Genomic DNA, 53,276 nt, shown 5'->3' with positions numbered 1-53,276 from the left:
ACCTTCAGCCGCTCATGGCAATCGATTATCGTGAGCGCCCGTTCCCACGACCTTCAAGCGCCGGCGCATGGAATCCATGTCAACGACTACCCGAAACCGGCAATGGCTCAATGTCGTCGTGCTATCCGCAGTGCTCCTTGCCGTCGGCTGCGAGGGCAGGAAGACTCCGCCGAGCGATGTGGGGGCGGCGGTCGACGAGGTGGCCCAGGCCCTGATCGAACAGCCTTTGCTGCACTCGGCCTCCATCGGCGTGGTGTACCGGGGCAAGACCTTCATCCGTCACCGCGGCGAGATGGTAGCCGGCAAGCCCGATGTGCCGACCGACGCAACGCTGTATGAGATCGGCTCGCTGAGCAAGACCCTGGCGGGCACGTTGATGGCCCGTGCGGTGCTTGAGGGCAGGGTGGGCCTGGAGGATGACGTTCGCAGCTACCTGCAGGGCGACTATCCGAACCTGCAGTACCAGGGCCAGCCCATACGGGTCCGTCACCTGCTGTCACACACCAGTGGCCTGCCGAACATGCTGCCGGAGCGGGCGAACACCGTGTTGGAGGACTTCACCGATCACCGCGTGCCCGGTGAACTCAGTGCCCTCTATGCGCATTACGGCAAGCCGGATTTCCTGCGGGATCTGCACGCCGTGCGGATCCCACGGATGCCCGGGAAAGAGTACGCCTACTCCAGTGCTGGGACGGAGCTGACGGCCCACATTCTGGAAGGCGTCTACAAGACCGACTACACGTCATTGCTGCGTGGCTTCTTCAGCGACGTCGCAGCAATGACCAGCATCGGGATCAAGCTGGGGAATGCGGAAAAAGACCGTCTTGCCATCGGCTACCACAGCGACAATCCGGTGCCGACCTCGCCGATGCCACAGTTGCCATGGGGCGCTTCCGGCAACGTCAAGGAAACAGTGCCCGACATGGTGAAATACCTTCAGTTCCAGCTGGCCAACGGCCCGGTGGTGCAGGAATCGCATCGCACTCTGGCCAGATTCGACGACGAGTTCAGCATTGGCTATTTCTGGAACATCGTCGCTGGCGATCGCCAGAAGGGTGTCTATTACGCCCACCACGGTGGCGTTCCACGCTCGCAGTGCTACATCTACATCATGCCGGAGCACGATCTGGGCATCTTCGTGATCACCAACCAGAGCGGCGACCGGACCGCGCGTGCCATGGAGGCGGCGATCGATACCCTGGTCGGGAGAATCGCGGCGCGTTGAACCTCCCGCTGAGGCTCGGGCCCACGCGGCCCGGTCCGTGGACCAATGTGGCTTCGCAGGACGACGTGTCGGACAAGCCTGGAACCGATCTGGACAGACTGCTCGGCCCCGGCGGCTGTCGGCCGCAGGGCTTTGCGCTCGCATTCCTGGCGTTCGTCGCTGGATATCATCGTTGGTCGCATGGTCTGCGCCGCGGCAATGCCCTCGGCTAGGCTATAGCGATCGACCGCAGGGATGACGACCCCATGAACCGCTGGCTTTTCCTGGCGCTTGCTGCGCTCCCGTTCACTGCCGGTGCCGTGGTCATCCGTGATGACGTTGACGACGCCCGGTATCAGATCGATGCCTCTGTCTTCCCGGCGCTGGCTGACATGCCGGGTGAAGGACATGGCGTTCTCATCGCCCCGCGCTGGGTACTGACCGCAGCGCATGCGGCACCCATGGAAGGGATGGAAGAATCCATCTCCATCAATGGACGCGCCTATGCGGTCGAGCGCGTCTTTGTGCATCCCGGTTTCAGAAGAATGCCGGAGGCCCTGGGCAAGGAGGCGCTGGCGACAGGAAATCCCTCCAGGATCCACGCGTTCCTGGCAGCATCGGATGACATCGCACTGATCAGGCTTGCGACTGCTGTAAAGGATGTACAGCCCGTAGCGCTCTATCGCGGTGCTGCCGAAGTCGCGCAGATCGCGGCCCTGATAGGAAAGGGGGCTACCGGCAATGGCGTCGTAGGGCTGGTGCCGGGCGGCCCGCATCGCACGACCCTGCGGCGGGCATTCAACGCGATTACCGGCGGCAACGAACGGTATCTCTGGTACCGGTTCGATCCGCCACCGCAGGCCCTGCCGCTGGAGGGGGTTCTCGGCAACGGTGACAGCGGCGGTCCGCTGGTGATTGATGATCACGGAACGCCGCAGCTGGTGGGGCTTGGTTCGTGGATCACTGCGGTTCCAGAGCATGCGCTCGAGGCGGGTTTCTATGGCCAGGTGGTCTACAACGTCCGCGTATCGCGCTACATCGACTGGATCGAAAGCATCAGCCGTGACGCGTCACATTGATTGCTTTTCGTGGAGGCGTAGCAGTGCAGGGGGGGCGTTACCCTGATCTCAGCCGGTGCGACGGGCGTTCGTATGCTTCCCATCATGGGCTCATCATTTCACCGTCCAGATTTCATGATCGTCACCCGGCCGTCCGGCTGGGTGCAGAGCGGCGAGCGCTGGGATCTGTGGTGGAACGGCCGTTCGGTGGCCAGTATCGTGCCGCATGCCGTGCTCGGGTTCCGCCTGAAACTGGACGCACGCAGGATGTCACAGAGCAAGGTCGTGTCCGTCGCCAGCGCCCGGCAGGCGAAGCGCTACGCCGAGCGCTGGTGCGCGGCGCGGCTCTGCCCACAACTGCCACTGCGTGACGCCGTCGCCCGACTGGTGCAGAGTGCGCCCGAACCGAGCGCCGTGCCTTCGCCTGCACTGACCCGAACGCAGCGGCAGCAGGCCCGGCGCCTGGCCGAGGCTGGCGCAAGCGAGATGGGGCGGATCAAGGAAGCGCTGGCGCCACGGCCGCGCGTGATGGCCGCCAGGCCCGAGGTGCAGGGACGAGGTGGAACCTGGTCTGTACCCGGCCAGAATCCATCCTCGCCGCACCGAAACGGGAACACCTCCCCGGCCAGGGTTACGCCGAAAGCTCCTCACGCACGATCCTGGCCCCTTCGCTGAGCGCGCGCAGCTTGCCGCGTGCCACTTCCCGTGCAAGCGGCGCCATGCCGCAGTTGGTGCTCGGGTAGAGTTTGTCGGCATCCACGAACTGCAGCGCCCTGCGCAGCGTGTTGGCCACGTCTTCCGGCGTTTCCACCGTATTGGAGGCCACGTCGATGGCGCCCACCATCACCGTCTTGCCGCGCACCAGTTCGATCAGGTCGATCGGTACGTGCGAGTTCTGGCATTCCAGCGAGATGATGTCGATGCTGGAGGTCTGCAGCTTGGGGAACGATTCTTCATACTGCCGCCATTCCGAGCCCAGTGTCTGCTTCCAGTCGGTGTTGGCCTTGATGCCATAGCCGTAGCAGATGTGCACCGCCGTCTGGCACTTCAGGCCCTCAACCGCACGCTCCAGCGCGGCCACGCCCCAGTCGTTCACTTCGTCGAAGAACACGTTGAAGGCCGGCTCATCGAACTGGATGATGTCGACGCCGGCGGCTTCCAGCTCCTTCGCTTCCTCGTTGAGGATCTTCGCGAACTCCCAGGCCAGCTTTTCGCGGCTCTTGTAGTGCGCGTCGTACAGCGTATCGATCATGGTCATCGGGCCGGGCAGGGCCCACTTGATCGGCTGCGTGGTCTGGCGGCGCAGGAACTTCGCATCCTCGACGAACACCGGCTTCGGACGGCTCACGGCGCCGACCACGGTCGGCACGCTGGCATCGTAGCGGTTGCGGATGCGGACCGTTTCGCGCTTCTCGAAATCGACGCCGCTGAGGTGCTCGATGAAAGTGGTGACGAAGTGCTGCCGGGTCTGTTCGCCGTCGCTGACGATGTCGATGCCGGCGTGCTGCTGCTCCTGCAGGGACAGGCGCAGTGCATCCTGCTTGCCTTCAGTCAGGCCTTCGTCCTGCAGCTTCCAGGGTGACCAGAGCTTCTCGGGCTCGGCCAGCCAGGAGGGCTTGGGCAGGCTGCCTGCGGTGGAGGTGGGAAGCAGTTTCTTCGTCGACATTGCGTCTGGTTTCCTGGGGGCGAATGGGGAATCAATGAATCAGCGGGCAGCCCACTGCTCAAGCACGGCGCGGTACGGCTTGATGAAGTGTTCTTCGGTGAACCGGCCCTGCTTGACCGCCAGCTGGCTGCGCTCTTCGCGGTCGTAGACGATGCGGGTGGAGGAGTAATCCTGGTGCTTCAGGCTGGGCTGGTAGACCTTGCCCGCCACGGAGTTGGCGTTGTAGATCTCCGGGCGGTAGATCTTCTGGAAGGCCTCCATCGTGCTGATGGTGCCGATCAGCTCCAGGTTCGAGTAGTCGCCCAGCAGGTCGCCCTGGAAGTAGAACGCCAGCGGTGCGACGCTGCCCGGCGGCATGAAGTAGCGCACCTGCAGGCCCATCTTGTCGAAGTACTGGTCAGTGGGAGAGAACTCGCCCTGGCGGTATTCCACGCCCAGGATCGGGTGGTGGTTCTCGGTGCGGTGGTAGGTCTTGCTGCTGGATACGCTGATGCAGATTACCGGCCCCTTGCTGAAGTTGGCGCGGTAGGTCTCGGACTCCAGGAAATGCTTGAACAACTTGCCATGCAGGTCGCCAAAGCCCTCCGGAATGCCAAAGGTGGCCTTCCCTTCGTTGCTGGCCGGCAGCACCACGCTGAAATCGTAGTCGCGCACGTAGGACGAGAAATTGTTGCCGACGATGCCTTCGATACGCGCGCCGGTGCGGGTGTCGACGATGGTCGGGCGCAGCACCTCGATCAGCGGGAACGGATCGCCGCCATCGCTGTTGCCGATGTGCATCTCCACCGAGATGATGTCCAGCTCGACCGCGTAGCGATCCGCGCTGGGGTTGTCCCAGTGCGCCAGATCGTTGAAGCGGTTGTTGATCATGCTGATCGTGTTGCGCAGGTTTTCCTGGCGGGACGCGCCGCGGGCCAGGTTGGCGAAATTGGTGGTGATGCGCGTCCCGTCGGCAGGCTGGTAATCCTCGTTGAAGGGGATCTGCGTGATGCTGAAGGTGAAGGTGTCGGTCGTCATGGGTGGCGTTCCGTAGTGCGGGGTGACATCCGGATGCGGGCGAGGGCATCCGGCATTCAAAGTGCTGCGGCCGCTTCCAGGTCGGCGGCGCGCTGGCGAGGCAGGTCCAGCAGCGGCATGGCCCGCCGCACCGCCAGCCGTGCGCGCTCGACCAGGGCGTCGTTGTGCACGCGACCGTCGGCGAAATCCCGGTCGGTGGCGTAGACGCCCAGCGGCAGGGTGCGCGCCTGGAAGAAGCTGAAGAGCGGGCGCAGCTGATGGTCGATCACCAGCGAGTGGCGCTCGCTGCCGCCGGTCGCGGCCAGCAGGATGGGGGTGTCGACCAGTGCGTCCTGGTGGACGAAGTCGAAGAAATGCTTGAACAGCCCTGTGTACGAGCCGCGATAGACCGGCGTGCTCACCACCAGCACATCGGCCTGCTCGACGGTGGTCAACTGGCGTTCCACGGTGTCGGGCAACTGCGAACGCCAGAGCGCACCGGCCAGCTGCGGGGCCAGTTCGCCCAGTTCGACCAGGTGCTGCTCGCTGTGGATGTCCTCGCCGATCAGGCCCATCAGATGCTCGGCCAGGGTGGCGGCCTTGGAGGGGCGCTGCAATCCGCCGGACACGGCGACGATTCGAAGGGGGCGGGCAGGTGAAAGCATGACCCGATGCTAGCCATGCCCTTCCATGACGTAAAATGGTATTACTTCACCTATCCATGAGCAGGATTCATCGTCATGCTGGAGCGGATCCACCTCAGCATCGTGCAGCAGGTCGAGCAGCAGGGCTCGCTTACCGCGGCCGCCGGCGTACTGAACCTGACCCAGTCGGCCCTGAGCCACAGCATGAAGAAGCTGGAACAGCAGCTGGGCACTGATGTATGGCTGCGCGAAGGCCGCAGCCTGCGCCTGACCCAGGCCGGGCAATACCTGCTGGCCGTCGCCAACCGCGTGCTGCCGCAGCTGGATCTGGCCGAGGAGCGGTTGGGCCAGTTCGCACAGGGCGAGCGCGGCGCGCTGCGCATCGGCATGGAATGCCATCCCTGCTACCAGTGGCTGCTGAAGATCGTCTCGCCGTACCTGGCCGCGTGGCCGGATGTGGATGTGGACGTCAAGCAGAAGTTCCAGTTCGGCGGCATCGGCGCGCTGTTCGGCTACGAGATCGATCTGCTGGTTACCCCCGATCCACTGCTCAAGCCAGGCCTCAAGTTCATTCCCGTGTTCGACTACGAGCAGGTGCTGGTGGTGGCCAGCAACCACGCCCTGGCCAAGGTGGATTACGTGAAGCCGCGCCAGCTCGGCCAGGAAGTGCTGATCAGCTATCCGGTGCCGTTCGAGCGCCTGGACATCTACAACCAGTTCCTGCTGCCGGCCGGCATTACGCCGCGACGGCACAAGGCCATTGAAACCACCGACATCATGATGCAGATGGTGGCCAGCGGTCGTGGCGTGGCCGCCATGCCGCGCTGGCTGGTGGAAGAGTACGCCACCCGCATGGACGTGGTGCCGGTGCGCCTCGGTGCGAAGGGCATTCCCAAGCAGATCTATCTGGGTGCGCGCGAAGCCGATACCAGCATCGACTACCTGCAGGCCTTCATCGAACTGGCGCGGAACAGTTCGCCCCTGGCCAGCAATGCAGGCGTGGGCGCGTGATGTCCGCGCCTACGTCGCTGCGGGTGCAGGCCTTCCTTGATGCTTTTTCGCTGGAGGTGAGCGCCAGGGCCATGCCGGCGCTGGGTGCCGAAGCCACCCGCATTCCGCGTGGCACCACGATCTCCATTCCCTGGCTGGCCAGCGAGGACGACGACGCACGCCTGGCAGCGGCGCGCAGGGTGCGCGAACTGGGCTTCGAGCCGATGCCGCATCTTTCGGCCCGCCGCATCCGGTCGCGCACGGTGCTTGAACGGTTCCTGCAGCGCGCCGCCAACGAGGCCGGAGCAACGCAGTGCCTGGTGATCGCTGGCGATCTGGCCACGCCCGCCGGCCCATTTGCTGACAGCGCTTCGATCATCGAGAGCGGCCTTCTGGAGAGCGCCGGTATCAAGGTCGTCGCCATCGGCGGTCACCCCGATGGCCATCCGGTCCTGGGCAGTGACGCGTGCTGGCAGGTACTGGAACACAAGTGCCAGTCCATCGAAGCGCGCGGCATGGCGCCAGTGATCATCACGCAGTTCGCCTTCGATGCCGACATCGTCCTGGCCTGGTTGCACGCGCTGCGCGCCCGTGGCATCCACGTTCCGGTGCTGGTTGGCGTGCCGGGCCCGGCAAGCATCGCGCGGCTGGTACGCTACGCCGCAATGTGCGGGGTGGGGGCCAGTGCATTGATGCTGTCCCGGTATGGCATCTCGATCGGCCGGTTGCTGGGCAGCGCGGGCCCGGAGGTGTTCGTGGACCGTCTGGCGGGCGGTTTGACTGATGCCCACGGGTTGGTCAGCCCGCACTTCTTTCCGTTCGGTGGAATTGCCCAGTCGTTGGACTGGATCAACCAGCATCGGGCGCTGCCATCGGTTGCCCGCCGCTGACAGGCCATCAATCGTGCATGCCGGGCAGCGCATGGCCCGGTGCCGCCCCGCTCAGCCCCGGCGGTGGCGTATCCCTGACGGGGTACTGATCAGGCCCGCATTGCTGATGGCCTGGCGCGTACCGCACGCCCGGCACGCAAGCACGGTTCCTCCTCGCACATGCTCCATCTCCTGCTCGCCCCAGACGCTGGTTGCGCCGCAGGCCGTGCAGGTGGCTTCGATCTGCAGGGCACGGGCCAGGTCGCCCTCCGCGCCTGGCGTGTAGGTGAGGTCCCTGATCTTGAATAGGCCGGTATGACTCATTGGAACGGCGTTGTGGGTGCACTACGGGAAGATGCGAGGCGAAGGTGTCGACAGGGTTGGCACAGTGTCGAGAAAGGGCGCGCTTCAGCTCATGGATCACTACGCAGCACAAACTCCTCCAGCCGCGCCCGGCTGACGGACTGGTGGTTGCCACAGCCTGGGCAACTGAGCGAAGCAGCGCCGTTGAGATCGACGAGGCCATGATCAGGAATGGCGCGGAACTGCCTTGAACACTTCAGGCAGGAACAATCGATCCGGGTGACCTGCAGCAGGGTGCCATCCTCACGCGCCACTCCTTCGACGCTGTTTACATAGAACTGTCCGATGTCGCGCATGAAGATGAATAAAGCCCTGAACGTACGGGGGCGTTCATCATGCCGCCTGTCGCGCTGCTAGGCGCGAACCGTATTCTGAAGAATTAAGAATACGCATCACGGCCCGGACTTGCGCCGGGTGCTAGAGTGTGAATAGGTGCCGACGTGGCCCTGCATTCAAGGCGAAGCCCATGCCCATCCGGGCCGTTGTATACGCAAGCCAGGCCGCTGAAGGCCTTTCGATTGACCGCCTGGAAGCACTCGTCACCGATGCCGCGAGGTTCAACAAGCTTGCAGGGGTGACAGGCGTGCTGCTGCATGACGGCACGCGGTTCGTGCAGTACTTCGAAGGGCCGGAAGATGGGGTGGCCAGCGTCTACGAGCGGGTGCTGCAATCGACCAGCCACACGGATGTGGTGGAGCTGGCCCGGGGGCGTGTCTCTACCCGGCAGTTCCCCTATTGGTCGATGCACCAGCTTCCTGCCGACCAGCTTCTGGTCGGCAGGCTTGCCAGGGCCGACTGGTCACGCTTCAAGAGAAGCCAGCCCGAGGAGATTGCGGGTTCTGCGTGGGGTATCGATGTGCTGGCCGCCGCGGTTGAGCCCTACGTGCACGCCGCTTAGTTTGCGGTTCGGCGGCCGCTTGATCGAGGTGTGCAGTGAAATGAAGGCGCTCATCACGCTCATCACGCTCATCGCTGCACTGGCTGCGAGCCCGGCGCTTGCCGATTCCCCGCTGCCGCCGCCAGAAAGGTTCACGGCATGCTCCTCCACGCGAAATCTCTGTACCGATTCGGATCCAGCCGTCAATTCAACGCGGGTAACGCCACAGGCATCGGGTCAGGATGCCTGGCTGATATGCGGATGGCATCGCGGGTTGTTCCCGTCGGACGATGGGGAGCCGGTCGTGGTCGGCTGCGAAGGCATGAACCTGGTTCCGGCTGACGTGACGTTGAGTGAGCCGGTGCTGCATTTCTACAATCGCGGCCGCCTGGTTCGCACCGTTACGCTCGATCAGTCGTATCGGCGCACCATGGTGTGACCGCGCCATCACCCGCATTCACCCCGCAGCAGCGAAAATGCACCATCGGGCGCGCCCCTACGCGCGCCGCTCACTGCCCGCAGGATCGCGAAGATGTCCAATCCCCCCTTTGGTGAATCGTCATGTGCCGCCGCTGCCAGCGGTTGCGTCGAGGTGCGCGGCGCGCGCGAGCACAACCTCAGGAATGTCGACGTCTCCATCCCGCGCAATGCATTGGTGGTGTTTTCCGGTGTTTCGGGCTCCGGCAAGTCATCGCTGGCGTTCGGCACGATCTTCGCGGAGGCGCAGCGGCGCTACTTTGAGTCGGTTGCGCCGTATGCACGGCGTCTGATCGACCAGGCCGGCGTGCCCGATGTGGACGCCATCGACGGGTTGCCGCCCGCAGTGGCCCTGCAGCAGCAGCGCGGCGCCAGCAACGCGCGCTCATCGGTGGGCAGCGTCACTACGCTGTCCAGCCTGGTGCGCATGATGTATTCGCGTGCAGGTGCATACCCGGCCAACCAGCCGATGCTTTACGCCGAGGACTTTTCGCCCAATACCCCGCAGGGCGCCTGCAGCACCTGTCACGGGCTGGGGCACGTCTACGAGGTGACGGAAGCCTTGATGGTGCCGGATCCGTCGCTGAGCATCCGCGAGCGCGCCATCGCCTCCTGGCCGCCGGCCTGGCATGGCCAGAACCTGCGCGACATCCTGGTCACGCTCGGCTACGACATCGACGTACCGTGGAAGAAGCTGCCGAAGAAGGATCGGGAGTGGATCCTGTTCACGGAGGAAACGCCCACCGTGCCGGTCTATGCAGGCTTCACGCCTGCCGAGACCCGGGCTGCGCTCAAGCGAAAGCTCGAGCCGAGCTACATGGGTACATACACCGGCGCGCGTCGCTATGTGCTGCATACCTTCGCCAACACCCAGAGCGCGCTGATGCGCAAACGGGTTTCCCGCTACATGGAAGGCAAGCTGTGCCCGGTCTGCCACGGAAAGCGCCTGAAGCCGGAAGCGCTCTCGGTCACCTTCGCGGGCGTGGATATCGGTGAGTTCATGCGGTTGCCGCTGGATCAACTGGCGGATCTGCTGGAGCCCATCGCGGAAGGTGATTTCGGTGCACACAGCAAGGGTGCACCTATCAGCAGGCATGCGACACCCCGCGATCGTGCCCGGCGCGCCGCGAGTGGCCGCGCGACGCACGAGGGCGCCCCCGACGTGCGCCTGACCTCGGCCCTGTCCGAAGAGAAGCGGCTGGCCGCACAGCGGCTGGCGGGCGGGGTCATGGGGCGGGTACGGCAACTGCGCGAGCTTGGCCTGGGCTATCTCTCGCTGGACCGCGCCACGCCCACGCTGTCCGCCGGCGAACTGCAGCGCCTGCGGCTGGCCACGCAGCTCAGCTCGTTGCTGTTTGGTGTGCTGTACGTGCTCGACGAGCCTTCGGCCGGACTGCATCCCGCCGACAGCCAGGCGCTGTACGACGCGCTGGACCGGCTGCGTGATGGTGGCAACTCGGTGTTCGTGGTCGAGCACGATCTGGAGCTGATGCGCCGCGCGCAGTGGCTGGTGGATGTGGGCCCGGAGGCCGGTGAGCGGGGCGGGCGCGTGCTCTACAGCGGCGAGCCCGATGGCCTGCGCCAGGTGCAGGAGTCGCGCACGGCACTGTATCTGTTCGACCAGGTACCCGCGCCCACTCGTCGGCAGCGCACCGCCACCCACTGGCTGGAACTGCAGGGCATCCATCGCCACAACCTGCAGGGAGTGGACGCGCAGGTGCCGCTGGGTTTGCTGACGGCCGTGACCGGCATTTCGGGGTCGGGCAAGTCCAGCCTGATGGCACAGGCCTTGCCCGAGCTGATGCTGCTGCACCTGGGGCATGAACCCGCGGACGATGGCGCCGAGGCGTCGCCGGACGACGGGCCGACGGTGATGGAAACCACCCGTGGCCAGTTGGCCGGTGATGTGGACGCCATCCAGCGGGTCGTGCAGGTCGACCAGAAGCCGATCGGCCGCACGCCACGCTCCAACCTCGCCACCTATACCGGGCTGTTCGATCACGTGCGCAAACTGTTCGCGGCGACGCCCGCCGCACGTCGTCGTCGCTTCGATGCGGGTCGTTTCTCGTTCAACGTAGCCAAGGGCCGATGCGAAACCTGCGAAGGCGAGGGTTTCGTGAGTGTCGAACTGCTGTTCATGCCCAGCGTCTATGCCCCATGCCCCACCTGCCACGGCGCCCGCTACAACGAGGCCACGCTGAAGGTGCTATGGAATGACCGCAACATCGCCGAGGTCCTGCAGATGACCGTGGACCAGGCGCATGCATTCTTCATGGCGGAAGAGGTGATTGCCCGGCCGTTGCAGCTGCTGCAGGACATCGGCCTGGGCTACCTGAGGCTGGGCCAGCCGGCCACGGAGCTTTCAGGCGGCGAGGCCCAGCGCATCAAGCTGGCCACCGAACTGCAGCGCAGCCAGCGCGGGCGCACGCTTTACGTGCTGGACGAACCCACCACCGGCCTGCACGCGTCGGATGCGGACAGGCTGCTGGTTCAGCTGCAGCGGCTGGTCGACGCAGGAAATACGGTGGTGATGATCGAGCATGACATGCGGGCGGTCGCCCAGGCGGACTGGGTGATTGATGTCGGGCCGGGCGCAGGCAGCGCGGGTGGCACCATCGTGGCGAAGGGAACGCCGCAACAGGTGGCCCGCGCGCGGGGAAGCAGGACAGCGCCTTTCCTTGCGCGCGTCCTGGCTCCTCTGTAGGGCCGAGCCATGCCCGGCCATCACCCTCGGCCAGATCCGGGGGCGGCCTGTCCAGCAAACGATGTTCAGGTCTCCCCGCGCCACTGGCTCATCAACATCTGCAGAAAGCGTTCCGCAGTAGGCGAGAGCAGGGCGCCCCGGCGACGGACGATCCCGATCGTGCGCGACACCACGGGGTTACCAATCGTGCGCGTCACCAGGGTCGGATGATCTCCGTCCGGCGTGGCCATCTTCGGCAGGACCGACACGCCGATGCCGGCCTCGACCATGCCCAGTGACGTCGACAGGTGGGTCACTTCGTAGTGCCAGCTCAACTTGAGGTTCTCGCGCGCCAGGGCACCATCCAGCAGCGTGCGGTTGCCGCTGGTGCGATGCACGGTGATCAGCTGGTGCTCGGCCAGATCGGCCCATTCAACCCTGCGCTTGCGGGCCAGCGGATGATCGCGTCGGCAGGCCAGCACGAAGGGATCTTCGGCCAGCACGTCGAAATCGAGATTCGGATCGTTGGCGCCCATGAAGTTGATGCCGAACTCGACTTCGCCACGTTCTACCGCCTGCAGGCCTTCGGTGGCCGGGATATCCAGGATCCGGAAGCGCACGTTGGGATGCGCTTCGTGGAAACGCGCCATCACGCTGGGCAGGAAGTAGAACGCCGCCGTGGGCAGGCAGGCGATGGTGACGGTAGCGCCCCGCGTATCGTCCCGGCCCCGCAGTGAGAACAGTGATCCATCGAATTCCTCCAGCATGCGACGCACCAGCGGCAGCAGGTTCTCGCCGACGGCGGTGGTGCTGACGCTGCGCGTGGTGCGCTCCAGCAGTGGCGAACCCACAGCCTGCTCCAGCTTCTGTATCCGTCGGCTGAGTGCCGGCTGGGAGACGTGCAGGTTCTCCGCGGCGCGGTGGAAGCTGCGCGTCTCCGACACCAGCAGGAATGCGCGTAGATCCAGGATTTCGCAATTGATGCTCATTGGTTATCAATCATCCAAAAATCAGCAATTCACAGATCAATTGGGGTCATGCCAGTATCGAATCACAGAGGGGTCATTCATCCCCTACACGCATCAATCTAGCACACGTATGTCCAACGATCTGCTCAGCATTCCCTGCGTACTCATGCGCGGTGGTACATCCAAGGGCCCGTTCTTCCTGGCCAGCGATCTTCCGGTGGACATTGCTGAACGCGATCGCCTGCTGGTGGAAGTAATGGGGTCGGGCCATCCGCTGCAGATCGATGGCATCGGTGGCGGCAACGCGCTGACCAGCAAGGTGGCCATCATCGACCGATCCAGCCGGGCAGACGCCGACGTGGACTATCTGTTCGCCCAGGTACGGGTGGAGCAGCAGGTGGTGGACACGTCCCCCAACTGCGGCAACATGCTGGCGGCGGTGGGCCCGTACGCCATCGAGCGGGGGCTGGTGCAGGCTCAGGATCCGCAGACCGAGGTGCGCATCCACAACGTCAACACCGGCAAGCTGATCATCGCCACGGTGGAAACGCCGGGCGGCCATGTGGTCTACCGCGGTGATACGCGCATTGCCGGCGCACCGGGCTCGGCCGCGCCGGTCAGGCTTTCCTTCCTCGATGCCGCAGGCGCCCGCACCGGCAAGCTGCTGCCCAGCGGCCACGCCCGGGAAACCATCGATGGCGTGCCGGTCAGCCTGGTGGACTGCGCCATGCCGATGATGCTGGTGCGTGCCGAAGACCTGGGCGTGCGCGGTGATGCATCGCCCGCCGAACTGAACGCGGATGCCGCGTTCATGCGCCGGCTGGAAGCGCTGCGCATCGAGGCGGGCGCCCGCATGGGCATCGCCGACGCCGGCAACAAGGTCATTCCCAAGCCGGTGCTGCTGTCGGCGCCGCAACACGGCGGCGATCTGCAGGTGCGTTACTTCATGCCGCACCAATGCCACAGCGCACTGGCCATTACCGGCGCGGTCGGCCTGGCTACCGCCGCCGTCACGCCGGGCACGCTGGCCCACACTTTGGTCGGGTGCCTGTCCGTTCCCGGCAGCATTACCCTCGAACATCCGAGCGGGGACCTGCAGGTGGGCCTCAGTCGCAGCTCGGATGACGCACCGGTGATCGCCAGCGTGGTCCGCACCGCACGCCGACTGTTCGAAGGTCGCGTGTTTGCGACAACGCCAGCGCCTGCCATGGCCAGTTCCACCCAAGCCCGCCAATGGACGTCAGCGGCATGATCTGAACCCGGCAGGGCCGGCGCAGACGCGCATGCCTGCCATTACAACGTAGATGCTTCACTCCTGGGAGGGATGATGTACAAGCAGTTCTTCATGGCCGCGCTGTGCGCGGCCGGTCTGGCCGCGGCCGGTTGCAGCAACAGCGGGCGCCCCGATGGCGCATCCACCGGCACCGGTGACGATGCACCCGTGCGCATCAGCGTCGGCTCCTACAACCTCAACAACCTTCCGTTCTTCATTGCCGACGCCAAGGGCTACTTCAAGGACGTCGGCCTGGATGTAAAAACCGAGAACTTCGCCCAGGGTGGCTCGAAGGTGCTGCAGGCCCTGGTGGCGAATTCCACCGACGTGGCGGTCGGTTTCTACGACCACACCATCCAGATGCAGGCCAAGGGCAAGGACGTGGTGGCCTTTGTTCTGCTCTCGCGCAATTCCGGCCTGGTGATGGCGGGGCGCGAAGATGCCACGTTTGATCCTGCGCGACCGGAGTCCATCAAGGGCCAGAAGGTCGGCATCACGGCCCCAGGCTCCTCGTCCGACTTCTTCGTCCGCCACTTCCTGGCGCAGCACGATATTCCGGCCGACAGCATTTCGCTGATCGGCGTCGGCTCCGGCGCTGCTGCCGTCGCCGCGCTCGAGCAGGGCAAGATCGACCTGCTGGTCAACTACGATCCGGCCGCGACCCTGATCACCGAGCGCAAGGTCGGGAAGATCATCCTCGACGCGCGCAGCGACGAAGGCGCCCGCCAGGTCTATGGCGGGCTGTACCCGACCTCGGTGATGTATGCCAACCAGAGCTTCCTGGACAAGCGCCCCGAAGCGGCCGAGAAGATCGCCCGTGCCGAGCAGATGGCGTTGAAGTTCATCGCCGACAACAGTGCCGAGGAGATCGTTGCCGCGCTGCCGGACAGCTACGTCTCCGGCGACCGCGCCACCTATGCCCGCGCGGTGGAGAACGCGCGCGCGATCTTCACCCGCGATGGACGCTTCACGCCGGCCGACCTGGAGACGCCGTTGAAGGTGCTGCGTGAGTTCAATACCGATGTGGCCAAGGCCAACGTCGATCTGTCCAGGACCTACACCAATGCCTTCGTCGAACGTGCCAACGCTGCGGCGCCGGCTGCCCAACCGTAAGCGGAGGTAACCCCATGGCCCTCAATGCCACCGTGCGCCAACTCAACGGCGCGCCGCAGCTGGAGCCTGCGCAGACCATGGTCGCCATCAACAAGGTGACCATGTCCTTCGGCGAGTTCACCGCCGTTCGCGATGTCGACATCCAGGTGGGTGACGGCGAGTTCCTCGCCATCGTCGGGCCCACCGGCTGCGGCAAGAGCACCATCCTCAATTCCGTAGCGGGCCTGCTGAAGCCATCCTCGGGCGACGTGGCGATCGATGGCCGCACGGTCAGCGGCGTGCAGGAGTCGGTCGGCTACCTGTTCCAGCAGGACGCCCTGCTGCCGTGGAAGACAGCTTTCCAGAACGTCGAGCTGGGCCTGCGCTTCCGCGGCGTGCCCGAAGCCGAACGCAAGGCCAAAGCCAACGCGTGGCTGGCCAAGGTCGGCCTGGCCGGTTTCGAGCATCGCTATCCGCACCAGTTGTCCGGTGGCCAGCGCAAGCGTGTGCAGATGGCGCAGGCGCTGATCGTCGAGCCGAAGGTGATCCTGATGGACGAGCCGTTCTCGGCGCTGGACATCCACACCCGCCACCTGATGCAGAACGAGCTGCTGCGCCTGTGGCAGGAGGATCGCCGCTCGGTGATCCTGATTACCCATGACCTGGAAGAAGCAATCGCGCTGGGTGACCGCGTGGTGGTGCTGTCCTCCGGCCCGGCGAGCCGCGTGGTGCGCAGTTTCGACGTGGATCTGGAACGGCCGCGCAATGTGGCCGAGATCAAGCTGGATGACCGTTTCACCGACCTGTACCGCGACATCTGGGCCTGCCTGCGCGGCGAAGTGGAGAAGAGCTATGCACGCCAAGACTGACAAATTCATCCAGCTCGCGCTGGTGGTCGCCGTGTTCGGCGGCTGGGAAGGCGGTATCGCGCTGGGCGTGATCGATCCGTTCTTCTTCCCTTCGCCGACGGCCATCGTGCAGCAGGCCTGGACCTGGTTGTCCGATACCTCGTTCTACCAGCATGTCTACATCACCCTTACTGAAACCGCGCTGGGCTACATCATCGGCACCGGCCTGGGCGTGGCTGGCGGTGTCTGGCTGGGCCTGAGCCGCCGTTCGGCGCGCATCCTCGATCCCTTCATCAAAGGCTTCAACGCGATTCCACGCGTAGTGCTGGCGCCGATTTTCGTGTTGTGGCTGGGGCTGGGCCTGTGGTCGAAGGTGGCGCTGGCGGTCACGCTGGTGTTCTTCACCACGTTCTTCAACGCCATGCAGGGCGTGCGCGAGGTGAATCCGGTGGTGCTGGCCAATGCCCGCATCCTGGGCGCAAGCCGCAGCGATCTGCTGCGCCATGTCTACTTCCCGGCAGCGGCGAGCTGGATCCTGTCCTCGCTGCGCACCTCGGTCGGCTTTGCCGTGGTCGGCGCGATCATCGGCGAGTACCTCGGCGCTTCGGCGGGCCTGGGTTACCTGATCGCGCAGGCCGAGGGCAACTTCAATGCCGTGGGTGTGTTCGCCGGCATCATCATCCTGGCCGCCTTCGTGCTGGTCATCGACGCCCTGCTGGACGTGGTCGAGAACAAGCTGATCACCTGGCGTCCCAACGCCCAGGCAGAGGCCACCAGCTGACCGGGCCGGGCTGAGCCCGCCTGCCGCGCCGCCGGTCCGATCCGGCGGCGCGAGCTTCCTCCCCCGATCTTCCCCCGCACCACCGCAACAGGCCAGCGCCGGGCCAGGGGGCCGGCTGGCCGGAGAGAGAGTCCATGAACCCTTCCACCGTGCTGCCGCTGGCAGCGCTGCCGGTCGCGCTCGGCCTGCTGTTGGCCAGTGGCCACGCCGACGCCCAGTCTGTTTCATCCCCGCCCACGCCACTGAGCCAGGCCGAGCTGTCACGCCTGGTGCAGCAGCAGGCACTGCAGATCCAGCAACTGGAAGCACGCCTCCGCGCCGTCGAGGGCGGGCAGGGCAGTGCGGGGGCACCGTCAACGCCGCCCGCGCCTGCGCTGGAAACGCGGGTGGCCGCACTGGAATCCGGCCAGTCCAGGCAGCCCAAGGTCTCCTGGGCCAAGGGCGCACCCGAGCTCAGCAGCGCCGACGGCACTACGGTGTTCCGTCCCCGCGGCCGCCTGTTCGTCGATGCCTCCAGTACGGACGGTTCGGCGGTCGGTGATCGCAACGTTTCGGGCACCGAGGTCCGTTCGGTGCGCCTGGGGGCCGAGGGACGCTACGGCACACTGGGCTGGGTGGTGGAGGGTGACTTCGCCGACAACGCGGTGGCCTGGAAGTCGGTCTACGCCACGCTGGACCACACCCTGTTCGGCCTGCCAGCCGATCTCACGATGGGCAACCGCTTGAACGATCGCGGTATCGATGGCTCCAGCAGCACCTCCAACACGCCGTTCCAGGAACGCAACGTGGTCGGCACATTGATGCTGCCGCAGCGCGGCCTGTTCGGTGTCGGGCTGACCGAGCGGGTGTACGGAAAGGGCTGGCACGCCAGCCTGTCGGTGGCCGGCAACGATCTCAACAACGCCGGCACCGACAACGACAGCCAGACCTGGGCCACGCGCGTGCACTGGAATCCGCTGGACACCGCTGGTGCCACGTTGCATCTGGGCGCATGGGCGTTCCACGAGAAGATTCCCGCCGGGGCCAGCGGCGTGGTGCGCAGTTCGGCCATCGCGGGGCATTTCAACGATCTGGTCAGGATCACGCCGGGCACACTGCTGGGCGCCGAGCGCAGCACCGCCTACGGCGCCGAACTGGCCGGCTTCTTCGGCCCGGCGTGGGCAACGGGCGAGTGGGGTACGCGAAGCCTGCGCGGGGCCGATGCCGGCGGTCGCTACGATCGCGACCACGCGGCGTGGGCGATTTCTGCCGGCTGGTTCCTGGCGGGGGCGCTGCCGTCGTACTCGGGCAAGGCCGGTACCTGGGGGAAGGTGAAGGTCGCCGATCCGGTGACGCGCGGCGGCGGCGGTGCCTGGGAGCTGAAGGGCCGCTATGAAGACGTGGACTATGCCGAGCTGCCCAGTGGCGGTACGGGTAACGCGTGGACCCTGGGCGCGAACTGGTACCTCAACGATTTCAGTCGCGTGATGTTCGAAGCCGTGCGCTGGCAGACCCGTCACCGCAGCGGCAGTGCAATGGGCAGGGATGAAGGCACCACCTTCAATACCCGCCTGCAGCTGGTCTTCTAGGGCAGGGGCGCCGCCTGCACTCTGGTCACAGCAGCAACAACGCTGCGATGAGTGCAGGTGGCATCACCAGCGCGCCGACGCGCAGGAAGTCGAGCGCGCTGACATGCTCGCCTTCGCGACGCAACGCCATCAGCCACAGCATCGTGGCCAACGAGCCGGTCACCGACAGGTTCGGGCCCAGATCCACGCCGACCAGCAATGCGGCACGGGTCTGCGCCGGCAGGTCCGCCATCTGCCCCAACGAACCAGCCGCCAGGCCGACCGGCAGATTGTTGGCCACGTTGCTCAGCAGTGCAGCGGCGCCGCCGGCCAGCCAGCTGGCCTGGTGCGGCGACGTTTTCGCCAGTGCCTGCAGCGCGCTGGCCGAACTCTGGATGACACCGGTCTGCGCTACCGCTTCCACCAGCACGAACAGCCCCGCCACCAGCGGCAGCACCCCCCAGGATACGTGGCGCAGCAGCGGCAGCGGGCTGCGTCGCTGGCGGATCGCCACTGCCACCACGCTCAGCGTGCCCGCGCAGAAGGTGGTCAGGCCCAGCGGCCCGTTCAAGGCGGACGTAACCAGCAGCACCGTGCCGGTGAACAGCACACCCAGCGCACTCAGGCGCCCACCCTCGGTCAACGGGCGATGCGCCGGCGCGGCCACCAGCGGCTGGGCGATCTCGCGCCGATGCACCCAGCGCAGGACCAGATAGGTGGCACCGATCGCCGCCGCCGACGGCAGCGCGAACTGCGCCAGCCACTGCAGCAGCGGCGGCATGTGCTGGCCGTACACCACGAGATTGGCCGGGTTGGAGATGGGCAACACGAAGCTGGCCGCGTTGGCGATGAAGGCACAGACGAACAGGTAGGGCAGGGGATTGGCCCGGGCCGCCTTGCAGGCCGCGTAGACCGCCGGCGTCAGCACCACGGCCGTTGCATCGTTGGACAGGAATACCGTCACCAGCGTGCCGACCAGGAACACCAGGTCGAACAGGCGCCGCCCCGATCCGCCCGCGTGCCGCACCGCGTACAACGCCAGCCAGTCGAACAGCCCTTCGCGGCGTGCGAGCTCGGCCAGCACCATCATGCCGACCAGGAACAGGTAGACGTCGCGGCCTTCGGCCACGGCGTGCCACGCGGTTTCCAGCGATACCGCACCCAGCAGCGGCAGCAGGGCGGCAGCACCCAATGCCCATGCATATTCGGGAATGCGGAAGGGTCGGAACAGCAGGCCGACAGTGGCAACAGTGACCGCTGCCCAGATGACGAGGGAGGAAGAGGAGGCGAGCATGGGGTAGGGGCTTCAGCAGCGCCTGCAGCGACACTGGCGCGAGTGGTCCTGTCGCGCGAGCAGCGGATGGGCGGCCGCTGCAAACATCGCAGGTTCCGGGGTCGCAGCATCATAGCGCGCGGACCGGTGCAGCGAGTGATGCGGCCCGGCGCGTTCCGTGACGGACGCGGGCATCCAGGCCGTTGTCGCGTCCACGTGCTCTGAACATCATGATCAACCGCTACCAGCTGATGCCGGGGCCGGCGCAGTCGGGGCTGTGCATCAAGGTCGCCTCCCAGGACGAGGCCGCGCAGAAACTTGAAGCCGAAGTAGGGAAGCTGCTGGGGCCGGAGTGGTAGCCCCTGCCACTGCGGGATGCGCGGCAGGTCCGCAGGGTGCCCGGCGGGTGGCCCCCCGGGCAACGGGCATCGCGCCCGATGCCCGTCGCGTGAGCCCCTTACTTGGGCATCAGCACGGTGTCGACCACGTGGATGACGCCGTTGGACTGGTTGACGTCGGCAATGCTGATGCCTGCCTTGCCACCCTTTGCATCGATGACCCAGAGCTTGCCATCGTGGAGCGCCACGGTGAGAGGCTCGCCCTGCACAGTCTTGAGGCTGGCCTTGCCGCCGTGCTTGCGGGCATCGGCCAGGAGCTGGGCGGAACTGTAGTTGCCCGGGACAACGTGATAGGTGAGGATCCGTGTCAGCTGCGCCTTGTTTTCAGGCTTCACCAGCGTACCGACAGTGCCCGCAGGCAGCTTGTCGAAGGCCGCATTGGTGGGCGCGAAAACAGTGAACGGGCCGGTGCCGTTGAGAGTGTCGACCAGGCCCGCTGCTTTGACCGCTGCGACCAGCGTGGTGTGATCCTTGGAATTGACGGCATTTTCGACGATGGTCCTGGTCGGGTACATTTCTGCCCCGCCCACCATTACGGTATTGGCGGCGAAAGCGCTGGAGCCGGCCGAAACAAGTACAGCGAAGCCGACTGCTGCGGTGATGCGCTGAAGAGCGTTCACGGTGCATTCCTTTCTGGATGACCCGCACAGCGCGGGCATCTTTCCTACGGCGTGAGAGCTCGAACGGATGCAGCGGCCATCGAAGGCGCGCGCCCGCATGGGCGTTGGGCTGGGCGCTGGAGGATGAGCGGGAGCCGTTTGCTGCGACGCCCGCGTGGTGACGACGCGAACGTCCTACACCCTCGCGACACGGTGCATTCACGGCCACCGACACCCGCGCTGTCCACACTGGATGTTCCTTCCACAGCACGAGGTGCCCCATGGCCTGTGATGTCTGCGGCAACAACTACGACAAGAGCTTCACCCTCCAGCAGGGCGGGCGCAGCGGCACGTTCGATTCGTTCGAATGCGCGATCCACGCATTCGCACCGCGCTGCGCACACTGCGATTGCGCTGTTATCGGGCATGGTGTTGAAGGAAACGGCCAGATCTTCTGCTGCGCACACTGCGCCGGTCATTCAGGTGTACAGGGTTTAGCCGACCGGGCCTGAGTCGCCGTCAACGCCATCCCGCTCCTGCCCAGAGACAAGCGAAGAAACCCGCGCGACCCGCGCTGCGCCCGAACCAGCAAGCAGCGCCAGTGCCCGCCGCTTCTGCGCTGGCATCCCCGCCACGGCCTCCGACGCCAACACCACGTGGAATTCCCTGGCGTTAGCGTCCAACGCTGTAGCCAGGACACACGAATCGGCCGTCATGCCACACAGGCAAAGGCGGCGCACTCCCAGTTTGGCCAGCAGAATCGGCAAAGGGCTGGCCAGAAAGGCCGAGTGCTTGGGCTTGAGCACGAAGTAGTGACCAGGCAAAGGCGAGAGAAGGCTGGCGATTCGCCCCGCCGGGCCACCGTCGCGCCGGCACTGTTCCACCTGCTGGCGGAAGTCGCGCTTCCAATCCGAGAAATTGTCATTGGCGTAGATGACCGGCCAACCGCGTTCGTCGAAGTGATCCCTCAGGCGCCGGATCTGCCGGGCCGCCCGCTCTGCCGCCGGCGCCAGCTTTTCAGCGCCAGGGAAGTCGAATCGGCTGAACATGTCGATGATCAGCAGGGCCGTCGATGGATCAGCTCGCATGGCTCAATCACCTGTCTGTGCGTGTGGGGCCTCAACCGGCTTGGATTGCGGCGAGTCCTTCTGGCGCAGGAAAATCGTCAGCACCACCAGGGACAGCACGGCCAGGAATTCGCTCTGCCAGTTCTGCATGGATTCGAACCAGAATGTGCTGCTGGCGAGGTGCTCCACAAAGCCTGGCGGCGGCAATCCCTTCAACTGCTGTTCGGCTTCCTCGGCGCGCCAGCTTCCCACTGCATGCAGCGTAAAGCTGAACAGGAACAACAGCCCGAACGCGATCGCAAGCGAATGACCGTAGAGCGTCTTCCATGGACCACCGCGCCTTACCGGCCACGGCGTGGGCCCCGGCTCGACGCGACTCTGTTCCTGCGCAGGATCCAGCGGCCGCGATTCGGCCGAGCCGCGCTGGCGCAGGCTGACCGTCAGGAGCACATACATCCCCATCTGCAGGAACTCGCTCTCCCAGTTCTCGAACGTGGCGCTGACGAAGTGCCCCGTCGCGAGGTAGTGCCAGAGATCGATCGGCGCGCGTCCGTGCTCAACCAGTTCCTGGTTGTGCACGTGATGCCCGGCAACCGCCTGCCCAACGATGAACACAAGCGTGAGCACAAGCAGCACCAGCGAGAGACCGTTGCGTTTCCACATGCAACACCTCGTTCAGTCTGTTCCAGAGGCCGTGCGCGAAGCTTGCGCGGGTAGCAGGCCATGACCCGTGAATCCGGCGCATCCAGAATGTGAGGCGGACTCAACGCTTTCCTGTCGGGTCAGGATCAGGACGTTCGTAGTCTTCCGGTACGGCCTTGGGGCCATCGCCGTCGTCGGGCATGTCGTGCTCCTTCCACTTGGCTCGATCGTTGCGCCGCTTGTCCGGCGTGTGCGCCTTCGACTGATCGTCCACGTCCGTCGTCGGATTGAAGGGCAGCTTGTCGTTCATGGGCAGCTCCTGCGTCGAAAGACCGAAGACTGCACCGCGCCGGGTTAACACCATGACCCCGTGGAATGAACGCCGTGCACACCGGGATGTCACCAAAGCGGGATGGCGGCCTTGCGATGCTGGCGTCCCGAGCTCCTGGAGAAGCACGATGCAGGCATTGACCTATCACGGCCGCAAGGATGTGCGAGTCGAGACCATACCGGACCCGGTACTGGCGGCCGAGGATGATCTGATCCTGAGGGTAACCGCCACCGCCATCTGTGGATCGGACCTGCACCTGTATCGCGGCAAGATTCCGGATCTGCACGATGGCGATGTGCTCGGCCACGAGTTCATGGGCGTGGTGGAAGAGGTCGGCAGCGGCGTGACCCAGGTGCAGCCGGGCGATCGTGTGGTGATCCCTTTCGTGATCGCCTGTGGAGAGTGCTTCCATTGCCGCCTGGCCGAGTATGCCGCTTGCGAAACCACCAATACCGGCAAGGGCGCCGCACTGAATCAGAAGGGCATGCTGCCTCCGGCCGCATTGTTCGGCTACAGCCATCTGTATGGCGGCGTGGCCGGCGGCCAGGCCGAATTCGTGCGTGTACCGAAGGCGAATGTAGGCCCGCTGCGCATTCCGGAAGGCATTGCGGATGAGCAGGTGCTGTTCCTGTCTGACATTCTCCCCACCGGCTACCAGGCTGCGCTGAACGCAGGGGTGAAGGCGGGCTCGACGGTGGCCATCTTCGGTGCGGGCCCGGTGGGGCTGATGAGCGCGGCCTGCTGCCGCCTGCTGGGCGCAGAGACCATCTTCATGGTCGACCATCTTCGTTACCGTCTGGATTACGCGCGCCGTACCTACGGTGTGACGCCCGTCGACTTCAAGCAGATCGAAGACCCGGCGGACTACATCCTTGCCCAGACCAGTGGGCGGGGCGTGGACGCCTGCATCGAGGCGGTGGGCTTCGAGGCCGAGGGCAGTGCGCTGGAGTCAGCATTGACTGCCGTGAAGCTGGAGGGCAGCAGCGGCGTGGCAATCCGGCAGTGCATCGCGGCAGCACGCCGCGGCGGCGTGGTCAGCATCCCGGGTGTCTACGCTGGCTTCATCCATGGTTTTCTGCTGGGTGATGCGTTCGACAAGGGGCTGACGTTCAAGATGGGGCAGACGCACGTCCAGGGACTGATGCCGGAACTGCTCGACGCAATCATGGAAGGAAAGCTGCACCCGGGTGACATCATCTCGCACCGGATGCGCCTGGCCGATGCAGCTCAAGGCTATGCAATGTTTGATGCCAAGGACGATGACTGCCGCAAGGTCGTATTGACACCCTGAGCGTGCCGCCATGAGCGCGATTGTCATCGCCTGTGTCTACGCCCTGTGGCTGGCTGCCGGATCGCTGGATTTCCATTTTCACCGGCGCACTGATCTTCCGCACACTTCCGCGATGCGCGAAAGCCTGCTGCATGGGGTGCAGCTGCTGCTGATCGGCAGCGGCGTGCTTGCCTGGCTCCTGCTGGAGAACACGTTGTCGCTGGTCGCGCTTCTGGCAGGCCTGGTCATCGCACACGCGGTCGCCGGCTATCTCGATACCGTCAGCGCGGACGGCCGTCGACGCATCAGCCCGGCGGAACAGCATGTGCACAGCGTGCTGGATGCCGCGCCGTGGGTCCTGCTGGCCTGGGTGGGCTGGCAGGTCCACCCGCGGTGGTCGCTCGAAGTGAAGCCTGCAGAACCGGACGTCTGGTGGTTCACCCTGCTGCCGGCGCTGGGCCTGGTGGTGCTGCCATGGCTCTGGGAACTGCGGCAGTGCGTGCGTGCAAGACAGCGCACGCAGACGGGGCCGTGAGGATCATGGTACCGGGCATTCATGTGCCCGCCACGCCATCAAGACAGGCATGTGACCGCCTGCCGCCTACGTTCATGGCGTATCTCCATTGCAGGTCTGCCACCCATGCAGGATGTGACGTCATCCTCTTCGCTGTTCAATCGCGCACGCCAGGTGCTGGTGCAGCAACCGGCATTGCCTTTGCCCGGTGGCGGCCAGACCCTGCAGCGTTGGCAGGCGCTGGCAGCCTGGGGGGCAGAGGATCTTTGCCTGGCCAAGGTACTGGAGGCCCACTATGACGCCCAGGCGATTGCTGCCGAGTTGAGGGCGCCCATCCCTGCTGAAGACACGTTGCTGGCGGTGTGGGCTGCAGAGGGTCCGGCCAACACCGTTCGCATCGATGCCGGCGGTGGGTTGTACGGTGACAAACCCTGGTGTTCCGGCAGCGCATGGGTGGATGCGGCACTGGTAACGGTTCGCAACCCGCAGGGCGTGTGGCTATGCCAGGTAGCGGCGGAACACTGGCACACACTTGCGGGCGAGCCATGGCCTGCCGTGGGCATGGCCGCAATCCCTTCCACCACGGTGCGCTTTGACGGCGCACCGATGGTGATCCTGGGGACGCGCGATGACTACCTGCAGCGCCCGGGCTTCTGGCACGGCGGGGCAGGCATCGCGGCGGTCTGGTTTGGTGCAGCGGCCGCTTTGGCCGAGCGCATGCGACCGGCCTGCACCGAGGGAAATCGCGCGCGGCTGCTGGGTGAAGTGGACCTCGCCCTGGGCCCGGCAGCCGCGCTGCTTCGCGAACTGGCGGCGCACATCGACGCCGCGCCCGAACTGGCCCATCGCGAAGATGTAGTGCGCGTGCGCTGTGTCGTTGAGCGCGCGGCAACGCGTGTGCTGGACCTGGCGGGTCGGGCGCTGGGCCCGGGCCCGATGTGCCTGGAGGACGCCCATGCCCGGCGCTGCGCGGACCTGACCGTGTTCCTTCGCCAGAGCCACGCCGACCGCGATTGGGAATGGCTGGGCGAGCAGCGTGCAGCACAGGAGGCAACATGGGCGCTGTAGCCAGGACACCCCTGCAAGGGGAAGGAACCCAGGAGCAGGCCTGGCTGCACTGCGATTGGCTCTGGCAGCAACCGACCACATCGGCGACCGCACTCTGCAGCGGGCATGACCGCATGGTGGTGGTCGCGCCGCATCCGGACGACGAAATCCTCGGCTGTGGCGGACTGCTGCATCACGCTGCGGGGCAGGGTATCGACGTCAGTGTCGTTGCCGTGACCGACGGCGAAGCATGCTACCCGGGCGAGCCGTGGTGGACGCCCGAACGCCTGCGATCAGCGCGCCGAGCGGAGCTTGCCGCGGCATTGGGCGAACTCGGCATTCCGGTTCGCTCCATCTTCCACCTGGGTATCGCCGACGGCGCGGTCAGCGCGCATGAGCAGGGGCTGGAAGGTTGGCTGCAGCAGTATCTGCAACCGCGCGACCTGGTCCTGGCGCCATGGCGGTTTGATGGTCACCCCGATCACGAGGCGGCAGGACGCGCTGCCTGCCGCGCCGCGCGGGCGGTTGGTTGCCACCGGCTGGAGTACCCGGTGTGGGGCTGGCACTGGCTTGACCCTGCCTGCGCACATATGGCGTGGGAGGTTCCGAAGCTGGTCGACATTTCAGCAGTGGCGTCCGCAAAGCGAAACGCAATCGCGCATTTCCGTACGCAGACCGGCGACGTGGCGGGCCTGAACAGCCCGCCGGTGCTGCCCGCACATGTACTCGCCCGATTCTTCCGAAACTACGAGGTATTCCTTGCATGAGCGCGCAACCGTACTTCGATGACCTGCATGAGCAGGACGACCCGTTCGGCTACCGCAGCCGGTGGTATGAAGAGCGCAAGCGTGCGCTGCTGCTGGCAAGCCTCAGCCAGCGCCAGTTCGCTCGCGGCTGGGAACTGGGGTGTTCCAACGGCGTACTGACCGAGGCGCTGGCCGCACGTTGCGAACGCCTGCTGGCAACCGACATCAGCCCACGTGCGGCGTTCCAGGCGCGCCGCAACCTGGCCCATCTGCCGCACGTGCAGGTTCATTGCGCCAGCCATCCCGAGCAATGGCCGCCAGGACGCTTCGACCTGATCGTCTGCGGCGAAATGGGCTACTACCTGGGGGCAGGCGCACTGCGCGAGCTGCGCGGTGGCATCGATGAAGCACTTCGCGATGACGGCCTGCTGGTTGCCTGCCATTGGTTGCCCTCGTTCGCCGGACGCGCGAGCCGGACCGAGGTGGTGCATCGATGCCTGGGGGAAGGCCTGCAGGAAGCCTTCCACTACCGCGATGCGGACTTCGTGCTTCAGGGATGGACACGGGGCCCCTTGTCATTGGCCCGGAACGAGGGCCTGCGGTGATAGGCGTTTTGATACCCGCCCACAACGAGGCGGACAGTATCGCGCGGTGCCTGCAATCCATCCGGGTGGCGGCCCTTCACCCGGGCCTCGGCGGCGAAGCAGTGGAGGTGATGGTCGCGCTGGATGCGTGTACGGATGCAACGGGCATCATCTGCCGCCAACACCAGGTCGGCAGCGTGCAGCTGGATGCACGCTGCGTCGGTGTCGCCCGGGCCGCAGCCGCTGCTGAACTGCTGGGGCGGGGCGCCAGGTGGCTGGCAAGCACGGACGCTGACAGCGAGGTGCCTCCCGAGTGGCTGGCCGCACAGGTTCAGGGCAGTTGTGACGCTTTCTGCGGACTGGTGGACATAGCGACGTCCTGCCAGGGTGAACGGCGCCTGCGCAGGGCATTCCAGGCAAGACAGCAGTGGGGCGACGATCATGGGCGCATCCACGGTGCCAACCTCGGCGTATCTGCCTGTTCCTATCGGGCCGTGGGCGGCTTTGCTCCCCTGCACTGTAGTGAAGACGTGGCGCTTGTCAGAGCGCTGCAACGCTGCGGTGCGGTGGTGCGATGGGCCGGCGCTCCCGTGGTGATGTCAAGTGCGCGTCTGCAGGGGCGCGCTACAGGCGGATTCTCCGCTTATCTGGCGGCGCTGGATGGCGAGCGCTCTCGCGCGGAAGCATCGGCCCTGATCACCTGAGGGGCAGCCACTCCGTCACGCAAGCGCCCCGTGTTATCGGAGCGTGCGGTTGAGGAGAGCGTTGGGACAGCGCAGGCCACGAAGGCCCTCATCCCTGCCTACCTCCGCGAAGCGATGATGGACGAGCAGGAAATTTCCTGCGTCAGAAGGAACGAACGTGCCCCTCCGTGCAGTCGCCTACGCAAGTGAGGCGACATCGGGGCTTTCCATGGACCATGTGGATGACCTCGCCAGGGCCGCCGCCCGCTTCAACTTCGAAGCCGGCGTTACGGGTGTGCTTCTTTACGACGGGCTCCGTTTCCTCCAGTACATCGAGGGACCGGAAGACAGCATCAACGTGGTGTACAGCCGCATCCTCAGTGCCCGCAGCCATTGCGAGCTGATCGAGCTGGGCCGGGGCAGGGTTTCCGGCCGGTTCTTTCCCTACTGGTCGATGCGGCTGCTGTGGGTCGATGCCTCCGAGATCCGCAGCGTGGCGCGCAGCAACTGGGATGGGCTCTCCCGTGGCGGCGCGCTGCGCCAGCTGAGCTTGGTGGTGGCCCCGCACCTGGGGTGACCACCCCATGGCAATCAATGCGCCGGCGGTTGCACGCAGACATCCCCCATGACGCGCCGAACCGTCGCCTGCAACTCGCCGACGTGGAACGGTTTGGCCACGAAAGCGGCGCGACGGTGACGCTGCGGCACCAACTGGTCATAGACCGCGGATACGAACAGGAACGGAATACCGAGTTCCGTCAGGCGATCAGCCACCGGGAAGACCACGCCGTCGCGAAGCTCGACATCGAGCACGGCGCCGTCGAATCGCTGGTTGTCCAGCAGCCCCAGCGCATCGAACACGCTGTAGGCATGCGTCACCTGATCGCCTGCGTCCTCCAGCGCCTGTTCCATCAGCGCAGCCAGGTCGAGCTGGTCTTCCACCAGCAGCAGGTTGCATCTGCGCTGGCTCATTCCGGATTGCATACGTGCACGCCTGTGTTGTCCTGGGAACTGCAGTCTGTGCTGTGCTGCATCAACGCCATGCGTGTGCATTGTCAGCCCGGCGCGAAGCCCCCGAGAGCGCGCCGCCAACCGGGTGGAGGAGGTGTGGAAGGTGCCCTGGATTTCGTTGACGGCGTCTTGGCACGCGCTGTGGATACTGCCGCCGTCCCCCCCATCGGAGATTCTGTCATGCCGCTGTCCGGAACCGATTCTGTCGCTCCAGGCGTACTGCGTGTCGAGTGCATGCCACTCGACTGCGGCGGTGCCGCCATCGTCGTGGAGCTGGACCGGGCGCCTGAACGGGCCTGGATGAAGTCGCTGAAGCGAGCACTGCTGGCCGACGACGCCATGGAAGGCGCACAGGCCAAGTTCGATGGGCGCTTCGTCTATGTCGTGGGCGTGGATGGTGGCGGGCATCGTGCTCAACATCGGGTAATGCAGGCCGTGATGGCGGCGGGCGGCGCGTGCGCCTCGAACGCCAGGCGCGAACGACCTGCAGTCGGCGTGGGCGTATCCAGCGCAATGGCGACCTGAGAGCACCTCCTGGGTGAAACACAGGGCTGCGGATGTTATCGCCGCATCACCACTGCGTGCAGCGCCCACCTTCAACGGCTCACACCGGCCGACAGGGCGGTGATTGCAGGCGCTCCACCATGGTCTCCGGAGGCATGTCGCCCCGCACCGGAGATCGAAATGGCAGACCAGAACAACGCCCGAAGCGAGCGCCTGTTGAAGTGGCTGCAGGACGCCTACGCCATGGAGCAGGAGGCGGAGACCATGATGAAGGCCATGGCTTCGCGGATCCAGAACTATCCCCACCTCGCTGCACGGATCGCCCAGCACGTCCAGGAGACGCAGGGGCAGGCAGCCTCGCTGCGCCAGTGCATTGAAGCGCTTGGAGGAAGCGTGCCGACCGCCAAGGGACTGTTCGCCAGCATGACTGCGGCTCTCCACGCGGCCGGCACAAGCCTGATGGAAGACGAGGTGGTCAAGAGCGTAGGGCTCTCGTTCGGCTTCGAAAACACCGAGATCGCCACCTACCGGGCGCTGGTGATTGCTGCCGAGCGTGCCGCAGCGCCGGACATCGCCGCGGTCTGTGGCCAGATCCTGCAGGAAGAGATCGCCATGGCGCGCTGGCTGGAAGACCACCAGGACGGCCTGGTCGGTGCGTTCCTCAATCGCGACGAAACGCCGGGCGCGCAAGCCAAGCGTTGACCCCGAAGCCAGCACAGCCAGCCATTGGAGAAACCCCATGTTCTTTCATCACAAGAAGCTGATGTACACCGTGCGCGTGCGCGAATCCAACCCGCAGCTCGCCAGCCTCATGCTTGAACAGTTCGGCGGCCCGCAGGGCGAGCTTGCTGCCGCCATGCGGTACTTCACCCAGGGACTCGGCGAATGCGATCCAGGCCGCAAGGACCTGCTGATGGATATCGCCACCGAAGAGATCAGCCATCTGGAGATCATCGGCACCATCATCGCCATGCTCAACCGCGGGCCGAAGGCCATTCAGTCCGAAGGGCTTGCCGAGGCCGAGGATATGCGGCTGCTGGGGCAGAACAGCACCAGCCATACCGAGCAGATCCTGTACGGTGGCGGGCCGGCACTGGTCAATTCCAGCGGGGTGCCGTGGACAGCGGCCTACATCGACTCGATCGGGGAACCTACCGCCGATCTGCGCTCGAACATCGCTGCGGAAGCGCGCGCCAAGCTGGTGTATGAGCGCCTGATCAACGTCACCGACGACCCCGGCATCAAGGATGCGCTGCGTTTCCTGATGACGCGCGAGATCGCGCACATGAAGTCATTCGAGAAGGCGCTGCACAGCATCCAGCCCAACTTCCCGCCGGGCAAGCTGCCGGGGGACCCTGCGTTCACCGATCTGTACATGGACATGTCGCAGGGCGACAGCGCCGACGACCTGCAGGGCAGCTGGAACAGCGGCGAGCTATGGGAGCGGGTCAGCGACCGCGAGGCACAGTCCGCTGTGGATGGTGGCGACGGCGGCGGCATGGTGGACCTGGACGCGCGCGAACAAGCGGCGGTGCAGGCCATGACCCTGCGTACACTCTCCGACCCGGAAGCGCGGCCGACCACCGGGGCCGAGCTGGGGGCCGGCCCGGGCGCGGGAGCACTGGACCTGCCACCACGCGAGCCATGAAAGGGCTGGGGCGCCCATCTGCGGCGCCCCAGTGGCGAAGCCCTTGATCAGCGTCAAGGCGTACGAAAGTGGGCGGACATCACGTCCGCCCACGAAGAGGTACATCTGGCTTCAGGCGCGATCAGCGCTGCTGGCCACCGCGGTTGTTGCCGCCGCCGCGTTCCTGCTGTTGCTGCCCGCCGCCCTGGTTGCCGCCCTGGTTTCCACCCCCGCGGCTGTTCTGGCCGCCTTCGCGGCCGATGTCCGCCATGTGCTGGCGATCCTGGCTCACCGCTTCGCCACCCTTGCGGCCGGCTTCGCGTGCTTCTTCCGAGCTGAATTCATGGGCGTTGCCTGATTCGTGCGCGGCACGTCCACCCTTGGCGGCGATCTCGCGCTGCTTGTCCTCGTCCATCGAAGCGAAACCGCGGTTGCTGTTGCCCTGGTTCTGGTTCTGGTTGGCCATGGAAAGTCTCCCTGGGTTGAGCCGCCCGACTGGCGGCAGGGACCATCTTCCAGATCCGGCGCTAGACCGCGGTGGCATGACCGCCAACGTGGCGTCATCCGGAAGCCCACGATTCCTCATCCGGTCTCCACGAAACGTGGTGCACGCGCGTGTGCGCCCGCAGGCGCGCCCGCCGCGCTCGAGCACGTGTCAAGGCGATGCGGCGGGCCCGCGCCTCAACTCGACGCAGCCTCTACGCCGGCCTCACTGCACATACGAGCCGCGACGCTAAGGTAGAGCTGTCTGCAACAACCGGTGGTGCCATGCCTTTTCGTGCGATTGCCTATGTGAGTGAAGCTTCCCGAAGCCTGACCGAAGAGCGGCTGCAACGGCTTGTGGCCGAAGCGGTGCAGTTCAACGAATCCGTCGATGTCACCGGCACGTTGCTGTTCGACGGCTCGCGCTTCCTGCAGTATCTGGAGGGCCCGGAGGCCGGGATCAATGCCGCGTACACGCGCATTCTCGCGGCCGGCAGCCACAGTGGGATCGTCGAGCTGAACCGGGGCAGGGTGGGGCGGCGGCAGTTTCCGCACTGGCGGATGCGCAGCGTGCGGGTGGATGAGCTCGCGCTGGGAAAGATCGCCATCTCTGACTGGACCGGCTTCGTGCGCAGCGCGTCGGCGCTGGAGTCGGGCGCCAGCGCACTGGATCGTCTCCTGTCGGTCTCGCAGTTGCAGACGGATGCAGGTGCGGGAGAGACCCTGGAACCGTACGGGCAGCTGGTACGATGACGGCGGCGGCCGCCCCGCGTGCATCCGCTCCACTGCGTGTCGGCTGTGCGGGCTGGTCGCTGCCGCGCGCGGATCAGGAAGCGTTCGGGGCGGGCGACACCGCGCTGCAGCGCTACGCCACACGCCTGCCGATGGTGGAGATCAACTCATCCTTCTATCGACCGCACCAGGCCAGAACCTATGCGCGATGGGCGGCGAGCGTGCCGGAGGGCTTCCGGTTCGCGGTGAAACTGCCGCGAGAGATCAGCCATGAGCGTCGGCTGCGCGACGCAATGCAACCGCTCGAGCGGTTCCTTGAAGGCGTGCTGGAGCTGGGTGAAAAGCTCGGGCCGTTACTGCTGCAGTTGCCGCCGAGCCTGGTGTACGACACGGCCACGGCCAGAGCATTCCTGCGGGGCCTGCGCGCGCGTACCCAGGCCGATGTGGCGTGCGAGCCGCGCCACCCGAGTTGGTTCACGCCGGAAGTGGATGCGCTTCTGAGCGCGCATGGCGTGGCACGGGTAGCCGCGGATCCGGCACGCGTGCCGGCGGCAGCGACGCCCGGCGGTGACCGCGCGTGGAGCTACTGGCGCTGGCACGGCCAGCCACAGATCTATCGCAGCGCCTACGACGAACCCACCCTTGCCCACCTTGCGCGGCAGCTGCTGGCCGAGGCCGAGGCGAAACGACCCGCCTGGTTCGTACTGGACAACACCGCACTGGGTCACGCCACCGGCAACGCCCTGCACCTGCAGGCGCTGCTGCAGGAGAAGGAACATGCCTGAAGGCCCTTCGATCGTCCTGCTGCGCGAAGCAGCGAGCCACTTCAAGGGGCGCGTGGTCCGCGCCGTCTCCGGGAACAGCCGGGTCGACCTGTCGCCACTGCAGGGCCGAAGGGTCAAGGCGGTCCGCAGTTGGGGCAAGCACTTCCTGCTGGAATTCAGCCGCCACACACTGCGCATCCATCTGATGATGTTCGGCAGCTGGCGCATCGACGAACGGAAGCCAACCCCGCCGCGTGTATCCCTGCGGTTCGACAATGGCGAGCTGAACTTCTATGCGTGTTCCGTGCGGCTGATCGACGAGCCGTTGGACGAGGTCTACGACTGGCGCGCGGACGTGATGAACGATGCCTGGGATCCGAAGCTGGCCCGGCGCAAGCTGAAGGCAATGCCGGACGTCATGGTCTGTGATGCGCTTCTGGACCAGACGGTCTTTGCCGGCGTGGGCAACATCATCAAGAACGAGGTTCTGTTCCGAATAGGCGTGCACCCCGCCACGCGGCTGGGCGACCTGCCACCGCGCAGGCTCACCGCGCTGATCACGCAGGCCCGCGCCTACAGCTTTGATTTCCTGCAGTGGAAGCGCCGTTTCGAGTTGAAGAAGCACTGGCAGGTACACACGCGCAGGATCTGCCCGGCATGCGGCGGCCCGATCAGCAAGCTTTACATGGGCACCACCCGGCGGCGCACGTTCTTCTGCCCGAACGACCAGGTGCTGTACGAACCCTGAGGCCGCCGTCCATGGCGGCCGGCTTCGGGGCGCGTCGATCAGGCGGCTTGTGCCGCCTTGGCATTGCCGCCGCCCTTGGCCAGCAGGGTGAGCTTCTCGTCGGTGGCCTTCTCTTCCTCAAGCGTCTCCAGCAGCAGCGGCAGGGCGTCCTTGTAGCCCAGCTGCTTGGCCAGCGCGGCGATGGTGCCGTAGGACGCGATCTCGTAATGCTCGACCTTCTGCGCGCCGCCGATCAGGGCGGCATCGCGCACAGGGCCCTTGTCGATGCTGTCGATCACTTCCTTGCCTTCCTCCACCAGACCTTCCATCGCCGCGCACTTGATGCGCTTCAGCCGGATGCCGAGAACCTCCACCACCTGGTCGATGCGCTCGATCTGGCCCTGGGTTTCTTCCAGGTGCGTTTCAAATGCTGTGGCCAGGTCAGGGTTCTCGGCCGCACGGGCCAGGCGCGGGAGGGCCTTGGTCAGCTGCTTTTCGGCGCTGTAGATATCCGAGAGTTCGTGGATGAACAGGTCTTCCGCTGTCTTGATAGCCATGCTGGGCTCCGCTGTGAGTGGAGCGCTCAGCGTAGGTCCCGCCCGGTTGCGATCAGGCGGGGGCCAGGTGAAGGCGGCATGTGAACGCCAACGCGAGCCCTGCGCGTTGTCTTCACGAGGTGGCGTCTGTCGCCCGCCTGCCGCAGTCCCGATACAGGCCTTCGCCGTCGCTTCACGGTGGCATCGCCTGGTGCCCATGGGCCGACCGGTACGGTCACTTCACGCCCGATCACGCGTGGAGACTCCCATGAGCGATGACAAAAAGAACACCGGCAGCCCGGACCGGGATCGTATCAACGTCAACGAAGACTATGAACTGCAGTACTGGACCACCGCACTGGGTGTGTCAGCCGAGGAACTTCGGGCTGCGGTCGCCGAGGTCGGGCCCACCGCCGCTGCTGTACGCAAGCACCTGGGAAAGTAGCGCGGAGCTGCCCATGTCACTGGTCGAGTACCGCCGCAAGCGTCGTTTTGACCAGACCAGGGAGCCCGAACCGGGCAAGGCGCTGCCAGAAGGCCAACGCGCCATTTTCGTGGTGCAGTTGCATCATGCCAGCCGCAGGCACTACGACTTCCGTCTGCAGGTGGGTGACGCGCTGAAGAGCTGGGCCGTTCCCAAGGGCCCCAGCTACGACCCGAAGGTCAAGCGCATGGCGGTGGAGGTGGAGGATCATCCCGTCGACTACGCAGCATTTGAAGGCGAGATTCCCAAAGGCCAGTATGGCGGCGGACATGTCGCCCAGTTCGACCACGGTGTGTGGGCCACGCAGGGCGACCCGGAAGCCCAGCTCGCCAAGGGCCATCTACGCTTCGAGCTGTTCGGCGCCAAGCTCAAGGGTGGATGGCATCTGGTCCGTTCCGGCAAGCCTGCGCGCCAGCCGCAATGGCTGCTGTTCAAGGATGACGATGAATTTGCCAGCGATATCGAGGCAGACGATCTGCTGGCGGATGTTGCTGTGGCGCCCCCGGAAGACCTGAAGCGTGCCGGGCGCGGAAAGACCGCGAAGAAGAAACTCACGGTCGTACCCCCCACACGCACCCGACGAAAGAACTGGGCGAAGAAGGCCCTGGCGCTCAGCAAAGCGAAAAAGGCGGCAGCGCCGTCCGGGCCGTTTGAGCCGCAGTTGGCCAAGCTGGGCGACACGCCGCCCCAGGGCGGGCAGTGGGTGCATGAGATCAAATGGGATGGATACCGCATCCTTGCTACGGTGGCTGAGGGCAACGTGCAGCTGTGGTCGCGGAACGCACTGGAATGGACCGGCAAGCTGCCTGAAATACGTGAAGCGATCGCGGCACTGGGGCTCACCTCGGCGGCACTGGACGGTGAGCTCATCGCGGGCGCCGGCACCAAGGAAGACTTCAACCTGCTGCAGGCCACGCTCTCCGGCGAGCGGCAGGGCGTCCTGACGTATGCATTGTTCGATCTGCTGCATCTTGATGGCGTGGACATCGCCGATGCGCCCTTGCTGGAACGCAAGGCCCTGCTGCACTCCGTGCTGGAGGGGCAGGGCAGGCCATTGGCGTTCAGTTCGCATGTGCAGGAGGATGGCGACGAGGCCTATCGCCTGGCCGGTGAGCAGCACTTCGAAGGCATCATTTCCAAGCGCGCCGATCGCAGCTACCACAGCGGCCGCAGTGAGGATTGGCGCAAGACCAAACAGCTGGCCAGCGACGAGTTCGCGGTGGTCGGATACACCGCGCCGAAGGGCAGCCGCACCGGGTTCGGCTCGCTGCTGCTGGCGCGGCCAGACCCGAAACATGGCTAGCTCTACGTCGGCCGCGTCGGGTCCGGGTTCTCGGACGAACTGATCGGCGAAGTCAGCAGGCGCATCGAAGGCGGCGGCGGCCGCAAGCCGACGGCGCACGTGCCCACCCAGGACACCGACCTTCGCGCCGCGACCTGGTTCGCACCGCGTTTCGTTGTGGAGGTCTTCTATCGCGGGATTGGCGGGCAGAAGCTGTTGCGCCAGGCATCGCTGAAGGCGGTACGGGCGGACAAGGACATCGCCGATCTCGAAGATTCCGATCGCGCCGGAAAGGCCCCGGCTGCGGGTGGCACGCATGCACCCTCGCGACCCGGGCGCAGGGCGAAAAAATCACCCGCTACCGGCCGCACACCGCCCGCGCTTTCGTCCCCCGGCAAGATCCTGTTTCCTGGCGATGGCTACACCAAGCAGGAGGTATGGGACTACTACGCAGCAGTGATGGAGCACCTCCTGCCCGAGGTGGTTGATCGCCCGCTGTCGATCATCCGATGCCCCAGTGGCACCGCAAAGCCCTGCTTCTTCCAGAAACACCACACAGCCGGGCTGGAACTGGTCGATCCGGTAAGGCTGAAGGAGGAAAGCGGCATCAACGCCCATTACCTGGTGGTGCGTGACGCGGCCAGCCTGCTTGAACTGGTGCAGTTCAACGCGTTGGAGTTCCACCCTTGGGGCAGCCACGCCGAAGCGCCCGACAAGGCCGACCGGGTGGTGTTCGATCTGGATCCAGGACCGGACGTACCCTTTGCAGAGGTCAAGAAGGCGGCAACCGACATCCGCAAACTGCTGGCGCAGCTGCAGCTGGAATCGTTCCTGCGTGTATCCGGCGGCAAGGGCCTGCACGTGGTGGTGCCGCTCAACCCGGGATGCGACTGGGACCTGACCAAGCGCTTTGCGAAGGGCTTCGCCGATGCGCTGGCGCAATCCGAGCCCCAGCGATTCCTGGCAACGGCCACCAAAAGCCTCCGCAACAAGCGGATCTTCGTGGACTATCTGCGCAATGGGCGCGGTGCGACGGCGGTTGCGTCCTACTCGCTGCGGGCCAGGCCGGGGGCACCGGTAGCACTGCCGATCGCCTGGGGCGATCTGACGAAACTCAAGCGCGCAGACGCGTTCACGATCAAGGACGTGCCAGCAAAGCTGAAACGGCAGCGCAAAGACCCTTGGGCCGGTATCGGGAAAGTGAAACAGAATCTTGCGCGATGGGCGCAGGCAGACCCGTAGCCCGCGCCTACGCGTCGGATCCCTGGGCGCTGCCGGGCAGGACATGATCGCATTCGACCAGCCGCGCGTTGCTGACCGTCTGGCGCGAAGGACAAGCGCCGCACACCAGCGTCGTTCCACCGGGCACCGCCCCCAACGCGTCCCCCGACAACTGTGTAATCCCGCCGCAGGTGTTGCAGCGCACGCGAATGGACCTGACGCGCTCAATACCCTGCACGCCGGAAACAGCGTCCAGCTCCAGAACATGGAAAAGGCCGGTATTGGGCATGGGGCGCTCCCGAGTCATCTGGCCCAAGCGTAAACGATCCATGGCATGGGCGGTGTAGGCGTCCTGCATGCCGTTTGTCAGCTGGAACCCAACTGATTCACAAAATGCACATGATGGGAACAACTGCGGGGCGCAGGTGGCCTATCCTACGGCCACGGAATCTGGGGGGATTCGCTACAGGAGCAGTTAATGCCGATCAGGGCAGTCGCATACGTCAGCGAAGCGGGCCCAGCCGTTGCTGGTGATCCGTTCGGCCTGGGCAGCGGAAAGCTCGACGATCTGGTCGATGATGCCGCCCGCTTCAACCGCAGTGCCGGCGTCACCGGCGTCCTGCTGTTCGACGGCAGCCGCTTCCTGCAGTACATGGAGGGGCCCGAAGACGGCTTGAGGGTGGCGTATTCGCGGGTGGTGGGCGCCTCCAGCCATACCGGGCTCATCGAGTTGCAGCGCGGCAGGGTGGGCAACCGGCGGCTCCCGTTCTGGCCGATGCGCTGGCTGCCCACCCAACCCGAGCAGTTGAAGCTTCTTGCCCGCGCGGACTGGTCAGGGTTCGCCCAGCACAGCGGTGACGATGCGCCAACCGAGACGGCGATGGATATCCTGGCCAGGTTGGTGGAACCCTACGCGGTTGCGGCGTGATCCACCGGCCTAGCGGCCTCCATAGCGCGCCGCGCATGGAATTTCTCCGCTGTACACGTTGAGGTGCCCGGTGCGCATCACGCAATACAGCCGGGCCTCCGGGTCTGCACTGGCAGCAATGTAGTCCAGTGCCTCGGCAAGCATGCGGACGAACTGCTGCTCGGGGTAGAACGCTGCCCAGGTTGGCAGCAGTTCGTCCAGTTGCGCGATCATCAGATCGATTTCCAGGTGCGTGCTCACTGCCCGATCCTCCTTCCAGGCACGTTAGCGACCACGCTGCAAGCAGAGAGTTGCGGTTCGCAGAGGCGACACAGGCGTGTTGCCCACGCAGCGCTCACCTGGCCTTGACCATGGCGTTGATCGTCGCAGCGCGTGAGCATCATCTGCACGGCCGCGCCACCCTCGTTTCACCCGGCAAGGCGTATCAGAGAGGCCTCCCAGCTGAAGCTGCAAGGATCCCTTTCATGTCCGAACCGTTCCCGCGCGCCAGCTTATGGTCAGCTGACACCGAGTCGCATTGCTTCCGCCCCCTTGCCGGCACGACGCGCGCGGACGTGCTGGTGGTGGGCGCCGGCATGACCGGCCTGCTGACAGCGTCCCGCCTGGCGGATAGCGGCCTGGATGTGCTGGTGGTCGATGCAGGGCCCATCGGCGGGCGCAATACGGTGATGTCCACGGGCAATCTTTACGCGCCCGTCTCCCGGCTGGCAGAACTGGTCTCGCGCTGGGGCGGCGACACGGCCAGTCGTATCGTGCAGTGGCGGCAGCAGGCGCTGCGCGCCATAGAAACGCTGGTTCATCGCTACGATCTGCGTTGCGGCTTCGAACGCGTGGCCATGCAGTACGGCATGCAGGAGCGCACGCGCGAGGTGACGACGCAATTCGAGCGTGAACTTCAGGCCTATCAGCGCGCAGGCCTGCAGTGCGAACACCAGCAGTCCGGGCTGCCATTCGCATTGGGCCACGCGTTCCGTGTTCCCGATCAGGCGCAGTTGGATCCGGCGGCTTTCTGCAGGGAGCTGGCGCGACACCTGGTGGGCCGGGTGCGCATCCACGACTGGACCCAGATCAACAGCATCGAGGCATCAGCAGGCGTTGCCACCGCCCTTGGCGGCCGCATCCATGCCAGGCACTTCGTGCTCGCCACCCACTCGCCAGCAGGGTTCAACCTGGTGCAGGCCGAGATGGAGGTGTACCGCGAGTACGGCGTGGCGGTACCGGTTGCCAATCCGCCAGCGGCAGGTATTCATTGGATCGCCGATCGGCACCGCTCGCTGCGCGGGGTGCGTGGTACTGATGGCCGCGACTGGCTGGTGCTGGTCGGCGAGACACATCGCACCGGCGAAACCCCGGTGATGGATCCGGCACAGCATCTGGTCGCCGACGCGCGTCGCAACTTCACCGTGCAGGGCGAGCCGCTGTGCTGGTCGGCGCAGCAGTTCCGTGCAGCCGACCAGTTGCCCTACATCGGCAGCAGCGCGCACGACAATGTGTGGGTCGCCACCGGCTATGGTCCCGATGGCTTGACCTGGGCGGGCGTGGCCGCTCGTGCGATCACCGAGGGAATCATGGGCACGACCAGCGAGATCGAGAAGCTGCTAAGCCCCATGCGCTTCACGCCAGTGCGTTCGGCGGCCGGCTGGGCCCGTACCAATGGCACGGTTGCACGGCACATGGTGGGAGATCGCCTTGGTGCTGCGCCGTCGCACTCGCCCAGCGAGTTAAACCGTGGCTGTGGCGCACTGCTGGACGTGGATGGAAAGCGGACCGCCGTCTACCGCGATGAGCACGGTCAACTGCATGCGATGTCGGCGCTGTGCCCGCACCTCAAGTGCGTTGTCCAATGGAATGGCCATGAACGCACATGGGATTGCCCATGCCATGGCAGCCGCTTTTCCGCCACCGGGGCGCTGCTGGAAGGCCCCGCCCGGCAGGGCCTCACGCCAGAACCGCTGCAGGCAGAGCAGCCGCTGCAGCGGTGACCCTCAGGCTTCGGCGGCCGCATCCGCCTCGCAGGGCATGCAGCGTTCCTTCTTGGACTTGATGTCTGCAGCGGTCTTCGCCAGCGCCTCGTAACGCTGGCGAATCTCTTCAAGGTGCGCCGGTTCCATCGACTCCAGGTTCAACAGCTCCTGGTTGGCGTCCTTGCTGACCCGGATCAGTTCATCCAGCTTGATGTGCAGCGCGGCCGTATCGGCATTCTGCGTATGCTGGATCAGGAACACCATCAGGAAGGTCACGATGGTCGTTCCCGTATTCACCACCAGTTGCCACGTATCATTGAAGTGGAAGGCCGGCCCGCTGGCGGCCCAGGTGATGATGACCCCCAGCGCCGCGACGAATGCGCCCAGGCTGCCGGACAATCGTGCCGTCGCGGCCGCGACCCGGGCGAAGCCGCGCCGGATCATTCGTCACCTCCCGCGGCCTCCTCATCCGTTCGACGATCTGGCAGCCTGACCCGCTCACCCAGGCGCTTGGCCTGCTCTTCCGGCGTTGGCGCGGCGACGAAGGGGGAGATCGGATCACTGGCAGGGAAGGTTTCCTGCAGCGCTTCGTCATGATTGCGGTGGTTGTGCAGCTTTGCCTGCAGCGGGCTGACAGGATCGGGGCGCTGCGCTTCCGCGTCCGGGTGGGGGAGGTCTTTCTGATCGCGTTGCATGGTGAATCTCCAGGTTGATCACCACCCCTCAGGTGGCGGGCCCAGCATAGGAGTGCGCTGTGAGCGGCCCCATCAAGGGCGGGGCAACGTGGCGTCAAACCTTCAGGCAACACGCGTTAACAATCAGCAGGGCGGGGCAGCGTAGCGCTCAACGCGACGCCGCCCGGCCATCGCTCCATCCCCTGCACCGGGCGTCTGTAGCCCGTTCGCCGGTCAGACCCTGCTCATATAGCGCTGTGCCGGCTGGGCACGCGAAAGCCCCGGCGCCATCGCCTTGCGTGCGTGCTCGAAGGCGTCCCACTCAGCGATGTCCGGAAGCGCCGGAATGGTCACACGTTCGCCCTGCGCCAGCCCGGCCAGGGATGCATCCACCATGTCCTCGGCGCTCATCACGATGCCCTGCGGCAAGTGCTCCACCGGCAGGCCGGAGAGGTGCCAGAAGTCCGTTGCGGTGGCCCCCGGCAGCACAACCTGGACGCGCACGCCCTTGTCGGCCAGCTCATGGTGGAGCGACTGCGAAAACGCCAGAACGAACGCCTTGCTTCCCGCGTAGACGCCGTTGAGCAGCTCGGGCGCCAATGCGACGATGGAGGCGATGTTGATGATCGTGCCCTGGCCATGGGCCACGAACACCGGGGCGGCGGCGTAGGCCAGACGCATCGCGGCGTTCACGTTGAGCGTGATCATGCGCTCCATCTCGCCGATGTCCGACTGCAGCAGGGGAGCCGTGGCGCCGATGCCGGCATTGTTGACCAGCAGTCGGATATCCGCTCGGTCTCGAATGACCTTCTCAACTTTGGCAAGCCCGTCGGAGGTGGTCAGGTCGGCCGCGACAATGTCCACTGCGCGGCCGGTGCTGCGGGCCAGTGCTTCGGCCAGTTGGCGCAGGCGGTCGCCGCGTCGCGCAACCAGGATCAGGTCGTATCCGGCGCGGGCCAGGCGATCGGCATAGACCGCGCCGATGCCTGACGATGCGCCGGTGATGAGAGCGGTGCCTTGATGAGTAGGGTTGTTCACGGTGGTCAGTCCGAAGCGGCGGGCGTCGCCGGGGTCAGGGCCAAATCTAGGCCGGCTTGTGAATGGCGTAAATGTCGTATATACCTCGTTTACGGCCACCCCTGAAAAACCGTCATGCTCAGTGTTGGATTTGTCCTGCCATCCGGGTTCCAGACCATGGCGATCGCGGCTGCGTCCGCCTTCGAACTGGCGAATGCCACCGAAGGCGCGCGCCTTTACGATCTGCACATGCTCTCCGAACAGGGCGGGCTGGTGCCCAGCTCGCTTGGCATGGCCATGCAGACGGCGCCGCTGGCTCAGCAGCCGCTGGATACTCTGATCGTGGCCGGCCTGCTGGAGCCAGCCCCGTCCACCGGCACGCTGATCGAACTGATCCGCCAGGCGGCCACGCGCACGCGCCGGACCGCGTCGGTGTGCACAGGCGCCTTCATTCTTGGCGAAGCGGGGCTGCTGGACGGGCGGCGCGCCACCACGCACTGGTTCCACGCCCGTGTGCTCAAGCAGCGCTTTCCCGCCGCGCAGGTGGAGGAAGATCGCATCTTCATCACCGATGGCCCGATCTGGACTTCCGCCGGCATGAGCGCGGGGCTGGACCTGGCGCTTGGCATGATCGAGAACGACTTCGGTGCGGAGTTGTCCAGGGCGGTGGCCCGGAAGCTGGTGGTCTATCACCGCCGTGGAGGCGGGCAGTCCCAGCATTCGGTGCTGCTCGAGCTGGATGCCCGGTCCGATCGCATCCAGAATGCGCTGACCTTCGCGCGTGGCAACCTGCGCGCCACCTTGTCGGTTGAAGAACTGGCGCAGGCCGCACATCTCAGCACGCGTCAGTTCAGTCGCGCGTTCCGCGAAGAAACCGGGCAATCCCCTGCGAAGGCGGTGGAGAGCCTGCGCGTGGAGGCCGCTCGCGTGCTGATCGAGCAGAGCCGCTACACGATGGATGAAGTCGCGGCCGAAACGGGCTTCGTTGACACCGAACGCATGCGAAGAGCGTTCCTGCGCGCCTTCGGCCAGCCCCCGCAGTCCCTGCGGCGCAACGCGCGGGGCGGGGCGGACTGAGTTCGTCTTTGCGGGGACCTGTGCGGAGCCGAGCCATGCCCGGCTGCCGATGTCCGACACGAAAAGGGCCGCATGGAGGCGGCACCCTGCAGGATGAAACGGGCTCCGGCGCAGTGCCGGAGCCCCCTGTTGCTCACTTTTCCTGCAGGAACGTCAGCAAGTCCTGGTTGACCTTGTCCTTGTGGGTGTCGGTCAGGCCATGCGGCGCACCCGGGTAGACAATCAGCCTGGCGCCCTTGATCAGCTTTGCCGACTGGCGGCCCGAGATATCGATCGGTACGATCTGGTCGTCATCACCGTGGATGACCAGCGTTGGCACATCGAACTTCTTCAGGTCCGCGCGGAAGTCGGTGGCCGAGAACGCAGCGATCGAATCGTAGGTGTTCTTGTGGCCGCCCTGCATGCCCTGCGCCCACCACGCATCGATCAGCCCCTGCGACACCTTCGCGCCCGGGCGGTTGAAGCCATAGAACGGGCCCGACGGAATGTCCTTGTACAACTGGGCGCGGTTGTCCATCTGTGCCTTGCGGATGCCATCGAACACTTCGATCGGCAGGCCGTTGGGGTTGTCGGCGGTCTTCAGCATGAACGGCGGCACCGAGCTGATCAGCACGGCCTTCTTCACTCGCCCGGTGCCATGCCGGCCGATGTAGCGCGCCACCTCGCCGCCACCGGTAGAGAAACCCACCAGGGTCACATCGTGCAGGTCCAACGTATTGATCACCGTGGCCAGGTCATCAGCGTAGTGATCCATATCGTTGCCGTCCCACGGCTGGCTGGAACGACCGTGGCCACGACGGTCATGCGCGATCACGCGGTAGCCATGATTGGCCAGGAAGAGCATCTGCGATTCCCAGCTGTCCGAATTCAACGGCCAGCCGTGGCTGAAGGTCACGACCGGGCCGTCCTTTGGACCTCAATCCTTGTAGTACAGCTGCACGCCATCAGCGGTGGTGATGTAGCTGGCGGTGCGCGCGATGGCGGTGGCCGCCGCCGGCTTGGCCGGTTCGGCGGCCTGTGCGGACAGGCCGGCCTGGACCGAGAGGGCGAGGGCGGCAACGGCCAGTGAGCGGGCGAGGGTATTCATGCGGGAACTCTCATGGGTGGGTGGTGAGACGTACTTTGCGCCTGCAACCAGGCGTCCGGGTGATGCACTGTCCGGATTTCTTGATAGATCGTCTTGCACAGATGTGCGCGCACGAATCGCCCGCCACCGCCTGTTGACGAGGGAGAATGATCGTTCTACCTTGTGGCCATGAGCAAGGCCACCACCGACACCCAACAGAGGATCCTGGCCACGGCCGAGGCACTGATCTACCAGAACGGGATCCACGCCACCGGCATGGACCTGCTGGTGAAGACCTCAGGCGTGGCGCGGAAGAGCATCTACCGCCATTTCCAGAACAAGGACGACGTGGCCGCCGCCGCGTTGAAGGCGCGCGATGTGCGCTGGCTGGCCTGGTTCCGGCAGGAGTGCGACAAGGCGGACACTCCGGAAGCGCGCATCCTCGGCATGTTCACCGTGCTCAGGAACTGGTTCCAGTCCGAGGGCTATCGCGGTTGTGCGTTCATCAATACTGCGGGCGAGGTCGGCGACCCGGCCGATCCGATCCGGCAGATCGCGCGTGATCACAAGCAGAAGCTGCTCGATTACACATTGGAACTTACCGGACAACTGGATGTGGAGCAGCCGGCGGACTTGGCTCGCCAGCTGCTGGTCCTGATGGAAGGCGCCATCACCCTGTCGCGCGTGACGGGTGATTTCGACGCCGCAGACACCGCGAAGGATGTCGCGAAGCTGTTGTTGGAACAGGCCAAGCGTTAGCGCCTGAGTACGCCAGATCCTTTGAAGCAACCCGTCTGTCCATTTCGATTGGAGGTCTCCCTGTGTCCGCAGAACACCCCCGTCCGCCGCTTCCTCCGTTCACCCTCGAATCGGCCACGCAGAAGGTGCGCCTTGCCGAGGATGGCTGGAATTCCCGCGATGCCGACAAGGTGTCGCTTGCCTATTCACTCGACACCCAGTGGCGAAACCGCGCCGAGTTCACCAACGGCCGGGAAGAAGCCCGGCAGTTCCTGGCGCGCAAATGGAACAAGGAGCTCGAGTACCGCCTGATCAAGGAGCTCTGGGCCTTTACCGAAAACCGTATTGCTGTCCGCTACGCGTACGAATGGCACGACGACTCCGGCAACTGGTTCCGTTCCTATGGAAATGAGAACTGGGAATTCGGCGCCGATGGCCTGATGCAACGCCGCTTCTCGTGCATCAACGACCTGCCGATCAAGGAAAGCGACCGCAAGTTCCATTGGCCGCTGGGGCGTCGCCCGGATGATCACCCGGGGTTGTCTGAGCTGGGTATGTGATTCCCGCTGAGGCGCCATCCGAAGCGCGCTCGGGTACGAACTATGTGCCATCCAGTGATGGGATACGCATGGCTCAAGAGTGCCGCGCTGAAGAGTGAAGGTCGCGGATTCCGAACTTGAGCACACGGCTCGCATGGCGTCTCGGCGATGTGCCAGCAAGCGACAGGAAGAGAGAAGTCATCTACCTACGAGGGAAGCGCGCGCGGCGACTCAGTCAAGCTCGCCGTAGTTGGCTTGCAGGCTGAGAATGAGTCCGGGTGCCCTTGAAAATGGCTAGATGCAGTCGATTTCTTCGCTCTTACTGCAACATGTTCTTCTGGGCACTCGGGCTGGTTGCCTGCCTTGGTAGGGGCGTACATTTCGCCGACTTCACAGACCTGTACCCCGCAGATGGGCATAGTGGCCCTTGGGTAGTGTGAGCGCGTCCATCCAGCCACGGGATTTTCCCGAACGCCAGGAGGTCACTGTGCCAAGTTGTGATGAAGGAATGAAGTTGACGCGTCGCCAGGTGATCGCCGGCGGCGTCACGACCGTGGCAATGTCCGCCGCACCGGGGGCGTCATCGCTCGCCGCCGAACTGGCGACGCCACCGCCGCCCAGGCCGCCGGTCATCAACACGGTGGCCTTCACCATCAACGGCAAGCGGCGGGAGCTTGAACTCGACACCCGGACCACGCTGCTCGATGCCCTGCGCGAACATCTAAAGCTGACCGGGACCAAGAAGGGCTGCGATCACGGTCAATGCGGTGCCTGTACCGTGCTGGTCAACGGTGAGCGCATCAATGCCTGCCTCAGCCTGGCAGTACAGCACCAGGGCGATGCCATCACCACCATCGAAGGCCTCGGAACCCCCGATGACCTGCATCCGATGCAGGCCGCCTTCATCAAGCATGATGGCTACCAGTGCGGGTATTGCACGCCGGGGCAGATCTGTTCGGCGGTGGCGGTACTGGACGAGATCAAGCGGGGTGTCCCCAGCCATGTGCAGGCGGATGTCAGCGCACGGCCCCAGGCCACCAACATGGAAATGCGCGAACGCATGAGCGGCAACCTCTGCCGCTGCGGCGCCTATTCCAATATTGCCGAGGCGATGGCAGAGGTCGCTGGCGTGACCTCTGCAGGGAGGCGCTCATGAGGGCCTTCAGTTACGAACGCGCGAAATCCCCGGCCGAGGCCGCCAGGGCCGTCGCCGGTACCGAGGGCGCGAAGTTCCTGGCCGGAGGGACCAACCTGCTCGACCTGATGAAGCTGGAGGTCGAGACGCCAGCGCACCTGGTCGATGTGCAGGACATCGGCCTGGACAGGATCGAACCCACCGACGAGGGTGGCCTGCGCATCGGCACGCTGGTCACCAATACCGCGCTGGCCTCGCATGAGCGCGTGCGCCGCGACTACGCGGTGCTGACCCGCGCGATCGTGGCAGGCGCCTCGGGGCAGCTGCGCAACAAAGCCACCACCGGCGGCAACCTGCTGCAGCGCACGCGCTGCCCGTATTTCTACGACCCCAATCTGCCCTGCAACAAGCGCCTGCCCGGATCCGGCTGCGGCGCACTCGAGGGGTTCTCCCGGCAGATGGGCGTGATCGGCACCTCGGACAGCTGCATCGCGACCTATCCGGGCGACATGGCGGTGGCCCTGCGGGTGCTGGACGCCTCGATCCAGACCGTCAGGGGTGACGGCAGTACGCGCAGCATCCCGATTGCCGATTTCCATCGTTCCCCCGGCGACAGGCCGCAGCAGGACAACGTGCTGCAGCGCGGTGAGCTGATCACCCACGTCACGCTGCCACAACCCCTGGGCGGTCGGCACGTGTACCACAAGGTACGTGACCGCGCGTCCTATGCGTTCGCACTGGTGTCGGTCGCCGCGGTCGTGCAGCGTGACGGCTCGGCGCGGTTCGCCTTCGGTGGGGTCGCGCCGAAGCCGTGGCGCGTCGAGGCAGCCGAACCGCTGCTGCGCGACGGCGTAAAGGCCGCGACCCGGCAGGTGTTCGCCGGTGCCCGTCCGACGCCGGAGAACGCGTTCAAGATCGCGCTCGCCGAGCGCACCCTCGCAGCGGTGCTGGTGGAAGGAGAGCGCTGATGCCCCTTGAATTCAACGCCCCCGCCGGCGACAACCTGTTCGACAAGGCCAAGGTCGTCGGCAAGTCGACGCCGCGCATCGACGGCCCACGCAAGACCACCGGTACCGCCCCCTATGCCTACGAGCGCCATGACGTGGCGCCGAACCAGGCCTACGGCTACATCGTCGGTGCGGGCATCGGCAAGGGGCGCATCATTTCGATGGATGCCTCCCGCGCACGTGCCGCGCCCGGCGTACTGGCGGTCATCACCGCACCGGAAACCAAGCCGGTCGGCACATCGAACTGGAACAATGCACCGTTGTTCGGCGGAGCCGAGGTGGCCCACTACCATCAGGCCATCGCCTGCGTGGTGGCAGAGACCTTCGAGCAGGCCCGCGCCGCCGCCGCGCTGATCCGCACCCGCTACGAGCGCAGCAAGGGCCGCTTCGATTTTTCGGCCCTGGCACCGTCCGCGCCGCTGGCAAAGGGGCGTGACGGCAAGCCCGACCGGCAGGCGCTGGGCGATTTCGACACTGCCTACGCGAGCGCCGCGGTCAAGCTCGACGAGACTTACCACACCTCCGACGAAAGTCATTCGATGATGGAGCCGCACGCCACCATCGCCGCCTGGGAGGGCGACACGCTCACGCTGTGGACGGCGAACCAGATGATCGACTGGGCCAGGCAGGGCATGGCGGCGATCCTCGGCATCGATCCTGCCAAGGTGCGTGTGGACTCGCCTTATATCGGCGGCGGCTTCGGCGGCAAGCTGTTCATCCGTGCCGACGCGGTGCTGGCCGCGCTGGCGGCCAAGCAGGTCGGGCGGCCGGTGAAGATCGCGCTGCAACGCCCGTTGATGCCCAACAACACCACGCACCGGCACGCCACCCTCCAGCGCGTGCGGATCGGCTGCGGAAAGGATGGCCGGATCTCCGCCATCGCCCATGAGAACTGGTCGGGCAACATCAACGGCGAGGACGGCGAAAACGGCACCCTGCAGACGCCCAAGCTCTATGCGGGCGCCAACCGCCTGGTGGCCAATTACATCGCCACGCTCGACATGCCCGAAGGCAATGCGATGCGCGCACCGGGCGAAGCACCGGGCCACATGGCGCTGGAAGTAGCGATGGACGAAATGGCCGAGAAGCTGGGCCTCGACCCGATCGCGTTCCGCATCCTCAACGAGCCCGAGGTCGTGCCCGGCGATCCGTCCAAGAAGTTCTCCGACCGCAACCTGGTGCGCTGCCTGCGCGAAGGCGCGGAGCGCTTCAACTGGAACAAGCGCAACCCCAGGCCGGCGCAGGTCAGGGAAGGGGACTGGCTGGTCGGCATGGGCGTGTCTGCGGGCTATCGCGGCGCACCGACGATGAAGTCGGCGGCGCGGGTCCGGCTTGACGGCCAGGGCGGGGTGATTGTGGAGACCGACATGACCGACATTGGCACCGGCTCCTACACGATCATCGCGCAGACGGCAGCCGAGACCATGGGCGTGCCGCTGGAGCGGGTCCAGGTGACCCTCGGCGACTCCCGTCATCCCGCCTCCGCCGGTTCCGGCGGCCAGTGGGGCGCGGCAAGCTCCACCGCAGGCGTGTACGCGGCGTGCGTCAGCCTGCGCCGCAAGGTGGGCGAGAAACTGGGCTTCGACGGCGACACCGCAGACTTCGCCAATGGCCACATCCAGGCGGGTGGGCGGACGATCAAGCTGGCGGAGGCGGGGACACTGTGGGCGGAGGACGGCATTGCCTTCGGCGACTTCAAGCAAGGCTACGACGTCGGCACCTATGCAGGGCATTTCTGCGAGGTCGCCGTGCATGCCTACACTGGAGAGACGCGCATTCGTCGCATGCTTGCCGTATGCGATGGCGGCCGGATCCTCAATCCGCTCTCCGCACGCAGCCAGGTCATCGGCGGGATGGTGATGGGTGCGGGCGCGACCCTGATGGAGGAGCTGGTGGTCGACAAACGGCTGGGCTTGTTCATCAACCACGACCTGGCCGGCTACGAGGTTCCCGTGCACGCCGACATCCCGTACCAGGAAGTGGTCTTCCTCGACACGCTGGATCCGGTGATCTCGCCGATGAAGGCCAAGGGTGTGGGTGAACTGGGCATCTGCGGGGTCGGTGCCGCGATCGCCAATGCGGTCTACAACGCAACCGGCGTGCGCGTGCGCAACTATCCCATTACCCTGGACAAGCTGCTGCCCGGCTTGCCCGACGTGGGCTGACCCTTGCGCATGGACCGACCCGCAGCCTCGCCCACTCTGGAGGCCTCCGCCGCAGGCGGAGGGGAGCCCTGCGATCTTGCCGAGCACCTGTCCGCAGCGCCGGGCTTCCTCGCCGAAGGCAGCCCGCGCGGCGTGCTCGAGACGGCCTTGACGCGCGTGCGCGCGGGGGAGCACGCCGTGCTCGCGCTGGTGCTGGAAACTGATGGCTCCACTTACGCCGGTGCCGGCGACATCGTGCTGTTCTGCAACGGCGGCCAGGTCGGCTGGCTGAGCGGCGGATGCCTGGAGCCCGAGCTCGCGCGACGCGCGGAGCAGGTGAGCGCGGCAGGGCGGGTCGACTGGATCGAGATCGACACCCGCAGTGACGACGACCTGTTGAGTGGGTCCGCGCTCGGCTGCCGCGGCCGGCTGCGGATTGCGCTCCTGCCATTGCGTGCCATGGCCGGCATCGAGGACGTCATCGAGGCTTGGTTGCGCGAGGGTGTGTCACTCCAGCGCGACCTTCGTACATCGGGCCAGGTCGTTTTCCGCGCCGGCCATCACGAGCAGGCGTGGCAGCTGGATCCGATGGAGGGTACGCAGCCCTTTGGCGAGGGCGCATGGCATTTGCGGTTGCCCCGGCTTCCGCGGGCCCTGGTGTTGGGGGGCGGTCCCGAAACGCCCTTCCTGGTTCCGTTGCTGCGGGGCCTGGGGTGGCGGGTAAGCGTGGCCGAACGGCGAGCGCGCTGGGCCTCAGCCGGGCAGTGCGCAGATGCGCATCTTCAGACCAGCCCGGCCGAGGCCCTTCATGGCGACCCGTGCGACGCAGTACTGGTGATGCATCACGATTTCGAACTGGACCGGGAGGCGCTGGTGGCCCTGGCTGATACCAAAGTTGCGTTCATTGGACTGCTGGGTCCGCGGCGAAGGCGCGAGGACCTGTTCAAGCTGCTGACACCGGATCAGCGCCACCGCCTTTCCCCGAGACTTCGATCACCGGTCGGCCTGGACATCGGCGGCCGAGGGCCAGAGGCGATTTCGCTCAGCATCGCCGCGCAGCTGCAGCAATGGCGAAGCGCGCACGGCAGGTGACTGACGCGCATGCGGTCGTCGTGCTGGCTGCGGGCGGGAGCACCCGGCTCGGCCAGCCCAAGCAGCTTCTGACCCGGCAGGGTGAGACCCTGGTACATCGCGTGGTGCGGTTGGCGCGCGAGCTCGCGCCAGCGCAGGTGCTGGTCGTGGTGGGCGCGAACGCACAGGCCGTGACATCCAGCATTGCCGGGCTGGAGGCCACTCCGGTAACCAACCACCACTGGGAACGCGGCCTGGCGAGCAGCCTGCAGGTTGCCGGCGCACACCTGCTGCCCACGGTGACCGCGGTGATGATCGTGGCATGCGACCAGCCCGCAATCGAGCGCTCCCATCTGCAGGCGCTGCTTTCGGGTGCCCGCGCTTCGGCGTCTGGGTGCGCGGGTACCCGCCACGGAAATGTGCTTGGCGTTCCCGCCGTAGTGCCGCGTGCATGGTTCAACTCTGCGGGTGCAAGCGGTGACCGCGGCTTCGGAGCGCGCCTGCGGCAACTTCCTGTCGATACGGTGCATGTCCTACAGGCACCGGAACTGGGCCTGGATATCGATACGCCAGAAGATCTTGCGCGTGCGCGCGATGCGGGCTGGATCGATGCCGAGGTCGAGTCGCACGATCACGGTGCCAACGCCCGTCGCGCAGATGACTAGCGACAGAGCCGGAGCCCGAACCCTCGCTGCCCGCAGCCCTGTAGAGTCGAGCCACGCTCGACTACGGCACGCCACATCGCGCCCCATCAGGCACATCACTGGCAAGAATCTGCAGCACCCGATCCAACAGAACAGGCTCCGGCACGCCAGCCAGTACCTGCTCCAGGTAATCCAACGGCTCCAACTGCCATTGGAGGAGCGCCCGCAACCGCACAACGGCAGGCGCCCGCTGCTTCGCGTCCAGTGAGACCTGCAACAGCAGATGTTGCGAGCGCCTCTCCAGCCACAGCACGGGTATGCCTCGGCAATGAACCTGGAACTCGGCATCTCGATGCCGCTCAACGAACTGGAAGCCCTGTCGTGGCCGAGCCTCCACGAACTGCATGGCTTGGCGGCGCAACTGCAGAAAGCGATCGCCGGGGATGCTGTGGAAACCGATAGGCGAGGGCTTGGGCGGTGCCAGCCACTGCGTCTGTGCCGCAACCACCACCACAAGACAGAGCGCGGTGGCCGCCCAGCGCCACCAGGCCACTCAGCCCTCCGGATGCAGTCGGGTACTGGCGTGTGCGGTAAGGCCGATTCCGGCCATGATCAGCCCCTCCATCACGCGCGGGCCAACGTACTGCTCCAGCTCGCCATTTTCGCGGGCGCGCTGCGCGGCCAGCAGAATCTCCAGGACCACGCGAAGCCCGGCCAGCGAGCAATCGGTATCCGCCAAGGCGATGCGTCGGCCGGGCATCTGATGGCGTTCAGGCCACGGCTGGCCATCGGAGGCGACGCCGGAGCCGATGCTGTGCAGCAGGGCGATGAGGGTGTTCGGGTCCAACGCGGGGCCGTTGGCGGGCGCATCGTGGATCGGGTGCGGGGCAGGGGAGTGGGTCTGGGTCATGGCGGGGCTCCTTGCGTGCATGCAGAAGCCGCCACCGATAAAGGTGGCGGACGATGCGTGGCTCGAAATCCGGTGTGCAATCAGACCGGCAGGCACAAGGCCTCCACGCACCGTCCGCCATAGCCGGCTGACGGATTGCCAGTCGGCACCACGCGGCGGTGGTGCCGACTGGCAAGCGCTTTTTACGATTGCAGAACCGAGGATTTCGAGGCCTCGACCACCCGTTTTCGGTGGCACGCAAAGAAATACGCCCGGTTGTGCGCGATGCCAATGCAGTAAGGCCGATGCCGTCACCACATTCAACATTTTCAGAATCGTTGTATATGGCGCAACCAAGCTGGAGCCTTGCGCTACAACGCTATCGGCGATGTCGGTGGTGCAAGCCTAGCGAGTGTCGGCATCTGCCCGGCGAGGCTGTGAGCGAGGCGAATGCGACAGAATTGCCAAGGGCTGGAAGGCGTCAGTAGCCCTTCAACGCGGCTTTGTCCGCTCCACAGCCATGCGGCATTGTGGCCGTGCGCAAGCTGATCCTGTAGGGGCGGGACGCCCCCCAGCCGTCCTCGTCTGCGTGCCGCTTGAGCTCTATTACATCGTGCATGAGATGTTGTAGTCATCTATGGCATTCTGAATAGCGTAAGCGTCATCCAAGTGTTTTCCATAATTCGTGTAGAAGTCGCTCCACTTTACGAACTTGATGTAGCTATGGTTGCCCCGATAGGACGTGCCACCAGTGTGATTGCTGCAGGTACCTGCTTCGGGCCTTTTGGCATTGAAGGCGTTGCGCTTGATGATGTCGAAGGTGCGGTCCGTCCTCAATGTCCTTGACGTGCAGTTAGGGCAATTCTTCTCCTCGAAGAAGTACTGGTAACTACCGGCAGCATCAGGAAGCACAATGCCAAGCAAGGCATTCGGACCGCTCGTCCTGTCATTTCGCGTCTTGTTCCTGAGCGAATAGCTGATCTCCCACGGCATCCACTGATCGCGCTCAGGCTTGGTTTCGTCCCGCATGCCCGGCGACACCATGATCAGGGTCATGGAGCTGTCGTAGATCTTCTCGCGCAGCTTGGAGGCGATGGTTTCATCGGTGAAGTTGACCAGGCTTTGCCCGTCTTCCTCACCCTTATTGATGTGGTCTGCCGCCTCCAGCTTGTCCTGAAGCACATCAACGTAGTGACGCACCTTCGTTTCGAATCCGTGATCAGCAAGGCGTTGAACGTTGCTATCGCCATACTTGTACGAAACAAATATCTTTCTACCCACAATTTCCCCCTGTATCCGTCAATGGAATTACTTTCGCGCTTGGATGGCCTGCTCAATCCAGGTCTTAAGGTTGCTGGAAATACTGCTATAGGTGGTCTGGCTTTGGACCGGCCAGCCTTTCGTAGACATCCGGTTGCCATAATTGATGGCAATGACCGAGGTGTTTATGGGCAACAGCAAGCAGTACACGGATGAGTTCCGGGCAGAGGCGGTGAAGCAGGTGATCGAGCGTGGCTTCACG

60 protein-coding genes and 2 pseudogenes are annotated in these 53,276 nt (G+C 65.4%); 40 read left to right on the top strand and 22 right to left on the bottom strand.

Translation table 11 applies throughout. The annotated features are described in order from the left end of the window. Positions 1-76 precede the first annotated feature (76 nt). From AC5P5X_RS14915 to AC5P5X_RS14905, 3 genes are all read left to right on the top strand, one after another. Entirely contained in the window at positions 77-1,225 is a 1,149-nt protein-coding gene (locus AC5P5X_RS14915; protein ID WP_111189807.1) for a serine hydrolase domain-containing protein, read from the top strand. Between the two features lie 245 nt (positions 1,226-1,470). Further along, entirely contained in the window at positions 1,471-2,283 is an 813-nt protein-coding gene (locus tag AC5P5X_RS14910; RefSeq protein ID WP_012480325.1) for a S1 family peptidase, read from the top strand. An 84-nt stretch (positions 2,284-2,367) separates the two neighbouring features. After that, the gene (locus AC5P5X_RS14905) at positions 2,368-2,937 is read left to right on the top strand and encodes a hypothetical protein (RefSeq protein ID WP_231914725.1); all 570 of its coding nucleotides are present in this window, start codon (positions 2,368-2,370) and stop codon (positions 2,935-2,937) included. Here the strand turns inward: AC5P5X_RS14905 and AC5P5X_RS14900 are convergent. Genes AC5P5X_RS14900 through msuE form a run of 3 tightly spaced genes read right to left on the bottom strand, consistent with a single transcriptional unit; the run spans position 2,894 to position 5,589 of the window. After that, complete coding sequence (locus AC5P5X_RS14900) at positions 2,894-3,928, bottom strand: methionine synthase (protein WP_099527465.1); 1,035 nt, start codon at positions 3,926-3,928, stop codon at positions 2,894-2,896. The genes AC5P5X_RS14905 and AC5P5X_RS14900 overlap by 44 nt on opposite strands. 39 nt (positions 3,929-3,967) lie before the next feature. Further along, a complete protein-coding gene (locus tag AC5P5X_RS14895) occupies positions 3,968-4,945 on the bottom strand; it encodes a DUF1852 domain-containing protein (RefSeq protein ID WP_111189754.1) in 978 nt (325 codons plus the stop codon). Between the two features lie 56 nt (positions 4,946-5,001). Continuing rightward, positions 5,002-5,589 (bottom strand): FMN reductase, encoded by a 588-nt coding sequence (gene msuE, locus AC5P5X_RS14890; RefSeq protein WP_111189755.1) that lies wholly within the window; start codon positions 5,587-5,589, stop codon positions 5,002-5,004. A gap of 75 nt (positions 5,590-5,664) precedes the next feature. Between msuE and AC5P5X_RS14885 the strand changes: the two genes are divergently transcribed. Together AC5P5X_RS14885 and AC5P5X_RS14880 are read left to right on the top strand one after the other, a co-directional pair. Then, the gene (locus tag AC5P5X_RS14885) at positions 5,665-6,579 is read left to right on the top strand and encodes a LysR family transcriptional regulator (protein WP_012480320.1); all 915 of its coding nucleotides are present in this window, start codon (positions 5,665-5,667) and stop codon (positions 6,577-6,579) included. Beyond that, entirely contained in the window at positions 6,579-7,448 is an 870-nt protein-coding gene (locus AC5P5X_RS14880; RefSeq protein ID WP_111189756.1) for a methylenetetrahydrofolate reductase, read from the top strand. The genes AC5P5X_RS14885 and AC5P5X_RS14880 overlap by 1 nt, the downstream gene beginning before the upstream one ends. 392 nt (positions 7,449-7,840) lie before the next feature. Here AC5P5X_RS14880 and AC5P5X_RS14875 read toward each other — a convergent pair whose 3' ends face one another. Continuing rightward, complete coding sequence (locus AC5P5X_RS14875; RefSeq protein WP_005409734.1) at positions 7,841-8,086, bottom strand: hypothetical protein; 246 nt, start codon at positions 8,084-8,086, stop codon at positions 7,841-7,843. Between the two features lie 170 nt (positions 8,087-8,256). Here AC5P5X_RS14875 and AC5P5X_RS14870 point away from each other — a divergent pair, with 170 nt between their 5' ends. The 3 genes from AC5P5X_RS14870 (at position 8,257) to AC5P5X_RS14860 (ending at position 11,848) form a co-directional block, all read left to right on the top strand. Next, positions 8,257-8,688: a BLUF domain-containing protein gene (locus AC5P5X_RS14870; RefSeq protein WP_076740019.1), complete on the top strand. Its 432-nt coding sequence runs from the start codon at positions 8,257-8,259 to the stop codon at positions 8,686-8,688. Positions 8,689-8,728: 40 nt separating this feature from the next. After that, entirely contained in the window at positions 8,729-9,106 is a 378-nt protein-coding gene (locus AC5P5X_RS14865; protein ID WP_146257437.1) for a hypothetical protein, read from the top strand. A 93-nt stretch (positions 9,107-9,199) separates the two neighbouring features. After that, positions 9,200-11,848 carry an excinuclease ABC subunit UvrA gene (locus AC5P5X_RS14860; protein ID WP_062607076.1) on the top strand — a complete coding sequence of 883 codons (2,649 nt, stop codon included), beginning with the start codon at positions 9,200-9,202 and terminating at the stop codon, positions 11,846-11,848. Positions 11,849-11,913: 65 nt separating this feature from the next. On the opposite strand, the gene AC5P5X_RS14855 is transcribed toward AC5P5X_RS14860, so the two are convergent. Next, the gene (locus tag AC5P5X_RS14855; RefSeq protein WP_111189758.1) at positions 11,914-12,816 is read right to left on the bottom strand and encodes a LysR family transcriptional regulator; all 903 of its coding nucleotides are present in this window, start codon (positions 12,814-12,816) and stop codon (positions 11,914-11,916) included. A gap of 109 nt (positions 12,817-12,925) precedes the next feature. Here AC5P5X_RS14855 and AC5P5X_RS14850 point away from each other — a divergent pair, with 109 nt between their 5' ends. From AC5P5X_RS14850 to AC5P5X_RS14830, 5 genes are all read left to right on the top strand, one after another. Beyond that, positions 12,926-14,047 (top strand): 4-oxalomesaconate tautomerase, encoded by a 1,122-nt coding sequence (locus AC5P5X_RS14850; RefSeq protein WP_111189759.1) that lies wholly within the window; start codon positions 12,926-12,928, stop codon positions 14,045-14,047. A 75-nt stretch (positions 14,048-14,122) separates the two neighbouring features. Beyond that, on the top strand, positions 14,123-15,181 hold the full coding sequence (locus tag AC5P5X_RS14845; RefSeq protein WP_099480643.1) for an ABC transporter substrate-binding protein: 1,059 nt from the start codon (positions 14,123-14,125) through the stop codon (positions 15,179-15,181). Between the two features lie 14 nt (positions 15,182-15,195). Next, positions 15,196-16,029, top strand: coding sequence for an ABC transporter ATP-binding protein (locus AC5P5X_RS14840; RefSeq protein WP_005413494.1), 834 nt, complete (start codon positions 15,196-15,198; stop codon positions 16,027-16,029). After that, complete coding sequence (locus AC5P5X_RS14835; protein WP_111189760.1) at positions 16,013-16,789, top strand: ABC transporter permease; 777 nt, start codon at positions 16,013-16,015, stop codon at positions 16,787-16,789. Before AC5P5X_RS14840 ends, AC5P5X_RS14835 begins: the two co-directional genes overlap by 17 nt. Positions 16,790-16,923: 134 nt before the next feature. Continuing rightward, the gene (locus AC5P5X_RS14830; protein WP_099524567.1) at positions 16,924-18,357 is read left to right on the top strand and encodes an OprO/OprP family phosphate-selective porin; all 1,434 of its coding nucleotides are present in this window, start codon (positions 16,924-16,926) and stop codon (positions 18,355-18,357) included. A gap of 25 nt (positions 18,358-18,382) precedes the next feature. Here the strand turns inward: AC5P5X_RS14830 and AC5P5X_RS14825 are convergent, their stop codons facing one another. After that, positions 18,383-19,630, bottom strand: coding sequence for an arsenic transporter (locus AC5P5X_RS14825; protein WP_111189761.1), 1,248 nt, complete (start codon positions 19,628-19,630; stop codon positions 18,383-18,385). Between the two features lie 209 nt (positions 19,631-19,839). Between AC5P5X_RS14825 and AC5P5X_RS14820 the strand changes: the two genes are divergently transcribed. Continuing rightward, positions 19,840-19,968: a hypothetical protein gene (locus AC5P5X_RS14820; RefSeq protein WP_258391118.1), complete on the top strand. Its 129-nt coding sequence runs from the start codon at positions 19,840-19,842 to the stop codon at positions 19,966-19,968. A 98-nt stretch (positions 19,969-20,066) separates the two neighbouring features. On the opposite strand, the gene AC5P5X_RS14815 is transcribed toward AC5P5X_RS14820, so the two are convergent. Then, positions 20,067-20,666, bottom strand: a complete 600-nt coding sequence (locus tag AC5P5X_RS14815) for a fasciclin domain-containing protein (RefSeq protein ID WP_425507437.1) — start codon at positions 20,664-20,666, stop codon at positions 20,067-20,069. 221 nt (positions 20,667-20,887) lie between these two features. Between AC5P5X_RS14815 and AC5P5X_RS14810 the strand changes: the two genes are divergently transcribed. Next, positions 20,888-21,118, top strand: a complete 231-nt coding sequence (locus tag AC5P5X_RS14810; RefSeq protein ID WP_080334750.1) for a metallothionein — start codon at positions 20,888-20,890, stop codon at positions 21,116-21,118. On the opposite strand, the gene AC5P5X_RS14805 is transcribed toward AC5P5X_RS14810, so the two are convergent. The 3 genes from AC5P5X_RS14805 to AC5P5X_RS14795 all read right to left on the bottom strand — a co-directional run bounded on the left by AC5P5X_RS14805 (position 21,101) and on the right by AC5P5X_RS14795 (position 22,625). After that, positions 21,101-21,694: a cysteine hydrolase family protein gene (locus AC5P5X_RS14805; protein ID WP_099497783.1), complete on the bottom strand. Its 594-nt coding sequence runs from the start codon at positions 21,692-21,694 to the stop codon at positions 21,101-21,103. The genes AC5P5X_RS14810 and AC5P5X_RS14805 overlap by 18 nt on opposite strands. A 3-nt stretch (positions 21,695-21,697) precedes the next feature. Next, positions 21,698-22,336 carry a DUF6766 family protein gene (locus AC5P5X_RS14800; RefSeq protein WP_043033429.1) on the bottom strand — a complete coding sequence of 213 codons (639 nt, stop codon included), beginning with the start codon at positions 22,334-22,336 and terminating at the stop codon, positions 21,698-21,700. Between the two features lie 100 nt (positions 22,337-22,436). Further along, positions 22,437-22,625, bottom strand: coding sequence for a hypothetical protein (locus AC5P5X_RS14795; RefSeq protein ID WP_005409707.1), 189 nt, complete (start codon positions 22,623-22,625; stop codon positions 22,437-22,439). A gap of 148 nt (positions 22,626-22,773) precedes the next feature. Here AC5P5X_RS14795 and AC5P5X_RS14790 point away from each other — a divergent pair, with 148 nt between their 5' ends. From AC5P5X_RS14790 to AC5P5X_RS14760, 7 genes are all read left to right on the top strand, one after another. Continuing rightward, positions 22,774-23,937, top strand: coding sequence for a zinc-dependent alcohol dehydrogenase (locus tag AC5P5X_RS14790; RefSeq protein WP_111189762.1), 1,164 nt, complete (start codon positions 22,774-22,776; stop codon positions 23,935-23,937). Positions 23,938-23,947: 10 nt separating this feature from the next. Continuing rightward, positions 23,948-24,451, top strand: a complete 504-nt coding sequence (locus AC5P5X_RS14785; RefSeq protein ID WP_012480293.1) for a hypothetical protein — start codon at positions 23,948-23,950, stop codon at positions 24,449-24,451. Positions 24,452-24,556: 105 nt separating this feature from the next. Then, positions 24,557-25,498 carry a hypothetical protein gene (locus AC5P5X_RS14780; RefSeq protein WP_005413479.1) on the top strand — a complete coding sequence of 314 codons (942 nt, stop codon included), beginning with the start codon at positions 24,557-24,559 and terminating at the stop codon, positions 25,496-25,498. Continuing rightward, entirely contained in the window at positions 25,486-26,244 is a 759-nt protein-coding gene (locus AC5P5X_RS14775) for a PIG-L deacetylase family protein (protein ID WP_032966809.1), read from the top strand. Before AC5P5X_RS14780 ends, AC5P5X_RS14775 begins: the two co-directional genes overlap by 13 nt. Continuing rightward, the gene (locus tag AC5P5X_RS14770; protein WP_043033433.1) at positions 26,241-26,828 is read left to right on the top strand and encodes a class I SAM-dependent DNA methyltransferase; all 588 of its coding nucleotides are present in this window, start codon (positions 26,241-26,243) and stop codon (positions 26,826-26,828) included. The genes AC5P5X_RS14775 and AC5P5X_RS14770 overlap by 4 nt, the downstream gene beginning before the upstream one ends. Then, on the top strand, positions 26,825-27,511 hold the full coding sequence (locus AC5P5X_RS14765; RefSeq protein ID WP_111189763.1) for a glycosyltransferase family 2 protein: 687 nt from the start codon (positions 26,825-26,827) through the stop codon (positions 27,509-27,511). Before AC5P5X_RS14770 ends, AC5P5X_RS14765 begins: the two co-directional genes overlap by 4 nt. 157 nt (positions 27,512-27,668) lie before the next feature. Then, positions 27,669-28,067, top strand: a complete 399-nt coding sequence (locus AC5P5X_RS14760; protein WP_032965872.1) for a BLUF domain-containing protein — start codon at positions 27,669-27,671, stop codon at positions 28,065-28,067. 14 nt (positions 28,068-28,081) lie between these two features. Here the strand turns inward: AC5P5X_RS14760 and AC5P5X_RS14755 are convergent, their stop codons facing one another. Next, complete coding sequence (locus tag AC5P5X_RS14755) at positions 28,082-28,474, bottom strand: response regulator (protein ID WP_032966806.1); 393 nt, start codon at positions 28,472-28,474, stop codon at positions 28,082-28,084. Between the two features lie 207 nt (positions 28,475-28,681). Here AC5P5X_RS14755 and AC5P5X_RS14750 point away from each other — a divergent pair, with 207 nt between their 5' ends. The 3 genes from AC5P5X_RS14750 (at position 28,682) to AC5P5X_RS14740 (ending at position 30,653) form a co-directional block, all read left to right on the top strand. Then, on the top strand, positions 28,682-29,026 hold the full coding sequence (locus AC5P5X_RS14750) for a hypothetical protein (protein ID WP_099561584.1): 345 nt from the start codon (positions 28,682-28,684) through the stop codon (positions 29,024-29,026). 159 nt (positions 29,027-29,185) lie between these two features. Next, positions 29,186-29,707: a ferritin-like domain-containing protein gene (locus tag AC5P5X_RS14745; RefSeq protein WP_005409697.1), complete on the top strand. Its 522-nt coding sequence runs from the start codon at positions 29,186-29,188 to the stop codon at positions 29,705-29,707. 37 nt (positions 29,708-29,744) lie between these two features. Further along, a complete protein-coding gene (locus AC5P5X_RS14740; protein ID WP_005413473.1) occupies positions 29,745-30,653 on the top strand; it encodes a manganese catalase family protein in 909 nt (302 codons plus the stop codon). Between the two features lie 121 nt (positions 30,654-30,774). Here AC5P5X_RS14740 and AC5P5X_RS14735 read toward each other — a convergent pair whose 3' ends face one another. After that, on the bottom strand, positions 30,775-31,098 hold the full coding sequence (locus AC5P5X_RS14735) for a KGG domain-containing protein (RefSeq protein WP_005409695.1): 324 nt from the start codon (positions 31,096-31,098) through the stop codon (positions 30,775-30,777). 302 nt (positions 31,099-31,400) lie between these two features. Between AC5P5X_RS14735 and AC5P5X_RS14730 the strand changes: the two genes are divergently transcribed. The 3 genes from AC5P5X_RS14730 to AC5P5X_RS14720 are packed head-to-tail and all read left to right on the top strand — an operon-like array spanning position 31,401 to position 33,359. Continuing rightward, positions 31,401-31,868, top strand: a complete 468-nt coding sequence (locus AC5P5X_RS14730) for a BLUF domain-containing protein (protein ID WP_088470611.1) — start codon at positions 31,401-31,403, stop codon at positions 31,866-31,868. Then, positions 31,865-32,632, top strand: a complete 768-nt coding sequence (locus AC5P5X_RS14725; protein ID WP_111189764.1) for a DUF72 domain-containing protein — start codon at positions 31,865-31,867, stop codon at positions 32,630-32,632. Before AC5P5X_RS14730 ends, AC5P5X_RS14725 begins: the two co-directional genes overlap by 4 nt. Next, positions 32,625-33,359: a DNA-formamidopyrimidine glycosylase family protein gene (locus AC5P5X_RS14720; protein ID WP_111189765.1), complete on the top strand. Its 735-nt coding sequence runs from the start codon at positions 32,625-32,627 to the stop codon at positions 33,357-33,359. The genes AC5P5X_RS14725 and AC5P5X_RS14720 overlap by 8 nt, the downstream gene beginning before the upstream one ends. Positions 33,360-33,397: 38 nt before the next feature. On the opposite strand, the gene AC5P5X_RS14715 is transcribed toward AC5P5X_RS14720, so the two are convergent. Next, positions 33,398-33,895: a YciE/YciF ferroxidase family protein gene (locus AC5P5X_RS14715; protein WP_005409691.1), complete on the bottom strand. Its 498-nt coding sequence runs from the start codon at positions 33,893-33,895 to the stop codon at positions 33,398-33,400. A 247-nt stretch (positions 33,896-34,142) separates the two neighbouring features. Here AC5P5X_RS14715 and AC5P5X_RS14710 point away from each other — a divergent pair, with 247 nt between their 5' ends. Further along, positions 34,143-34,319, top strand: a complete 177-nt coding sequence (locus AC5P5X_RS14710; RefSeq protein WP_076739996.1) for a DUF3606 domain-containing protein — start codon at positions 34,143-34,145, stop codon at positions 34,317-34,319. A gap of 13 nt (positions 34,320-34,332) precedes the next feature. Continuing rightward, positions 34,333-36,882, top strand: a pseudogene (ligD, locus tag AC5P5X_RS14705) (DNA ligase D). Between the two features lie 7 nt (positions 36,883-36,889). Here ligD and AC5P5X_RS14700 read toward each other — a convergent pair. Beyond that, positions 36,890-37,219 (bottom strand): hypothetical protein, encoded by a 330-nt coding sequence (locus tag AC5P5X_RS14700; protein ID WP_024956842.1) that lies wholly within the window; start codon positions 37,217-37,219, stop codon positions 36,890-36,892. 120 nt (positions 37,220-37,339) lie between these two features. Here AC5P5X_RS14700 and AC5P5X_RS14695 point away from each other — a divergent pair, with 120 nt between their 5' ends. Next, entirely contained in the window at positions 37,340-37,789 is a 450-nt protein-coding gene (locus tag AC5P5X_RS14695; protein ID WP_005409687.1) for a BLUF domain-containing protein, read from the top strand. A 9-nt stretch (positions 37,790-37,798) separates the two neighbouring features. Here the strand turns inward: AC5P5X_RS14695 and AC5P5X_RS14690 are convergent, their stop codons facing one another. Then, positions 37,799-38,029: a hypothetical protein gene (locus AC5P5X_RS14690; RefSeq protein ID WP_111189766.1), complete on the bottom strand. Its 231-nt coding sequence runs from the start codon at positions 38,027-38,029 to the stop codon at positions 37,799-37,801. A gap of 224 nt (positions 38,030-38,253) precedes the next feature. Between AC5P5X_RS14690 and AC5P5X_RS14685 the strand changes: the two genes are divergently transcribed. Next, positions 38,254-39,771 (top strand): FAD-dependent oxidoreductase, encoded by a 1,518-nt coding sequence (locus AC5P5X_RS14685; protein WP_111189767.1) that lies wholly within the window; start codon positions 38,254-38,256, stop codon positions 39,769-39,771. 3 nt (positions 39,772-39,774) lie between these two features. Here the strand turns inward: AC5P5X_RS14685 and AC5P5X_RS14680 are convergent, their stop codons facing one another. From AC5P5X_RS14680 to AC5P5X_RS14670, 3 genes are all read right to left on the bottom strand, one after another. After that, positions 39,775-40,197, bottom strand: coding sequence for a low affinity iron permease family protein (locus tag AC5P5X_RS14680; protein ID WP_005409684.1), 423 nt, complete (start codon positions 40,195-40,197; stop codon positions 39,775-39,777). Beyond that, positions 40,194-40,448, bottom strand: coding sequence for a hypothetical protein (locus AC5P5X_RS14675; protein ID WP_005409683.1), 255 nt, complete (start codon positions 40,446-40,448; stop codon positions 40,194-40,196). Before AC5P5X_RS14675 ends, AC5P5X_RS14680 begins: the two co-directional genes overlap by 4 nt. A gap of 213 nt (positions 40,449-40,661) precedes the next feature. Continuing rightward, a complete protein-coding gene (locus AC5P5X_RS14670; protein WP_060380414.1) occupies positions 40,662-41,465 on the bottom strand; it encodes an SDR family NAD(P)-dependent oxidoreductase in 804 nt (267 codons plus the stop codon). A gap of 156 nt (positions 41,466-41,621) precedes the next feature. Here AC5P5X_RS14670 and AC5P5X_RS14665 point away from each other — a divergent pair, with 156 nt between their 5' ends. Next, positions 41,622-42,521 (top strand): GlxA family transcriptional regulator, encoded by a 900-nt coding sequence (locus AC5P5X_RS14665; RefSeq protein WP_258391120.1) that lies wholly within the window; start codon positions 41,622-41,624, stop codon positions 42,519-42,521. A gap of 133 nt (positions 42,522-42,654) precedes the next feature. Here AC5P5X_RS14665 and AC5P5X_RS14660 read toward each other — a convergent pair. Then, positions 42,655-43,608 (bottom strand): annotated as a pseudogene (locus tag AC5P5X_RS14660) (alpha/beta fold hydrolase). A gap of 168 nt (positions 43,609-43,776) precedes the next feature. Here AC5P5X_RS14660 and AC5P5X_RS14655 point away from each other — a divergent pair. The 7 genes from AC5P5X_RS14655 to AC5P5X_RS14625 all read left to right on the top strand — a co-directional run bounded on the left by AC5P5X_RS14655 (position 43,777) and on the right by AC5P5X_RS14625 (position 50,886). Continuing rightward, positions 43,777-44,346, top strand: a complete 570-nt coding sequence (locus AC5P5X_RS14655) for a TetR/AcrR family transcriptional regulator (RefSeq protein WP_099473252.1) — start codon at positions 43,777-43,779, stop codon at positions 44,344-44,346. A gap of 62 nt (positions 44,347-44,408) precedes the next feature. Continuing rightward, positions 44,409-44,885, top strand: a complete 477-nt coding sequence (locus AC5P5X_RS14650; RefSeq protein ID WP_099473254.1) for a nuclear transport factor 2 family protein — start codon at positions 44,409-44,411, stop codon at positions 44,883-44,885. 487 nt (positions 44,886-45,372) lie between these two features. Next, on the top strand, positions 45,373-46,020 hold the full coding sequence (gene paoA, locus AC5P5X_RS14645) for an aldehyde dehydrogenase iron-sulfur subunit PaoA (protein WP_111189768.1): 648 nt from the start codon (positions 45,373-45,375) through the stop codon (positions 46,018-46,020). Further along, positions 46,017-46,967: an FAD binding domain-containing protein gene (locus tag AC5P5X_RS14640; protein ID WP_111189769.1), complete on the top strand. Its 951-nt coding sequence runs from the start codon at positions 46,017-46,019 to the stop codon at positions 46,965-46,967. The genes paoA and AC5P5X_RS14640 overlap by 4 nt, the downstream gene beginning before the upstream one ends. Next, entirely contained in the window at positions 46,967-49,171 is a 2,205-nt protein-coding gene (gene paoC / locus AC5P5X_RS14635; protein WP_111189770.1) for an aldehyde oxidoreductase molybdenum-binding subunit PaoC, read from the top strand. Before AC5P5X_RS14640 ends, paoC begins: the two co-directional genes overlap by 1 nt. Positions 49,172-49,180: 9 nt before the next feature. Further along, positions 49,181-50,242 carry an XdhC family protein gene (locus AC5P5X_RS14630; RefSeq protein WP_111189771.1) on the top strand — a complete coding sequence of 354 codons (1,062 nt, stop codon included), beginning with the start codon at positions 49,181-49,183 and terminating at the stop codon, positions 50,240-50,242. Further along, positions 50,218-50,886 (top strand): nucleotidyltransferase family protein, encoded by a 669-nt coding sequence (locus tag AC5P5X_RS14625; protein WP_111189772.1) that lies wholly within the window; start codon positions 50,218-50,220, stop codon positions 50,884-50,886. The genes AC5P5X_RS14630 and AC5P5X_RS14625 overlap by 25 nt, the downstream gene beginning before the upstream one ends. A gap of 61 nt (positions 50,887-50,947) precedes the next feature. Here AC5P5X_RS14625 and AC5P5X_RS14620 read toward each other — a convergent pair whose 3' ends face one another. From AC5P5X_RS14620 to AC5P5X_RS14610, 3 genes are all read right to left on the bottom strand, one after another. Beyond that, positions 50,948-51,418, bottom strand: a complete 471-nt coding sequence (locus AC5P5X_RS14620) for a hypothetical protein (RefSeq protein WP_111189773.1) — start codon at positions 51,416-51,418, stop codon at positions 50,948-50,950. Further along, entirely contained in the window at positions 51,419-51,775 is a 357-nt protein-coding gene (locus AC5P5X_RS14615) for a hypothetical protein (RefSeq protein WP_019659688.1), read from the bottom strand. Positions 51,776-52,360: 585 nt separating this feature from the next. After that, positions 52,361-52,954 carry a hypothetical protein gene (locus AC5P5X_RS14610; protein WP_425524273.1) on the bottom strand — a complete coding sequence of 198 codons (594 nt, stop codon included), beginning with the start codon at positions 52,952-52,954 and terminating at the stop codon, positions 52,361-52,363. Positions 52,955-53,276: the final 322 nt, after the last annotated feature.

The sequence above is a fragment of the Stenotrophomonas sp. YJH_SMC_91 genome (assembly GCF_059368495.1).
This window is presented reverse-complemented; position numbering and strand designations above follow the sequence as displayed.

What these genes read in the sequence shown, in the direction of transcription:
- AC5P5X_RS14900 (WP_099527465.1), bottom strand. Translation starts at nt 3,928, where the DNA reads ATGTCGACGAAGAAACTGCTTCCCACCTCCACCGCAGGCAGCCTGCCC.
- msuE (WP_111189755.1), bottom strand. Translation starts at nt 5,589, where the DNA reads ATGCTTTCACCTGCCCGCCCCCTTCGAATCGTCGCCGTGTCCGGCGGA.
- AC5P5X_RS14745 (WP_005409697.1), top strand. Translation starts at nt 29,186, where the DNA reads ATGGCAGACCAGAACAACGCCCGAAGCGAGCGCCTGTTGAAGTGGCTG.
- AC5P5X_RS14870 (WP_076740019.1), top strand. Translation starts at nt 8,257, where the DNA reads ATGCCCATCCGGGCCGTTGTATACGCAAGCCAGGCCGCTGAAGGCCTT.
- AC5P5X_RS14700 (WP_024956842.1), bottom strand. Translation starts at nt 37,219, where the DNA reads ATGCAGGACGCCTACACCGCCCATGCCATGGATCGTTTACGCTTGGGC.
- AC5P5X_RS14755 (WP_032966806.1), bottom strand. Translation starts at nt 28,474, where the DNA reads ATGCAATCCGGAATGAGCCAGCGCAGATGCAACCTGCTGCTGGTGGAA.
- AC5P5X_RS14860 (WP_062607076.1), top strand. Translation starts at nt 9,200, where the DNA reads ATGTCCAATCCCCCCTTTGGTGAATCGTCATGTGCCGCCGCTGCCAGC.
- AC5P5X_RS14820 (WP_258391118.1), top strand. Translation starts at nt 19,840, where the DNA reads ATGATCAACCGCTACCAGCTGATGCCGGGGCCGGCGCAGTCGGGGCTG.
- AC5P5X_RS14875 (WP_005409734.1), bottom strand. Translation starts at nt 8,086, where the DNA reads ATGCGCGACATCGGACAGTTCTATGTAAACAGCGTCGAAGGAGTGGCG.
- AC5P5X_RS14910 (WP_012480325.1), top strand. Translation starts at nt 1,471, where the DNA reads ATGAACCGCTGGCTTTTCCTGGCGCTTGCTGCGCTCCCGTTCACTGCC.
- AC5P5X_RS14895 (WP_111189754.1), bottom strand. Translation starts at nt 4,945, where the DNA reads ATGACGACCGACACCTTCACCTTCAGCATCACGCAGATCCCCTTCAAC.
- AC5P5X_RS14680 (WP_005409684.1), bottom strand. Translation starts at nt 40,197, where the DNA reads ATGATCCGGCGCGGCTTCGCCCGGGTCGCGGCCGCGACGGCACGATTG.
- AC5P5X_RS14785 (WP_012480293.1), top strand. Translation starts at nt 23,948, where the DNA reads ATGAGCGCGATTGTCATCGCCTGTGTCTACGCCCTGTGGCTGGCTGCC.
- AC5P5X_RS14730 (WP_088470611.1), top strand. Translation starts at nt 31,401, where the DNA reads ATGCCTTTTCGTGCGATTGCCTATGTGAGTGAAGCTTCCCGAAGCCTG.
- AC5P5X_RS14825 (WP_111189761.1), bottom strand. Translation starts at nt 19,630, where the DNA reads ATGCTCGCCTCCTCTTCCTCCCTCGTCATCTGGGCAGCGGTCACTGTT.
- AC5P5X_RS14655 (WP_099473252.1), top strand. Translation starts at nt 43,777, where the DNA reads ATGAGCAAGGCCACCACCGACACCCAACAGAGGATCCTGGCCACGGCC.
- AC5P5X_RS14800 (WP_043033429.1), bottom strand. Translation starts at nt 22,336, where the DNA reads ATGTGGAAACGCAACGGTCTCTCGCTGGTGCTGCTTGTGCTCACGCTT.
- AC5P5X_RS14770 (WP_043033433.1), top strand. Translation starts at nt 26,241, where the DNA reads ATGAGCGCGCAACCGTACTTCGATGACCTGCATGAGCAGGACGACCCG.
- AC5P5X_RS14810 (WP_080334750.1), top strand. Translation starts at nt 20,888, where the DNA reads ATGGCCTGTGATGTCTGCGGCAACAACTACGACAAGAGCTTCACCCTC.
- AC5P5X_RS14775 (WP_032966809.1), top strand. Translation starts at nt 25,486, where the DNA reads ATGGGCGCTGTAGCCAGGACACCCCTGCAAGGGGAAGGAACCCAGGAG.
- AC5P5X_RS14815 (WP_425507437.1), bottom strand. Translation starts at nt 20,666, where the DNA reads ATGCCCGCGCTGTGCGGGTCATCCAGAAAGGAATGCACCGTGAACGCT.
- AC5P5X_RS14685 (WP_111189767.1), top strand. Translation starts at nt 38,254, where the DNA reads ATGTCCGAACCGTTCCCGCGCGCCAGCTTATGGTCAGCTGACACCGAG.
- AC5P5X_RS14865 (WP_146257437.1), top strand. Translation starts at nt 8,729, where the DNA reads ATGAAGGCGCTCATCACGCTCATCACGCTCATCGCTGCACTGGCTGCG.
- AC5P5X_RS14750 (WP_099561584.1), top strand. Translation starts at nt 28,682, where the DNA reads ATGCCGCTGTCCGGAACCGATTCTGTCGCTCCAGGCGTACTGCGTGTC.
- AC5P5X_RS14915 (WP_111189807.1), top strand. Translation starts at nt 77, where the DNA reads ATGTCAACGACTACCCGAAACCGGCAATGGCTCAATGTCGTCGTGCTA.
- paoC (WP_111189770.1), top strand. Translation starts at nt 46,967, where the DNA reads ATGCCCCTTGAATTCAACGCCCCCGCCGGCGACAACCTGTTCGACAAG.
- AC5P5X_RS14740 (WP_005413473.1), top strand. Translation starts at nt 29,745, where the DNA reads ATGTTCTTTCATCACAAGAAGCTGATGTACACCGTGCGCGTGCGCGAA.
- AC5P5X_RS14885 (WP_012480320.1), top strand. Translation starts at nt 5,665, where the DNA reads ATGCTGGAGCGGATCCACCTCAGCATCGTGCAGCAGGTCGAGCAGCAG.
- AC5P5X_RS14840 (WP_005413494.1), top strand. Translation starts at nt 15,196, where the DNA reads ATGGCCCTCAATGCCACCGTGCGCCAACTCAACGGCGCGCCGCAGCTG.
- AC5P5X_RS14805 (WP_099497783.1), bottom strand. Translation starts at nt 21,694, where the DNA reads ATGCGAGCTGATCCATCGACGGCCCTGCTGATCATCGACATGTTCAGC.
- AC5P5X_RS14835 (WP_111189760.1), top strand. Translation starts at nt 16,013, where the DNA reads ATGCACGCCAAGACTGACAAATTCATCCAGCTCGCGCTGGTGGTCGCC.
- AC5P5X_RS14715 (WP_005409691.1), bottom strand. Translation starts at nt 33,895, where the DNA reads ATGGCTATCAAGACAGCGGAAGACCTGTTCATCCACGAACTCTCGGAT.
- AC5P5X_RS14665 (WP_258391120.1), top strand. Translation starts at nt 41,622, where the DNA reads ATGGCGATCGCGGCTGCGTCCGCCTTCGAACTGGCGAATGCCACCGAA.
- AC5P5X_RS14695 (WP_005409687.1), top strand. Translation starts at nt 37,340, where the DNA reads ATGCCGATCAGGGCAGTCGCATACGTCAGCGAAGCGGGCCCAGCCGTT.
- AC5P5X_RS14855 (WP_111189758.1), bottom strand. Translation starts at nt 12,816, where the DNA reads ATGAGCATCAATTGCGAAATCCTGGATCTACGCGCATTCCTGCTGGTG.
- paoA (WP_111189768.1), top strand. Translation starts at nt 45,373, where the DNA reads ATGAAGTTGACGCGTCGCCAGGTGATCGCCGGCGGCGTCACGACCGTG.
- AC5P5X_RS14675 (WP_005409683.1), bottom strand. Translation starts at nt 40,448, where the DNA reads ATGCAACGCGATCAGAAAGACCTCCCCCACCCGGACGCGGAAGCGCAG.
- AC5P5X_RS14790 (WP_111189762.1), top strand. Translation starts at nt 22,774, where the DNA reads ATGCAGGCATTGACCTATCACGGCCGCAAGGATGTGCGAGTCGAGACC.
- AC5P5X_RS14640 (WP_111189769.1), top strand. Translation starts at nt 46,017, where the DNA reads ATGAGGGCCTTCAGTTACGAACGCGCGAAATCCCCGGCCGAGGCCGCC.
- AC5P5X_RS14630 (WP_111189771.1), top strand. Translation starts at nt 49,181, where the DNA reads ATGGACCGACCCGCAGCCTCGCCCACTCTGGAGGCCTCCGCCGCAGGC.
- AC5P5X_RS14850 (WP_111189759.1), top strand. Translation starts at nt 12,926, where the DNA reads ATGTCCAACGATCTGCTCAGCATTCCCTGCGTACTCATGCGCGGTGGT.
- AC5P5X_RS14710 (WP_076739996.1), top strand. Translation starts at nt 34,143, where the DNA reads ATGAGCGATGACAAAAAGAACACCGGCAGCCCGGACCGGGATCGTATC.
- AC5P5X_RS14735 (WP_005409695.1), bottom strand. Translation starts at nt 31,098, where the DNA reads ATGGCCAACCAGAACCAGAACCAGGGCAACAGCAACCGCGGTTTCGCT.
- AC5P5X_RS14625 (WP_111189772.1), top strand. Translation starts at nt 50,218, where the DNA reads ATGGCGAAGCGCGCACGGCAGGTGACTGACGCGCATGCGGTCGTCGTG.
- AC5P5X_RS14880 (WP_111189756.1), top strand. Translation starts at nt 6,579, where the DNA reads ATGTCCGCGCCTACGTCGCTGCGGGTGCAGGCCTTCCTTGATGCTTTT.
- AC5P5X_RS14615 (WP_019659688.1), bottom strand. Translation starts at nt 51,775, where the DNA reads ATGACCCAGACCCACTCCCCTGCCCCGCACCCGATCCACGATGCGCCC.
- AC5P5X_RS14845 (WP_099480643.1), top strand. Translation starts at nt 14,123, where the DNA reads ATGTACAAGCAGTTCTTCATGGCCGCGCTGTGCGCGGCCGGTCTGGCC.
- AC5P5X_RS14780 (WP_005413479.1), top strand. Translation starts at nt 24,557, where the DNA reads ATGCAGGATGTGACGTCATCCTCTTCGCTGTTCAATCGCGCACGCCAG.
- AC5P5X_RS14720 (WP_111189765.1), top strand. Translation starts at nt 32,625, where the DNA reads ATGCCTGAAGGCCCTTCGATCGTCCTGCTGCGCGAAGCAGCGAGCCAC.
- AC5P5X_RS14905 (WP_231914725.1), top strand. Translation starts at nt 2,368, where the DNA reads ATGGGCTCATCATTTCACCGTCCAGATTTCATGATCGTCACCCGGCCG.
- AC5P5X_RS14725 (WP_111189764.1), top strand. Translation starts at nt 31,865, where the DNA reads ATGACGGCGGCGGCCGCCCCGCGTGCATCCGCTCCACTGCGTGTCGGC.
- AC5P5X_RS14830 (WP_099524567.1), top strand. Translation starts at nt 16,924, where the DNA reads ATGAACCCTTCCACCGTGCTGCCGCTGGCAGCGCTGCCGGTCGCGCTC.
- AC5P5X_RS14795 (WP_005409707.1), bottom strand. Translation starts at nt 22,625, where the DNA reads ATGAACGACAAGCTGCCCTTCAATCCGACGACGGACGTGGACGATCAG.